Annotated in this window: 52 protein-coding genes and 1 tRNA gene (1 of these 53 only partly in view); 17 read left to right on the forward strand and 36 right to left on the reverse strand. The window is 67.6% G+C overall.

Annotation, left to right across the window (positions count from 1 at the left end; all coding sequences use genetic code 11):
- Nucleotides 1–124: 124 nt before the first annotated feature.
- The 5 genes from ACE3Q6_RS06155 to ACE3Q6_RS06175 all read left to right on the forward strand — a co-directional run bounded on the left by ACE3Q6_RS06155 (nt 125) and on the right by ACE3Q6_RS06175 (nt 5319).
- Nucleotides 125–1327: a Na+/H+ antiporter NhaA gene (locus tag ACE3Q6_RS06155; protein ID WP_374429765.1), complete on the forward strand. Its 1203-nt coding sequence runs from the start codon at nt 125–127 to the stop codon at nt 1325–1327.
- A gap of 115 nt (nt 1328–1442) precedes the next feature.
- Entirely contained in the window at nt 1443–2096 is a 654-nt protein-coding gene (locus ACE3Q6_RS06160; protein WP_374429767.1) for an ABC transporter ATP-binding protein, read from the forward strand.
- Nucleotides 2080–3798 (forward strand): capsule biosynthesis protein, encoded by a 1719-nt coding sequence (locus ACE3Q6_RS06165; protein WP_374429768.1) that lies wholly within the window; start codon nt 2080–2082, stop codon nt 3796–3798. The genes ACE3Q6_RS06160 and ACE3Q6_RS06165 overlap by 17 nt, the downstream gene beginning before the upstream one ends.
- 10 nt (nt 3799–3808) lie before the next feature.
- Nucleotides 3809–4639 carry a 3-deoxy-8-phosphooctulonate synthase gene (kdsA, locus tag ACE3Q6_RS06170; RefSeq protein ID WP_374429770.1) on the forward strand — a complete coding sequence of 277 codons (831 nt, stop codon included), beginning with the start codon at nt 3809–3811 and terminating at the stop codon, nt 4637–4639.
- A gap of 2 nt (nt 4640–4641) precedes the next feature.
- Nucleotides 4642–5319, forward strand: coding sequence for a hypothetical protein (locus ACE3Q6_RS06175; protein WP_374429772.1), 678 nt, complete (start codon nt 4642–4644; stop codon nt 5317–5319).
- Nucleotides 5320–5410: 91 nt separating this feature from the next.
- On the opposite strand, the gene ACE3Q6_RS06180 is transcribed toward ACE3Q6_RS06175, so the two are convergent.
- Nucleotides 5411–6577 carry an NAD(P)/FAD-dependent oxidoreductase gene (locus tag ACE3Q6_RS06180; protein ID WP_374429775.1) on the reverse strand — a complete coding sequence of 389 codons (1167 nt, stop codon included), beginning with the start codon at nt 6575–6577 and terminating at the stop codon, nt 5411–5413.
- 113 nt (nt 6578–6690) lie between these two features.
- Between ACE3Q6_RS06180 and ACE3Q6_RS06185 the strand changes: the two genes are divergently transcribed.
- A tRNA-Gln gene (locus ACE3Q6_RS06185) sits at nt 6691–6765 on the forward strand.
- 273 nt (nt 6766–7038) lie between these two features.
- Here ACE3Q6_RS06185 and ACE3Q6_RS06190 read toward each other — a convergent pair.
- The 7 genes from ACE3Q6_RS06190 to ACE3Q6_RS06220 all read right to left on the reverse strand — a co-directional run bounded on the left by ACE3Q6_RS06190 (nt 7039) and on the right by ACE3Q6_RS06220 (nt 12243).
- Nucleotides 7039–7416 (reverse strand): nuclear transport factor 2 family protein, encoded by a 378-nt coding sequence (locus ACE3Q6_RS06190; protein ID WP_374429777.1) that lies wholly within the window; start codon nt 7414–7416, stop codon nt 7039–7041.
- Nucleotides 7417–7653: 237 nt separating this feature from the next.
- A complete protein-coding gene (locus tag ACE3Q6_RS06195) occupies nt 7654–8073 on the reverse strand; it encodes a hypothetical protein (protein ID WP_374429779.1) in 420 nt (139 codons plus the stop codon).
- A gap of 81 nt (nt 8074–8154) precedes the next feature.
- Entirely contained in the window at nt 8155–9333 is a 1179-nt protein-coding gene (locus ACE3Q6_RS06200; protein WP_374429781.1) for a glycosyltransferase family 87 protein, read from the reverse strand.
- Between the two features lie 11 nt (nt 9334–9344).
- Nucleotides 9345–10055 (reverse strand): class I SAM-dependent methyltransferase, encoded by a 711-nt coding sequence (locus tag ACE3Q6_RS06205; RefSeq protein ID WP_374429783.1) that lies wholly within the window; start codon nt 10053–10055, stop codon nt 9345–9347.
- Complete coding sequence (locus ACE3Q6_RS06210) at nt 10045–10188, reverse strand: hypothetical protein (RefSeq protein WP_374429785.1); 144 nt, start codon at nt 10186–10188, stop codon at nt 10045–10047. The genes ACE3Q6_RS06205 and ACE3Q6_RS06210 overlap by 11 nt, the downstream gene beginning before the upstream one ends.
- Nucleotides 10189–10217: 29 nt before the next feature.
- A complete protein-coding gene (locus ACE3Q6_RS06215; RefSeq protein ID WP_374429787.1) occupies nt 10218–11579 on the reverse strand; it encodes a sensor histidine kinase in 1362 nt (453 codons plus the stop codon).
- Complete coding sequence (locus ACE3Q6_RS06220) at nt 11572–12243, reverse strand: response regulator (protein ID WP_374429789.1); 672 nt, start codon at nt 12241–12243, stop codon at nt 11572–11574. Before ACE3Q6_RS06220 ends, ACE3Q6_RS06215 begins: the two co-directional genes overlap by 8 nt.
- A 193-nt stretch (nt 12244–12436) precedes the next feature.
- Between ACE3Q6_RS06220 and ACE3Q6_RS06225 the strand changes: the two genes are divergently transcribed.
- The 4 genes from ACE3Q6_RS06225 (at nt 12437) to ACE3Q6_RS06240 (ending at nt 16545) form a co-directional block, all read left to right on the forward strand.
- Entirely contained in the window at nt 12437–13474 is a 1038-nt protein-coding gene (locus ACE3Q6_RS06225) for an ABC transporter substrate-binding protein (RefSeq protein ID WP_374429790.1), read from the forward strand.
- A gap of 111 nt (nt 13475–13585) precedes the next feature.
- Nucleotides 13586–14530, forward strand: a complete 945-nt coding sequence (locus ACE3Q6_RS06230) for a Bug family tripartite tricarboxylate transporter substrate binding protein (protein ID WP_374429792.1) — start codon at nt 13586–13588, stop codon at nt 14528–14530.
- Entirely contained in the window at nt 14527–15027 is a 501-nt protein-coding gene (locus ACE3Q6_RS06235; RefSeq protein ID WP_374429794.1) for a tripartite tricarboxylate transporter TctB family protein, read from the forward strand. The genes ACE3Q6_RS06230 and ACE3Q6_RS06235 overlap by 4 nt, the downstream gene beginning before the upstream one ends.
- A gap of 3 nt (nt 15028–15030) precedes the next feature.
- The gene (locus ACE3Q6_RS06240) at nt 15031–16545 is read left to right on the forward strand and encodes a tripartite tricarboxylate transporter permease (protein WP_374429796.1); all 1515 of its coding nucleotides are present in this window, start codon (nt 15031–15033) and stop codon (nt 16543–16545) included.
- 13 nt (nt 16546–16558) lie between these two features.
- On the opposite strand, the gene ACE3Q6_RS06245 is transcribed toward ACE3Q6_RS06240, so the two are convergent.
- The 6 genes from ACE3Q6_RS06245 to ACE3Q6_RS06270 all read right to left on the reverse strand — a co-directional run bounded on the left by ACE3Q6_RS06245 (nt 16559) and on the right by ACE3Q6_RS06270 (nt 23178).
- Nucleotides 16559–17281: a peptidase gene (locus ACE3Q6_RS06245; protein ID WP_374429798.1), complete on the reverse strand. Its 723-nt coding sequence runs from the start codon at nt 17279–17281 to the stop codon at nt 16559–16561.
- 30 nt (nt 17282–17311) lie between these two features.
- Nucleotides 17312–18118 carry a transglutaminase domain-containing protein gene (locus ACE3Q6_RS06250; RefSeq protein WP_374429800.1) on the reverse strand — a complete coding sequence of 269 codons (807 nt, stop codon included), beginning with the start codon at nt 18116–18118 and terminating at the stop codon, nt 17312–17314.
- On the reverse strand, nt 18118–19068 hold the full coding sequence (locus tag ACE3Q6_RS06255) for an alpha-E domain-containing protein (RefSeq protein WP_374429802.1): 951 nt from the start codon (nt 19066–19068) through the stop codon (nt 18118–18120). The genes ACE3Q6_RS06250 and ACE3Q6_RS06255 overlap by 1 nt, the downstream gene beginning before the upstream one ends.
- A gap of 190 nt (nt 19069–19258) precedes the next feature.
- Complete coding sequence (locus ACE3Q6_RS06260; protein ID WP_374430411.1) at nt 19259–20650, reverse strand: circularly permuted type 2 ATP-grasp protein; 1392 nt, start codon at nt 20648–20650, stop codon at nt 19259–19261.
- A gap of 144 nt (nt 20651–20794) precedes the next feature.
- Nucleotides 20795–21529 carry an SDR family oxidoreductase gene (locus tag ACE3Q6_RS06265; protein ID WP_374429804.1) on the reverse strand — a complete coding sequence of 245 codons (735 nt, stop codon included), beginning with the start codon at nt 21527–21529 and terminating at the stop codon, nt 20795–20797.
- A gap of 17 nt (nt 21530–21546) precedes the next feature.
- A complete protein-coding gene (locus ACE3Q6_RS06270) occupies nt 21547–23178 on the reverse strand; it encodes a GMC oxidoreductase (protein ID WP_374429807.1) in 1632 nt (543 codons plus the stop codon).
- 334 nt (nt 23179–23512) lie between these two features.
- Between ACE3Q6_RS06270 and chrA the strand changes: the two genes are divergently transcribed.
- Nucleotides 23513–24892, forward strand: coding sequence for a chromate efflux transporter (gene chrA, locus ACE3Q6_RS06275; protein WP_374429810.1), 1380 nt, complete (start codon nt 23513–23515; stop codon nt 24890–24892).
- A 6-nt stretch (nt 24893–24898) separates the two neighbouring features.
- Here the strand turns inward: chrA and ACE3Q6_RS06280 are convergent, their stop codons facing one another.
- From ACE3Q6_RS06280 to ACE3Q6_RS06305, 6 genes are all read right to left on the reverse strand, one after another.
- Nucleotides 24899–27289, reverse strand: coding sequence for a Hint domain-containing protein (locus ACE3Q6_RS06280; RefSeq protein ID WP_374429813.1), 2391 nt, complete (start codon nt 27287–27289; stop codon nt 24899–24901).
- Between the two features lie 222 nt (nt 27290–27511).
- The gene (locus tag ACE3Q6_RS06285; protein WP_374429816.1) at nt 27512–29017 is read right to left on the reverse strand and encodes a tripartite tricarboxylate transporter permease; all 1506 of its coding nucleotides are present in this window, start codon (nt 29015–29017) and stop codon (nt 27512–27514) included.
- Nucleotides 29018–29026: 9 nt separating this feature from the next.
- Nucleotides 29027–29488: a tripartite tricarboxylate transporter TctB family protein gene (locus tag ACE3Q6_RS06290; protein ID WP_374429818.1), complete on the reverse strand. Its 462-nt coding sequence runs from the start codon at nt 29486–29488 to the stop codon at nt 29027–29029.
- A gap of 64 nt (nt 29489–29552) precedes the next feature.
- Nucleotides 29553–30530: a tripartite tricarboxylate transporter substrate-binding protein gene (locus tag ACE3Q6_RS06295; RefSeq protein ID WP_374429820.1), complete on the reverse strand. Its 978-nt coding sequence runs from the start codon at nt 30528–30530 to the stop codon at nt 29553–29555.
- Between the two features lie 214 nt (nt 30531–30744).
- Nucleotides 30745–32088, reverse strand: coding sequence for a sigma-54-dependent transcriptional regulator (locus ACE3Q6_RS06300; protein ID WP_374429822.1), 1344 nt, complete (start codon nt 32086–32088; stop codon nt 30745–30747).
- Nucleotides 32085–33860 carry an ATP-binding protein gene (locus tag ACE3Q6_RS06305; protein ID WP_374429827.1) on the reverse strand — a complete coding sequence of 592 codons (1776 nt, stop codon included), beginning with the start codon at nt 33858–33860 and terminating at the stop codon, nt 32085–32087. Before ACE3Q6_RS06305 ends, ACE3Q6_RS06300 begins: the two co-directional genes overlap by 4 nt.
- Nucleotides 33861–34055: 195 nt before the next feature.
- Here ACE3Q6_RS06305 and ACE3Q6_RS06310 point away from each other — a divergent pair, with 195 nt between their 5' ends.
- Nucleotides 34056–35054: a LacI family DNA-binding transcriptional regulator gene (locus ACE3Q6_RS06310; RefSeq protein WP_374429832.1), complete on the forward strand. Its 999-nt coding sequence runs from the start codon at nt 34056–34058 to the stop codon at nt 35052–35054.
- On the opposite strand, the gene ACE3Q6_RS06315 is transcribed toward ACE3Q6_RS06310, so the two are convergent.
- Genes ACE3Q6_RS06315 through ACE3Q6_RS06325 form a run of 3 tightly spaced genes read right to left on the reverse strand, consistent with a single transcriptional unit; the run spans nt 35051 to nt 38220 of the window.
- On the reverse strand, nt 35051–36184 hold the full coding sequence (locus ACE3Q6_RS06315) for a Gfo/Idh/MocA family protein (RefSeq protein ID WP_374429837.1): 1134 nt from the start codon (nt 36182–36184) through the stop codon (nt 35051–35053). The two genes, ACE3Q6_RS06310 and ACE3Q6_RS06315, sit on opposite strands and share 4 nt — an antisense overlap.
- A gap of 10 nt (nt 36185–36194) precedes the next feature.
- Nucleotides 36195–37085, reverse strand: coding sequence for a TIM barrel protein (locus tag ACE3Q6_RS06320; protein WP_374429842.1), 891 nt, complete (start codon nt 37083–37085; stop codon nt 36195–36197).
- A gap of 22 nt (nt 37086–37107) precedes the next feature.
- Nucleotides 37108–38220 (reverse strand): Gfo/Idh/MocA family protein, encoded by a 1113-nt coding sequence (locus ACE3Q6_RS06325; protein ID WP_374429846.1) that lies wholly within the window; start codon nt 38218–38220, stop codon nt 37108–37110.
- Between the two features lie 109 nt (nt 38221–38329).
- On the opposite strand from ACE3Q6_RS06325, the gene iolD reads away from it, so the two are divergent.
- Genes iolD through ACE3Q6_RS06345 form a run of 4 tightly spaced genes read left to right on the forward strand, consistent with a single transcriptional unit; the run spans nt 38330 to nt 42875 of the window.
- Nucleotides 38330–40213 carry a 3D-(3,5/4)-trihydroxycyclohexane-1,2-dione acylhydrolase (decyclizing) gene (gene iolD / locus ACE3Q6_RS06330; protein ID WP_374429849.1) on the forward strand — a complete coding sequence of 628 codons (1884 nt, stop codon included), beginning with the start codon at nt 38330–38332 and terminating at the stop codon, nt 40211–40213.
- A complete protein-coding gene (gene iolC / locus ACE3Q6_RS06335; RefSeq protein ID WP_374429851.1) occupies nt 40213–41190 on the forward strand; it encodes a 5-dehydro-2-deoxygluconokinase in 978 nt (325 codons plus the stop codon). Before iolD ends, iolC begins: the two co-directional genes overlap by 1 nt.
- A 9-nt stretch (nt 41191–41199) precedes the next feature.
- The gene (locus ACE3Q6_RS06340; RefSeq protein WP_374429855.1) at nt 41200–42039 is read left to right on the forward strand and encodes a 5-deoxy-glucuronate isomerase; all 840 of its coding nucleotides are present in this window, start codon (nt 41200–41202) and stop codon (nt 42037–42039) included.
- Entirely contained in the window at nt 42036–42875 is an 840-nt protein-coding gene (locus ACE3Q6_RS06345) for a class II fructose-bisphosphate aldolase (RefSeq protein WP_374429859.1), read from the forward strand. The genes ACE3Q6_RS06340 and ACE3Q6_RS06345 overlap by 4 nt, the downstream gene beginning before the upstream one ends.
- Here ACE3Q6_RS06345 and ACE3Q6_RS06350 read toward each other — a convergent pair.
- The 13 genes from ACE3Q6_RS06350 to ACE3Q6_RS06410 form a co-directional block, all read right to left on the reverse strand.
- A complete protein-coding gene (locus ACE3Q6_RS06350) occupies nt 42872–43708 on the reverse strand; it encodes a 3-keto-5-aminohexanoate cleavage protein (RefSeq protein ID WP_374429863.1) in 837 nt (278 codons plus the stop codon). The genes ACE3Q6_RS06345 and ACE3Q6_RS06350 overlap by 4 nt on opposite strands.
- A complete protein-coding gene (locus ACE3Q6_RS06355; protein WP_374429867.1) occupies nt 43705–44577 on the reverse strand; it encodes an intradiol ring-cleavage dioxygenase in 873 nt (290 codons plus the stop codon). The genes ACE3Q6_RS06350 and ACE3Q6_RS06355 overlap by 4 nt, the downstream gene beginning before the upstream one ends.
- Nucleotide 44578: 1 nt before the next feature.
- The gene (locus tag ACE3Q6_RS06360; RefSeq protein ID WP_374429871.1) at nt 44579–46333 is read right to left on the reverse strand and encodes an FAD-dependent oxidoreductase; all 1755 of its coding nucleotides are present in this window, start codon (nt 46331–46333) and stop codon (nt 44579–44581) included.
- Between the two features lie 53 nt (nt 46334–46386).
- Entirely contained in the window at nt 46387–46917 is a 531-nt protein-coding gene (locus tag ACE3Q6_RS06365) for a nuclear transport factor 2 family protein (protein ID WP_374429873.1), read from the reverse strand.
- 12 nt (nt 46918–46929) lie between these two features.
- The gene (locus ACE3Q6_RS06370; RefSeq protein ID WP_374429875.1) at nt 46930–47967 is read right to left on the reverse strand and encodes a branched-chain amino acid ABC transporter permease; all 1038 of its coding nucleotides are present in this window, start codon (nt 47965–47967) and stop codon (nt 46930–46932) included.
- A 1-nt stretch (nt 47968) separates the two neighbouring features.
- Nucleotides 47969–48832 carry a branched-chain amino acid ABC transporter permease gene (locus ACE3Q6_RS06375; protein ID WP_374429877.1) on the reverse strand — a complete coding sequence of 288 codons (864 nt, stop codon included), beginning with the start codon at nt 48830–48832 and terminating at the stop codon, nt 47969–47971.
- 183 nt (nt 48833–49015) lie between these two features.
- Complete coding sequence (locus ACE3Q6_RS06380) at nt 49016–49723, reverse strand: ABC transporter ATP-binding protein (RefSeq protein WP_374429881.1); 708 nt, start codon at nt 49721–49723, stop codon at nt 49016–49018.
- Nucleotides 49724–50446 (reverse strand): ABC transporter ATP-binding protein, encoded by a 723-nt coding sequence (locus ACE3Q6_RS06385; RefSeq protein WP_374429882.1) that lies wholly within the window; start codon nt 50444–50446, stop codon nt 49724–49726.
- 52 nt (nt 50447–50498) lie between these two features.
- Nucleotides 50499–51773: an ABC transporter substrate-binding protein gene (locus ACE3Q6_RS06390; protein ID WP_374429885.1), complete on the reverse strand. Its 1275-nt coding sequence runs from the start codon at nt 51771–51773 to the stop codon at nt 50499–50501.
- 22 nt (nt 51774–51795) lie between these two features.
- Nucleotides 51796–52854 (reverse strand): maleylacetate reductase, encoded by a 1059-nt coding sequence (locus ACE3Q6_RS06395; protein WP_374429887.1) that lies wholly within the window; start codon nt 52852–52854, stop codon nt 51796–51798.
- On the reverse strand, nt 52851–53510 hold the full coding sequence (locus tag ACE3Q6_RS06400; RefSeq protein WP_374429890.1) for an alpha/beta hydrolase: 660 nt from the start codon (nt 53508–53510) through the stop codon (nt 52851–52853). Before ACE3Q6_RS06400 ends, ACE3Q6_RS06395 begins: the two co-directional genes overlap by 4 nt.
- Nucleotides 53510–54466 carry a glyoxalase gene (locus ACE3Q6_RS06405; RefSeq protein WP_374429892.1) on the reverse strand — a complete coding sequence of 319 codons (957 nt, stop codon included), beginning with the start codon at nt 54464–54466 and terminating at the stop codon, nt 53510–53512. The genes ACE3Q6_RS06400 and ACE3Q6_RS06405 overlap by 1 nt, the downstream gene beginning before the upstream one ends.
- 5 nt (nt 54467–54471) lie before the next feature.
- A complete protein-coding gene (locus ACE3Q6_RS06410; RefSeq protein WP_374429894.1) occupies nt 54472–55341 on the reverse strand; it encodes a dioxygenase in 870 nt (289 codons plus the stop codon).
- Nucleotides 55342–55428: 87 nt separating this feature from the next.
- Here ACE3Q6_RS06410 and ACE3Q6_RS06415 point away from each other — a divergent pair, with 87 nt between their 5' ends.
- On the forward strand, nt 55429–55589 hold the 5' portion of the coding sequence (locus ACE3Q6_RS06415; RefSeq protein WP_374429898.1) for a LysR family transcriptional regulator. It continues 790 nt past the right edge of the window; the window shows 161 of its 951 coding nt (coding positions 1–161); it begins with the start codon at nt 55429–55431; its stop codon lies beyond the right edge, outside the window.

Genomic DNA, 55589 nt, shown 5'->3' on the forward strand with positions numbered 1-55589 from the left:
GCCGGCGGGGGGTGAACGCCCCCCCCCCCCACGGCTCCCCCTTTCCGGATTGCGGCCCGCCGCGTTTCGGGATCAGATGCCGCAAAACCTGCCGAGTGCGTCGATGTATCGTGTCTCTGCCTTCATGCCCCGCTTCGGTACAGCGCTTCTGGGCGGCGCGGTGCTGGCGACGGTCTGGGTCAATCTTGCCCCGGCAAGCTACTACGACGCGATCGAATGGCGGCTCCTGGACCTGGCCCCGCCCGGCTGGCTGGCCCCCCTGCCCTTCAGCGTGACGCCGCTGAACCTGGTCGCGGACGGGCTGATGGCGCTCTTCCTCTTCTTCATCGGCAAGGAGCTCTGGGAGGCGCTGACGCTCGAGCATGGGGCGCTGAAGGGGCGGCAGGCGCTCTTGCCGGCGGGACTGACCCTGGGCGGGCTGGTCGGGGCCGCGCTGATGTGGATCCTGGTCGGCAGCCTGATCGAGACGGCCGAGGAGGCAGGCTTTGCCACGGGCTGGCAGGTCCCGCTCGGGACGGACGTGGTGCTGTGCTTCCTGGTCGGGCGGGCGGTCTTCGGGCCGGGCCATCCGGCCTTGCACCTGCTTCTCCTGCTGGCCATCGCCACCGACATCCTGGCGCTGGTCGTCGCAGGGCTGAGCCACCCGACCTTCTCGCTGCGCCTTGCCTGGCTTCTCTTGCCGCTGGCCGCCGCGCTGGGGACCTGGGCGCTTTTCGGGCGCACCCCCGACGCCGGCGTGCCCGAGACGCGACGAAGGGCGAGCCAGCGCCTTCTGCCCTACATCGTGGCGGGCCTTCTGTCCTGGCTCGGCGTCGCGGCCTCGGGCCTGCCGCCCGTCCTGGGGCTGCTGCCGGTGATCCCCGCCATCGCCCATGCCGACCGCAGCTTCGGCCTTTTCGCCGAGGCAGAAGAGCTGCTGCATGACCCCCTCAACCGGCTGACCCACGCGCTGGCCTGGCCGCTGACCGCAATCCTGTTCCTCTTCGGGCTGACCCGGGGCGGCGTGGACCTGTCGGCCTTCGCGCCGACCACCCTGACCACGCTGGCCGCCCTCTGGCTTGGTCGGCCGCTTGGCATGATCCTCTTCGGCCTTGGCCTGGCCGCATCGCTTGGCCTGCGGTTGCCTGCCGGCGTGACGCTCCGCGATGTGCTGCGGATCACGCTGATCCTGGCCATGGGCTTCACTGTCCCGGTCCTCAGCCTTGCAACCGCCCTTCCCGGCGGCGCGATGCAGGAGGCGGCGCGTCTGGGTCTGGCGACAAGCCTCCTGGCCGGGGCGCTTGCCCTGATGCTGGCGCGCGCCCGACCGGTGCAGCAAAGCGCCTGACCGCCCGGGAAACAACGCCCGACCGGAGTAGGCCCTTTTAAGGCCACAAACCGAATGTTAACGATATCGGCGTAGCAGGTGAAAAGACGTCCGACCCACGGACGCCGAGGCCACGATGATCGAGTTCCGGGATGTTTCGAAATCCTACTGGACCGGGGTGCAGCGCAAGGTGATCCTTGACCGCGCCTCGTTCCGCGTCGAACTGGGCAACTCGCTCGGGATCCTGGCCGGGAACGGTGCCGGAAAGACCACGCTGATCAACATGATGGCGGGCCTTGAAAAGCCGGACGAGGGCACGATCCGCAAAACCTCGCGCGTGTCCTTTCCGCTGGGTTTCATGGGCGGCGTCAACAACAAGCACTCCGCCAAGGAAAACTGCCGCTACATCGCGCGCCTCTATGGTCTTGACCCCGACTATGTCGAAAGTTTCTGCCGCTGGGTCTGTGGCTTGGGCGAATATTTCGAGATGCCGCTGGCAACCTATTCCTCGGGAATGCGCAGCCGGTTCTCCTTCTCGCTTCTGCTGTCGATCGAGTTCGACATCTACCTGATCGACGAGGGGATGCCCGGCACCGGCGATGTCGAGTTCAACCGCAAGGCCGGCAACATCCTGAAGGAACGCCTGAAGAATTCCACCGTCGTGATCGTCTCGCATTCGCCGAAGACGCTGGAAAGGTTCTGCCGGTCGGCGGCGGTCCTGCGCAACGGCAAGCTTTACCACTTCGAGACCCTGGAAGAAGCGAAACGCCTCTATGACTACAACGCCTAAGGTCCCGCGCTACAACACCCGGCCGGTCGACCGCTCGGCCCTTCCGCCCGAGAGCGAGGATGGCGGTCTGCCCTTCGACACGCAGGACGACGGCTTCGGCAACCTCGACTTCCGGCCCCCGGAACCGCCACCCGCCCCGCAGGAGACCGCCCCTGCCTCGCCGCAGGCCGATGCTCCGCCCGAGCCCGCCAAGGTCCGCCGCGCCGTGACGCCCGAGGAGATCGAGGCGGTCAACGCCGCCATCCTGACCGAAGGCCTGACCGAGCGTCAGTTGCGCCGGGCGATGCTGATCGCGCAGCGCAGCCGCCTGACGCCCACGTCGGAAGCGGACGCCGTCCGCCTGCTGCGCGAAGCGGGCGTCGACCCCTTCTCGCGCGCCTCGATCGTGCGGCTCGTCACCGCCTCGGCCGAGGCGAAGGCCCAGCCCGAAGCCGAACCGGCTCCGCCCGCCACGGGACGCGAGATCGCGCGCCTGCCGGGCGACGTGGTGCAGCTGCCGAAGAAGGCCAAGCCGATCGCCGTCCCTTCGATCGAGCAGCGGGCCGAGGTGAACCAGGCGGCCGAGATCCTGCGGATGCAGCAGGACATCGCCCGTCGCCGGCGAAAGCGTCTTGCCCTGCTTGGCGCGCGGCTTTTCGCCTTCGTCCTGCTGCCGACGATCCTGGCGGGCTTCTATTTCTATCTGATGGCGACGCCGATGTATTCGGTCCGCTCGGAATTCGTGATCCAGCAGGCCGGCCCCAGCGGCGGCGGCGGGACGTTGGGCGGGCTCTTCTCGGGCACGGCCTTCGCGACCTCGCAGGATTCCATCGCCGTGCAGGGCTACCTGCAATCGCGCGAGGCGATGTCGCGGCTGGACGAGGATGTGGGCTTCCGCTCGCATTTCCAAAGCGAAGAGATCGACGAGCTGCAGCGGCTCGCGCCAGACGCGGGGCTGGAAGCTGCCTACAAGGTCTACAAGAAGTTCCTGAAGATCTCGTTCGACACGACCGAGGGCGTGATCCGGATGGATGTGATCGCCGCCGATCCCCAGGTCGCGGCGGCCTGGTCGAAACAGCTGATCAGCTATGCCGAGGAACAGGTCGACCACCTGACGCAACGGCTGCGGGCCGACCAGATGCGCGACGCCCAGGCCGGCTACGAGGCCGCGCAAGAGGCGCTGACCGCCTCGCAGAAGCACCTGATCGAGCTGCAGGAGAAGTACAAGATCCTGTCCTCCGAGACCGAGGTCGGGCTTGTCGTCGCGCAGATCTCGGGCCTCGAAAACCAGTTGACGCAAGAGCGGCTGGCGCTGGCGCAGATGGAAGCCAATGCCGAGCCGAACCAGGCGCGGATGGAGCCGATCAAGCGCCGGATCGAAACGCTGGAAAGCCAGGTGCTGGAGCTGCGCGCGCGGATGACCGAGACGACGGCGGGTTCGACCAGCCTGGCCGAGATCCAGGGCCAACTCTTGGTTGCCCAGGCCGATCTGCAGACGCGCCAGATGCTTCTCGCCCAGGCGCTTCAGTCGATGGAGACCGCCAGGGTCGAGGCCAACCGGCAGGTGCGCTACCTGTCGCTGTCGGTCAGCCCGATCCCGCCCGACGAGCCGGCCTTCCCCCGCGCCTTCGAGAACACGCTGGTGACGCTGTTGATCATGCTGGGAATTTACCTCATGGTCTCGATGACCGCCGCGATCCTGCGGGAACAGGTTTCGTCGTAAGGACCCAAGGATGACGGATGTGAAGATCGGCGGGCTGACCGTCGGCAATGACCGGCCGCTTCTGGTCATCGCGGGCCCCTGCCAGCTGGAAAGCCTGGACCACGCCCAGATGATCGCGGGCGAGATGGCGCAGGCCTGCGCGGCGGCGGGGGCGCAGTATGTGTTCAAGGCCAGCTACGACAAGGCCAACCGCACCTCGCTGTCGGGCAAGCGCGGGATGGGGATGGAAGCCGGGCTCAAGGTGCTTGAGGCCGTCCGCGCCATGGGGATGCCGGTCCTGACCGATGTCCACGACGCAGGCCAGGCGCGCGAGGCGGCGACGGTGGTGGACGTGATCCAGATCCCGGCCTTCCTTTGCCGCCAGACCGACCTTCTTCTGGCTGCGGGCGAGACGGGCGCGGTGGTGAATGTGAAGAAGGGCCAGTTCCTCGCCCCCTGGGACATGGCCAACGTGGCGGCGAAGGTCGCCTCGACCGGGAACAGCCGCATCCTTCTGACGGAACGCGGGGTCAGTTTCGGCTACAACACGCTGGTGGCCGACATGCGCAGCCTGCCAATCATGGCGCGGACCGGCTATCCGGTGATCATGGACGCGACCCATTCGGTGCAGCAGCCGGGCGGCCAGGGCAATTCCTCGGGTGGCCAGCGCGAATTCGCCCCGGTCATGGCCCGCGCCGCAGTGTCGCTGGGCATTGCCGGCGTCTTCATCGAGACGCATGAGAACCCCGATAGCGCCCCGTCGGACGGGCCGAACATGATCCCGCTGGCGCAGATGCCTAAGCTGGTGGAAAGCCTCATGGCCTTCGACCGGCTGGCCAAGGCCGATCCGCTGCGGGTCTGAAGATGCGCTTCGCGCTGGCGTTCGCAGCGGCACTGCCGCTTGTCGAACCAGCCCTGGCCGAGACCGATCTGACGTCGCTCGTGGTGCCGCCGGACGGGATCGTCGATGGCCAGCCGCTGACCTCCTATGCCGGCCGCTGGTGGCAATGGGCCTATGCCATGCCGCAGTCCGAAAGCCCGATCGTGGACGAGGTCGGCACCTTCTGCCACGTGGGCCAGTCCGGGCCGGTGTGGTTCCTGGCAGGCGGCTACGGGTCGTCCAAGGTCCACCGCAGCTGCACGATTCCGGCGGGGCGGCACCTCTTCTTTCCCGTCATCAACTTCGTGCAGATGCTTTATCCTGCGACGCAGGACGACTGTCCCTGGATGCAGGCCGAAGCCGCGCGGAACAACGACGCCTACGTCTATCTCAAGGTCTTCCTCGACGGTGAGGCGGTGGAAGAGCCCGAGCGTTTCCGCCTCGCCTCGACCGCCTGCTTCGACCCTTTCGCCCGCACTCCGCCCAAGGCCGGCGCCCCACCGGACGCGCTTGCCGCGACGGACGGCTACTGGATCATGCTCCGCCCGCTGCCGCCCGGCCCGCACCATCTGGAATTCCGCGCGTTCTACACGAACCCCGACGAGGCCTACGGAGACATGGTGCAGAACATCGCCTATGATCTGGTGGTGCAGCCGGACTGACGGCTCATCAGGCTTAACCACAGGTTAATGTCCACGGACAAACCCTTGATATTCCTGCGCCCCACCCAACTGCCCAGCGTGGACGCGGGTGTCAGACCGCCTGCCCCGCCGCCCAGCCCGAGGACCAGGCCCACTGGAAGTTGTAGCCCCCAAGCCAGCCGGTGACATCCACCACCTCGCCCACGAAGTAGAGCCCCGGCACCCCCTTCGCCGCCATCGTCCGCCCGTCGAGCGCCGCCGTGTCGACGCCCCCCAGCGTGACCTCGGCCGTGCGGTAGCCCTCGGACCCGACCGGCACCAGCCGCCAGTCCCGGATCCCCGCCGCCACCTTGTCCAGCGTGATCCCGGAAAGCTCGGCCATCGTCCCCGTCACACCCGCCGCCTCTTCCAGATGCCGCGCCAGCCGTTCCGGCAGCCAGCGCGCAAGGACCGTCCGCAGTGCCACCTTTCCCCGCGCCGCCCGCAGATCCGCCGCGACATCCTTGCCCGGCAAAAGGTCGACCGAGATCGCCTCCCCCTCGCGCCAGTAGGACGAGATCTGCAGCACCGCCGGGCCAGACAGCCCGCGATGGGTAAACAGCACCGCCTCGTCAAAGCCCGTGCGGCCGCAGGCCACGCGGCCGGGAAGCGAGACGCCGGCAAGCGGCCGCATCCAGGCCAGCTCCTGCTCGGCGAAAGTCAGCGGCACCAGCGCTGGCCGCGTCTCGACGATCGGGAGCCCGAACTGCTCGGCCACCCGGTAGCCATAGCCCGTCGCCCCCATCTTCGGAATCGACTTGCCCCCCGTCGCCACCACGACCGCCCGCGCCCTTTGCGGTCCACGCGCCGTCTCGACCTCGAAGCCCTCAGCCACCTGCCGGACGTCGCCCAGGCTGCAGCCAAGCCAGAGCGTCACCCCTGCCCGCTCCATGTCCCGAACCAGCATCTCGACGACCTGCGTCGCAGGGCCGTCGCAGAAAAGCTGCCCGAGCGTCTTTTCGTGCCAGGCGATCCCCGCTGCGTCGATCCGGGCGATGAAGTCCCACTGGGTGAAGCGCTTGAGGGCCGAGAGCGCAAAGCGCGGGTTCTGCGAGAGAAACCGCTCGGGTGCGATGCCGAGGTTGGTGAAGTTGCACCGCCCGCCGCCCGAGATGCGGATCTTCTCGCCCGGGGCTTTCCCATGGTCGATGACCAACACGCGGCGGCCGCGACGACCGGCTTCGATGGCCGCCATCATGCCGGCAGCCCCGGCCCCAAGGATCACTGCGTCCCAGATCATGCCCCCGTCCTAGCGGTCGGATCCACGCCCCGCAAGCCGCGCCGGGAATGCGAAATTTTCGGCGTAGGCCCCTTGCACGCCCCCGGACCCTTCGCTAAACACCCCGGCACGGTTGGGGCGTCGCCAAGTGGTAAGGCAGCGGTTTTTGGTACCGCCATACCTAGGTTCGAATCCTAGCGCCCCAGCCAACCTCTCCCTTCGCTTCGCCAACTCCGCCACGCTCAGCCTGCGTAGGATCTTTACCCGAGCGAACGCCGGAGCAACGATCTTCATGGGTTGCGGCTTCTCTACCACCTGCCCCGACTTGGCCTTGGTCCGAAAGACCCCCGTGCAGCAATGTAAAAGACCCCCCGGCTGAGCCGAGGGCCAAGATCGTCTTCATGGTGTAAAGTCCTGTATCTAATACCTCTTTAGATACGGAGGATCGCCGGATCTTGCCTGCCACTTCAGGCCCAAAGCGGTCAGTTCACGTGCACTTTTCCTGCGACCGGCGGATTTGCAGCGTCAAGGACCGAAAAGGTCGCTGTCATGACCCTCCAGCCCTGGCTGACGTTGAGCATGGTCAGCACGATTGTTTTGATTGAGTCTGGTATCTCCTGGACGAGACACGCAGTTGCAAGTGTTCCGTGGACATCACACCAATCGACCCGGGAAGGGGAGCCCGAAGACAGGTTCGAGCGCCGAGCCCAAGACAGGAACATCGGGGCATCAGCACGAACGAAGAGTCCCTCTTCGCGGCCAAAGGCCACGAAATCCCGGTGCAGGGTCACTGCAAGCCTCTCGACATTTGGTGCCAGCCAATTGGAAAGAAGGACCTCCAACTCGTCAGTCTTGCCCATATCCCCATCTGAAGCCTCCAAGGTTCAGATCTGCACCATGCCGCGGTGCCGACCATTGTCATCGGTTGCACGCATGGTGGTGGAAAGTCCTGACGGATGACCGAAATTTCGCCGAAGATCTGCCGATGCTTCACGGGGCGGACGAGCGCCCTGAGCAATGACGCCTGCTATCGGCCATGAGCCGTTCGTGAGGCGCAATCCGTCAGAGTATGACCGGCTCTAATCCAGGACTTCAAGCTATGCCAATCCAATCCGGGGCGCCACGCTGCGCGCCACGGATGCGAAATCCTCCGACACCTGCATGAAGGCGCCTCTGAACCGGGCCAGATCGTAATTGCCGTCCAGCCTGCGAATGCGTGCAATCTGGTCTCGTGCCTCCTCCTCGCGACCGGCCGCGGCGAGCGCGATGGCGGTGATCCCCAGGATATGCTTGTGAACATTATGCTGGCGGGAGGCCAGAAGCCCCATCTTCGCCGCCTCCTCCATTCGTCCGAGGCGGAGAAGGGCCATGGCGTACGAGCCCTGAATCGCGCAAAGAAAGGGGTCGTGCGGGCTTAGGGCCATCGCTTGCAGTTCCCCGTCGCCTCGCATGGACGCCGATCCTATCTGCGGGCTATCCACCACATCCCAGCGTAGCACCTCGTGCTTGGCCAGCAAGAAATTTCCCCGGCGCGCGTACATATGGAGGCAAAGTCGCGGTGTACGGTGTGGGTCGATTTGGGAAAGCTTGCGTGGGTTTCAGGGCACTGCGGTGGCGTGGCGGCGGGTGTTGCGCATGAAGACCCACAGCGCGCCAGCGAGCACGAGGGGGGCCACCGGCGCCCCGGCCAGGCTTGTGGGCAACACGAATGCCGGAAGTATGGCCACCAGGGCCAGAGCCGCCGAGGCTGCCTGGCCGGCATTCACGCCTTGCGCAGAAAGCAGAAGCACGGCCACGATTGCCAGCGCCCCCATGTCGTAGTCGAAGCCGTAGGGGCTCAGAAGGAAGGTTGTGCAAAGAAGCGCGAAGGCGCGTCCGGGACGGGACCGCTCGCGTCGGAAAAGCCAAAGGGCGGCAACGAGCGCGGCGATGGAGACCGGTCCCTGCAAAAGGGCCGCCTCTGAGGGATGAAACCCCAGCGTGCGGGCGGCTGCGAAGACGGTCGGCATCATGTGGAGAAACACGCCCGTCCATTCCGTAAGGACGCGGCTCTGTTCGTCGATCGTCACGGTCAGGTAGAGCTTCCACGGCTCGGAGCCGAAGCAGAGGACGGAGAGCGCCACGAGGGCCACCGTCACGATCCCGGACCACAGGATCGTCCGCCAGTCCCGCTCGAACAGCAGAAGCAGGGGGATGAGAAGGCCAAGCTGGGGCTTGACGGTCAGAAGCCCGAAGGCGATCCCGGCCAGCACGGGATGCCGGCCGCGCCAGGCGAGCCCGAAGAGGAGAAGTGCGCCGGTCAGAAAGCCATTCTGGCCGGCGCCGAGGTTGACGGTCGCATAGGTCAGAAGCACGGCCAGCATCGCAAGACGATCGGCATGGGCAAGTTCCGTCCGCCGGAAATGCTCGGCTGCCGCCGTAAAGAGCGCCAGCGTCAGGAGGAGGAACAGGGCGAAGGCTGCTTCGTAGGGCAGGAAGCCCAGCGGGAACAGCGGCAACAGGAGGTGCGGCGGATAGGACCAGGCCCGGATCTGCCTTTGCGGGCCGAATTCCTCTTCAAGGCGGTCGAAGTAGACTTCCTGGGTGAAGAGGTCGACCTGAGCACCCGTCTGCGCGAGATGGGCGCCCATCCAATAGTTCACGAAGTCGCTGTCTACCAACGAAGGCGTGAGCCCTTCGTCAAAGAGCGCGCCCAGGAAGGTCATGGCAGGGCGCAGATCGGACAAGAGCAGCAGCGCTGCAAGACCGAGCAGGATCAAGCGGACCCGGTCGCTCACCGTCTGGTCCTTCAGGTCGGCCCGGCGGCGGGGCGGGTCTCTTCGTAGTAGAAGTCGCGACCGATCCGGAAACAGCGGAACTCGGGCGGCACAGGGATCATGATCCGGAGAAGCGAGCCGCGGTAGGGGAAAAAGTTGAAATGCGGGTTGAAGGTGTAGCGGTACTCACGCTCGCAGGGGACGACGATGATGAGCCTGCGACGCGTGATCCGGCGCAGTTCCGCCACGGCCTTGCGTGGCTCGAGCAGGTGTTCGAGCAGGTGGGTACAGACGACCGTATCGAATTCGCCGTCGGCGAAGGGCAGCTCCTCGACCATGGCGGCATGGAACTCGGTCCCGGGCATGGGGGTGATCCCGTCGACGATGAAATCCGATCCGGCCACGCGGCGCAGATCGGGGCGGGCGGCGCGAATGTTGCGGACGAGATAGCCGGTGCCGCAGCCGATGTCGCAGACGCTGTCCCCGACGATGGACTTCAGGATTTCGTCGACGCAGCCCTGCGAGAGATCGGTGCCCTCGTGGACGCGGGGATGATCGCGGTAGAGCGAGGCATATTCCTCGGGCGTGAGGAAGGCCGAGCGTTCGCGGAAGTCGGCCAGGCGGGTGACATGCGGCCCCCAGGCCAGACGCGCCACGCCGTGAAAGAGCTGCGAGTCACGGATCACCGGGGGCAGCAGATCTTCGAGGATGAAGCGCAGCCAGTTGGTCGTTTCACGTTTCAAGCGCGGCTCCTTGCAAGTCCAAACCAGGCCACCCCGGACCATAATCGACGACCGAGAATACGGTATCCACCGCGCATCTCGCACGAAAAGGATAGCCGGTGATGGAGTTATCCCATTGCAGTGCGATCTTCATGTCACGCCCTGGGAGGGGGCCGGGCTTCCCTACATGGAGCGCAAGGTGACGCGGACGGCAAGCCCCCTGCCCCCCGGTCCGCGCTGCATCTCGAGCCCCGCGCCCAGGGCATGGGCGATTTCGGCCACGATGTGGAGACCCAGGCCGCGGGTGCCCGAGCGCATTTCCCGGCCGGGCTGCAGGCGGGTCTGGAGGTCGGCGAAGCTGCTTTCCGCCAGCGCGGGCCCGGTGTCGGTCACCGACAGTTCCAGGCCCTCCGGCCCCTGCGCAAGGTGGAGGGTGACGACGGTGTCGGCCGGGCAGTGATGAAGCGCGTTGCCGACGAGGTTGCGCAGAAGCTCACCCAGCAGGACCTCTTCGGTCAGGGCAAAGGCGCTTTCGGGCCCCTCGTAGCCAAGGTCCTGGCCCAGACGCACGGCCTGGGGCATGAGGTCGGCAGTGACGCTGCGGGCCAGGGCCGCGACGTCGGCTTCGCGCAAGGCGGGCCGGGTGCCGGACGCCTCGACCCGCGCCAGAAGGAGTAGCTGTTCCAGAACCCTCTCGATCCGGACGAGCGCGGCATCCGCCTTGTGAAGCGCCGCCGCTCCGTTCGCCTTTCCGGACACGGCAATCTGGGTGCGGGCCACGGTCAGGGGCGTGCGGATCTGGTGGTTGGCGTTGCTGGCGAAGTTCTGCAGCGCCGCCATCGCGCGCGAAAGGCGCAGAAGGAACGCGTTCAGCGCATCGACGACAGGACGAAGCTCGGCGGGCGCGTCCGTCCGGATCGGAGTCAGGTCATGCGGCTCGCGCGTGGCGATGGCGCGGGAGAGGCGGTCAAGGGGGCGGAGCGCGTAGGTCGCGACGGTCCAGGCCACCAGCGCGGCCCCGGCGATGAGGCCCGCGATCCGCAAGGCCGAGCGGGTCAGGATGGAACGGGCCAACGCCTCGCGCGCGCGGGTGGTCTCGGCCACGGTGACCGTGAAGGGCAGCGTGCCCTCGCCGGTGGTCAGTTCGCGCGACAGGGTCGCCGTCCGGATCGAAAGGCCATTGTAGCTGGCGTCGCCCACCGCAGTTTCAGCTTCGGCACTTACGGAAAGCGGCGCAAGGTCTTGGTATCCCGTGAGGATTCCCTCTGGCCCGTCCACGCGGTAGAAGACCTGATCCTGCGCGGTGGAGGAGAGCATGTCGAGCGCCGAGAAGGGGATGGTGATGGCCAGCCCGCCTTCGGCATCCACGCTGACCCCTTCCGCGATGGCCATCGCGGAGCCGACGAGGACGCGGTCCGACACCTCGCGGGCGGTCCGCAGGGCCTCGACCCGGGTGTCCAGAAGCGCAAGGACGCCGATGGCGGCGGTGGCGAGGACCAGCCAGACAAGGATCGTGCGGCGAAGCGAGGCGGGGCGGTCAGCCAAGGGGGCGTTCCAGCATGTAGCCGAGGCCGCGCGCGGTGCGGAGGGTCAGGCCGTGCGGCTGGAGGCGGCGGCGGAGGCGGCTGACGTATTGTTCGATGGCATTGTCCGAGAGGGAGTCGTCCAGCGAGGTAAGGGATTGAACGATCGCCTCTTTTCCGACAACCCTGCCCGCCCGCAGGAAGAAGAGTTCCAGAAGCGCGAGCTCCCTTGGCGGCAGGTCGAGGTGTTCGTCGCCGGCGGTGAAGCGGCGCGCGGTCATGTCGAAACGGACCGGGCCAATCTGGAGTTCGGAGGCGTGGTGGCCGGCCTGACGGCGGAGGATGGAGCGGACGCGGGCCTCGAATTCGCCGACGTCAAAGGGTTTGACCATGTAGTCGTCCGCGCCGAGGTCGAGGCCCTGGATCCGCTCGGCAGGTTCACCTCGTGCCGTAAGTATCAGGATTGGAACGGGATTCTTCCGGGCGCGGAGGGAGCGGAGGACGGAGAGGCCGTCCTTCTCAGGCAGGTTGAGGTCGAGGATGACGAGGTCGAAGCGCTCGGCACCGATCAGGGTCTCGGCGGAAAGGCCGTCGTGGGTCACGTCCAGCGCATAGCCCGCGCCGAGGAGGAGCGTGGTCAGCGCCTCGGCCAGGGGGAGGTCGTCTTCGACGAGGAGGATTCTCATGGGGCAAAGGTAGGACAGGTGGCCGCGGTTTAGGAAGCGTGAACGGGTTCGAAGGCATTACTGCGGGGTCGGCCGGCAAGTGACTGGCAACGCAGCGTTAGTCGCAAGACGCGCCGCGGCCGCGTTCACCACTAAGCGCGAATCGCGGTTGTTGCCCGGGCGCGGGCACTGCGGCTAGGTTTGCGGGATGTGGATGCGCGCCCTGCTGCTTTGCCTTGCCCTGCCCGCCGAGGCGGAGATCACGATCTTCCCGGCTCCGGAGGGCGGCGAGCGGGAGTTGGTGCTGTATTCCTCGCTCGACTCCCCGCTGGCGCGGCCGCTGGTCGAGGCATTCCAGGCCAGCCGACCCGATGTGGCCGTGCGCTACGAGGACCTGCTTGCCGGTGAGATCGCGGCACGGGTGATGGAGGAGACGGACAAGGGCGCGCCGACGGCGGACCTGGTGTTTTCCTCGGCGATGGACGTTACCGTGAAACTGGCCAATGACGGTTATGCACGCGAGGCGGATGTTCCGGGGGCGGCGGCCTGGCCGGACTGGGCGGCCTGGCGGAACATGGTCTTTGCGCTGACCTTCGAGCCGGGGGTGATCGTCTATCACCGGCCGTCCTTCCCGGATGGACCTCCGGATACCCGGGCGGCGCTGATCGACTGGCTGGCCACGGCGCCGAAGGGGCAGGTCGGCACCTATGACATCGCGCGGTCGGCGGTGGGTTACCTGTACCTGATGCGGGACCTTGAGCATTTCGCCGACCTCTGGCCGCTGGTTCGGGCGATGGGCAGGGCGGGGGTGCAAACCTTCCCCACGTCGCAGGCGGTGATCGACGGGGTGAACTCGGGCGAGCTGAAGCTCGGCTACAACGTGCTGGGGTCCTACGCGGCAGACCAGGCGGCGCGACTGCCAGATGTCGGGCTGGTGCTGCCGCGCGACTATGTCGTGGTGATCAGCCGGGTCGCGCTGGTGCCGCGGGCGGCGGCGAGCCCGGACCTGGGCGAGGCCTTCCTGGAGTTCCTGATGTCGCGCGATGGGCAGACGGTGCTGGCCGAGCGGCTGCGTCTGCCGGCGGTCAGCCTGGAGGTGCGGGGCAAGGATTCGGCCGCCGCCATGCAGGAGGCCCTGGGGGCGAAGCTGCGCCCCGTGGCGGTGTCGCCGGGCCTGCTGGCCTATCTGGACGGGGCCAGCCGGGCACGGGTGCTGGCCCAGTGGAACGCGGCTCTGGAGGGCGGCGAGTAGCCTTGGGGAACATGTCAGGTTGCTGACAGGTTGCCATGCTTTGCTGGACCTGTTCCGGGGAGGGAGCCCCGGCGGATTCGGCAACCTTGTTGCCCAATGGGAGGAAACCAGATGAAACACGCATTCCTTGGCGTGGCCCTTTCGGCCGCGCTGGCAGTTCCGGCCTTCGCGCAGGACTACACGATCATGGCCCCCGCCAACCCGGGCGGCGGCTGGGATGGCACGGCGCGGGCCATGCAGGAGGTCATGCAGGCCGAAGGCATCGCGCCGTCGGTCGAGGTGATCAACGTCCCGGGCGCGGGCGGCACGGTTGGCCTGGCTCAGTTCGTGGCCGACAGCGCGGGCGATCCGACGAAACTGATCGTCGGCGGCTATGTGATGGTGGGCGCGATCCTGACCAACGCCTCACCCGTCACCCTGAAGGACGTGACGCCCATCGCGCGGCTGACGGGCGACACGCAGGCCATCGTCGTTCCGGCGGCCTCGGACATCCAGACGCTGGGCGACCTGGTCGAGAAGCTGAAGGCGGACCCGGGTTCGGTCAGCTGGGCTGGCGGCTCGGCAGGTGGCACGGACCACATCACCGTGGGGCTTCTCGCCAAGGCCGCGGGCGTGGACCCGACCAAGATCAACTATGTCGCCTTCTCGGGCGGTGGCGAGGCGATGGCAGCGATCCTGGGCAACCAGGTGACGGCCGGGGTCTCTTCGGTGGGCGAGTTCGCCGAGCAGGTGAAGGCCGGCACCATGCGGCTGCTGGCCGTCTCCTCGGCCGAGCGGCTGGAGGGGATCGATGCGCCGACCATCAAGGAAGCGGGCTTCGACGTGGTGGTCGAGAACTGGCGGATGGTCGCAGCGGCCCCGGGGCTGACGCTGGAGCAGGTGGCGAAGATCTCGGGCGATATCGAGAAGCTGAACGCCAGCGCCGGGTGGACCAAGATGCTGGCCGACAAGGGCTGGACCAATACCTACCTTGCAGGCGACGCCTTCGCGACGCAGCTGGACGCGGACATCGCCGCGACCGAAAGCGTGCTGCGCGACATCGGCCTGGTGAAATGAGCCAGGGGATCTCCCCGGAACGCCGCCCCCCCAATAACCCGCGGGGGGCGGCGTTCGTCATTGCAGCGGGGCTGGCAGGGCTTGCCGCGCTGCTTCTGGTCGATGCGGCGGGGCTGAAGCAGGACGGCGGCTATGCCGGCGTCGGCCCCGGCGACGTGCCGAGGATCATCGCCTATGGGCTTCTGGTGCTGGCGGTGCTGACGGTGGTGTCCGGGCTGAAGGGCGACCTGCCGAAGCCGCCGCGTCAGGCCCCTGCCCCGGTCCTGTGGATCCTGGGCGGGCTGGGGTTGCAGCTGGCGCTGCTGCACGTGGTTGGCTTCGTCATCTCGGGTGCGCTTCTGTTCGGCATGACCGCGCGTGGCTTCGGGCAGAAGCCGCTGTGGATGGCCGTGGCGGTGGGCCTGGGGCTGGCGCTGGTGATCTACGGGGTCTTCGACCAGCTGCTGCAGCTGAACCTGCCAGCCGGGCCGCTTGAGCGGCTGATCTTCGGGGGCTGAGGGATGGAAAGCTTTTCGCTGCTGCTGCAGGGCCTTGGCTCGGCGATGGACCCGATGATCCTGCTTTACGCGCTGATCGGGGTGACCTTGGGCACCGCCGTGGGTGTCTTGCCGGGGATCGGCCCGGCGCTGACGGTGGCGCTCTTGTTGCCGGTGACCTATGGCCTCGACCCGGCGGGGTCGCTGATCATGTTCGCGGGCATCTATTACGGGGGCATGTATGGGGGGTCGACGACCTCGATCCTGCTGAACACGCCGGGGGAAAGCGCGTCGATCGTCACGGCGATCGAGGGGAACCAGATGGCCCGGCAGGGGCGCGGTGGCCCGGCGCTGGCAACGGCGGCAATCGGAAGTTTCGTGGCGGGTCTGATCGCGACGCTGCTTCTGGCCTTCCTCGCGCCGCAGGTGGTGAAGCTGGCGCTGACGCTGGGACCGCGGGAGTATTTCGCGCTGATGGTGCTGGCCTTCGTCACCGTGTCGGCCACGTTTGGGGATTCGTCGCTGCGGGGGCTGACCTCGCTGTTCATCGGGCTGGCGCTGGCCTGCGTGGGGATCGACGGGCTGACCGGCGCGGCGCGGCTGACCTATGGCGTGCCGCAGCTGATGGACGGGATCGAGACGACGACGCTGGCGGTGGCCCTGTTTGCCATCGGCGAGGCGCTGGCGGTGGCCGCGATGCGCGAGCCGCCGGACGGGATGCACAAGGTGAAGGGGTCGGTCCGGATGACGGCGACCGACTGGGCACGGTCCTGGAAAGCCTGGCTGCGCGGGACCTTCATCGGCTTTCCCATCGGCTCCATGCCCGCCGGGGGCGCGGATGTGGCGTCGTTCCTGTCCTATGCGACGGAGAGGAAGCTGACGAAGCATCCCGAGGAGTTCGGCAAGGGCGCCATCGAGGGCGTGGCGGGGCCGGAGGCCGCGAACAACGCGGCGGCGGCGGGGACGCTGGTGCCGCTGCTGACGCTGGGCCTGCCGACGACGGCGACGGCGGCGATCATGCTGGCGGGGTTCCAGCAGTTTGGGTTGCAGCCGGGGCCGCTACTCTTCGTGATGAACGCGGAACTTGTCTGGACGCTGATCGCGTCGCTTCTGATAGCGAACCTGATGCTGGTCGTGCTGAACCTGCCGCTCATCGGGCTGTGGATCAAGCTTCTGTCGATCCCGAGGCCATGGCTTTACGGCGGTATCCTTCTGTTCGCCACCCTGGGGACCATCGGCGTCAACCCCTCGCCGGTGGAGCTGGGCATGCTGATCCTGTTCGGGCTGATGGGCTACGGGATGCGCCTTTACGGCTATCCCATCGCGCCGGTCGTGGTGGGGCTGATCCTGGGACCGATGGCCGAGCAGCAGCTGCGCCGGGCGCTGTCCATCGCGCAGGGCGACTGGACGACGCTGGTGTCCACCCCCGTCTCGGCCACGCTTCTGGGCATCTCGGCGGTCTTCCTGATCGTACCGATGCTGATGCGGCTGCGCGGGCGCGGGCAGGTTCTGAGCCAGGTGGCGGGGGACGCGGACTGATCCGCCCCCCGGGCTAGATCGTGATCTTGGCGAAACCTTCGCGCAGCGCGGTGGACCAGGCCTCGGACATGGCACGGAACTGGGGGTCGCCGTTCTCGATCCGGCGGCGAAGGGTGACCTTGCAGGCGTCGCGTTCGATCACCGCGAGGTCGAGGGGCATGCCGACCGAGAGGTTCGACCGCAGCGTCGAATCCATCGACAGGAGCACGGCCTTGGTCGCGTCGGAGAGGCTGGTCGTCGGCTTCACCACGCGGTCGAGAATCGGCTTGCCGTACTTGTGCTCGCCGATCTGAAGGAAGGGCGTGTCTTCGGTCGCTTCGATGAAGTTGCCTTCTGGGTAGATGAGGAATAGCCGCATCGCCCCACCCCTGCGCTGTCCGGCGACGATCATCGAGGCGGAGGCGCCCTGCGAGGCGGCAAGCTTGTGGTCGACCTCGGCCCGGACGACGGCAAGGCGATTGCCGACGATCTCGGCCACTTTCAGCATTGTGGGGGCCAGCATGATCGAGGTTTCGGGCGTCGCCTCGCGGTCGGCGATGTCCTCGCGCAGCTGGGCGATGGTGGTCTGGGTGACCGACAGGCTGCCGGCGGTCAGGATGGTGATGACGCGTTCACCCGGCTCTTCGAAGGTGAACATCTTGCGGTAGGTTGAGATGTTGTCGAGGCCCGCATTGGTGCGCGTGTCCGAGAGCAGCACCATGCCTTCGTTCAGCAAGAGCCCCACGCAGTAAGTCATCGTCGTCCGTTCCTTCTTCCGGCTCGGACCCTATTGAACCGCCTGCTGAACCGCAACCGTCACATCCATGTCCTCGCCGGTTCCGCCGCGCGAAATTCCGCGGATCGGGGCGGCGTCCTGGGCGTCGAAACCCGAGCCGAGTCGGATGTAGCGTTGGTCGGGGCAGCAGCGGTTGGCCGGGTCGAAACCCACCCAGCCGAGGCCGGGAATGTGAAGCTCGGCCCAGGCATGGGCGGCTTCGTGCGGGGTGCCGTCCTGCGCGGCGAAGAGGTAGCCCGAGACATAGCGCGCCGGGATGCCCCGGTGGCGCGCGCAGGCGATGAGAGCGTGGGCATGGTCCTGGCAGACGCCTTCGCCCAGGGCCAGAGCCTCGGACGCCGTGGTGTGGGCATGGGTCACGCCGGGGCGGTAGGCGATGGCGTCCGAGACGGCGGCCGAAAGCGCATGGGCGAGGCTGAGCGTGTCGGGGCCGGTGGCCGACTGGGCAAGCTCTGCCAATGCCACGTCGATCCGGGTGGGCAGCGTTTCGCGCAGATAGCAGTCGGGGGCGACGGACTCGCGATGGCCGCGGAGGACGCCGGCGAGGTCCTCGGTTTCCACGGTGCCGCGGACATGGACGGTGACTTCGGTCACCGGGCCGGCGATGGTCCAGCCCTGGACCTGGTCCCCTGCCCCGTCGCGGTGCCGGGCACCCTTCAGCCCGCCCTCGACCGTCACCTCCCAGTCGATAACCTTCTGGCCCGCGAAGGTCGAGGGCATCAGACGGTGGCTTTGCACGACCGACCGGGCGGGCGCGTCGTAGCGGTAGCGGGTCACGTGATCGACGGTCAGGCGCATCAGCGCATCTCTCCGCTGAGGTAGGAGGCGTGGATCGCATTGGCGAGCTGGGCCGCATCGGCGATGTAGCGGGTCAGGAATTCGTGCAGCCCCTCGTCGAAGATCGCCTCGACGGTGGCGCTTTCAATCCCGGCGTGCAGGCGCTGCGCCGTGGCCTGGGCCTCGGTCTCGCGCCCGTAGGCCTTGGCGAGGCGGCCGAGGTGGTTCATCAGCCCGGCGGTGCAGGTGGCAAGCGAACGCGGGGATTGCGGGTTGCGGATCAGGAAGTCGGCAATCTTCATCGCGGTGACGTCGCCGCCATAGGCCCAGTGGAAGGCCCGCTGCGCCCCCATCGCGCGCAGAAGGGTGGTCCACTGGTAGTTGTCGAGGCCCGAGCCCACGAAATCGACGCGGGGAAGAAGGACGTAGTATTTCACGTCCATCAGGCGGGCGGTGTTGTCGCCGCGTTCCAGGTAGTAGCCGATGTTCAGGAAGTTGAACCCGTCGTCGCGCAGGAGCGTGGCGTCGATGGCGCCCCGCAGCATGGCGGCGTGGCGCATGGTCCAGTCGGTGAGGCGCGAGAGTTCCAGCGTGGAGCGTTCGGCGCGTTCGAGCTGCTTCAGCTCCTGAAACGCGGTGTTGAGCGCGTCCCAGACCTGGGAGGTCAGCGCGGTGCGGACGATGCGGCCGTTTTCCCGCGCAGCGGTGATGCAGGAGGCGATGGAGGACGGGTTGTCGCGGTCGAAGAATAGGAAGCTTTCGATGTTGCGCTGGACGGTCTGCCCGTATTTCTGCGCGAAGGCATGGGCCATGCCGGTGGCTTGCAGCAGGCTGTCCCATTCGCTGCGGTAGCCCTGGGCCGATGGCAGCAGGCTGATGCGGGATCCGACTTCCAGAAGGCGCGCGACGGTATCGGCGCGCTCCATGTAGCGGGCGATCCAGTAGAGGTTGTCGGCGGTGCGGCTTAGCATGTGCGCTCTCCCCTCACCCCGGCCCTCTCCCCCGGGGGGAGAGGGTGACCCTGGCGCGACCGTTCCGCCCAACGACCGCCGGCCTGCCTGGCACGACGGTTCGATCCGCGCTTCCCTCTCCCCCCGGGGGAGAGGGTCAGGGTGAGGGGGAGGCCAGTCCCGGGTCCGACGTCTGTCATGCGCGCGCCCCTCATTCCGCCAGAACCCAGGTGTCCTTGACCCCGCCGCCCTGGCTAGAGTTCACGACGAGCGAGCCCTCCTTCAGTGCGACGCGGGTGAGGCCGCCGGGGACAAGCTCGATGCGTTCCCCAACAAGGCAGTAGGGCCTTAGGTCCACATGGCGGGGGGCGACGCCCTCCTCGACGAAGGTCGGGACGGTGGAGAGGGCGAGCGTGGGCTGGGCGATGTAGTTGCCGGGATCCTCGGTGAGCTTCAGGCGGAAGCGTTCGATCTCGTCTTTTGTGGATTTGGGGCCGACGAGCATCCCGTAGCCGCCCGAGCCGTGGACTTCCTTGACCACGAGGTCGGGAAGGTTGGCGAGGACGTGTTTCAGGTCCTCGTCGCGGCCGCATTGCCAGGTGGGGACGTTCTGCAGGATGGGTTCTTCGCCAAGGTAGAAGCGGACCATGTCGGGAACGTAGGTGTAAACAGCCTTATCGTCGGCCACCCCTGCCCCGGGGGCGGAGCAGATCGACACGCCGCCGGAGCGGTAGACGTCCATCAACCCGGGGATGCCGAGCATGGAGTCGGGGCGGAAGCACAGGGGATCGAGGTAGGCGTCGTCGATGCGGCGGTAGATCACGTCGACGCGCTGCGGGCCTTCGGTCGTGCGCATGTAGACGTATTCGCCGTCGACGAAGAGGTCCTGCCCTTCCACCAGTTCCACACCCATCAGGTCGGCGAGAAGCGAATGCTCATAGTAGGCGCTGTTGAAATGGCCGGGGGTAAGGATCACGACCGTCGGCTCGCCCTTGCACTTGGCGGGCGCGACGCTGGACAGGGTGCGGCGGAGTTTCTCGGAATAGGTGTCGACGGGTTCGATCCGGTTTTCCCGGAAGAGGTCGGGGAACATCCGCATCATGATCTCGCGGCTTTCCAGCATGTAGCTGACGCCCGAGGGGGTGCGGCAGTTGTCTTCCAACACGTAGAACTGGTCGGGGCCGGTGCGGACGATGTCGACGCCGACGATGTGGGAATAGACGCCCTTGGGCGGGACGAAGCCTGCGACGGCCTTCTCGTAGGCCTCGTTCTGGTAGACGAGGCGGGCGGGGATGCGGCCGGCGCGGATGATCTCTCCCCGGCCATAGACGTCGACGAGGAAGGCGTTCAAGGCGCGGGCGCGCTGCTTGATTCCGCGTTCGAGCTTGGCCCATTCCGAGCCGGAGAAGACGCGGGGAAACATGTCGAAGGGGATCAGACGATCGGGGTCGCCGCCCTCGCCGTAGACCGCGAAGGTGATGCCGATGCGTCGGAACAGCGCCTCTGCCTCGGCCTGTTTCAGGCTGCGCAACTCCACGGGCATCTGTGCGACCCAGTCTTTCAGCCGCGCATAGGGCGGGCGGACCTCCACCCCCTGATACATCTCGTTGAACTGCGTCACACCCGTCCCCCGGCACCAACCTAGAGGGAACTAGAGCAGAGCGCCCGGGCGTCGGGAAGCCCCGAGATGTCGAATCCGCCCGGGCGGTGACCACATGCCCAAGAATTGGGCAGTCGCAGGCATGGATCAGAGGCGGATGCGCTGGGGACGGCGCCCCAGCACCCGGTCGCGGACCCTACCCTTGAGCGAGACCGGGGGCAGATGCTCGCGGTCGCGCAGGAAGACGCGGCCCGTAAGATCCGGTCGCCGCAAGAGGGCAAGCGTCGCGCCCCATTCGGCCGCCTCTGCCGGATCGACCCCATCCGGGATCCCCTTGCGCGGCTGATGCGTGCCGGGAATCCAGTCGTTGATGACGATCCCCGGAAAACGGTCCCCGAGGTCGGCGACAAGCGCCCGCGTCAGGATGCGCAGTGCGCCTTTCGAGACGGCGTAGCCGGCGGCAAGTGGAGCAGGACTGACATCGGCGAAGGTGACGACGTTGATGATCCGCCCGGACCCGCTTTCGACCATGGCGGGCAGGACCTCGTGGCAGCAGTTGAAGGCGCCACCGAGGTTGAGCTGGACGGTATCCATGAACGAGGCCGGGGTCTCGTCCAGGATGTCGCGGTCAGGATAGGTCTCGGCATTGTTGATCAGGATCGTGGGCGTGCCCAGCTGCGCGCGGATCTCGCTGAAGGCTCGGGCGACTTCGGCCGGTTCACGGACATCGGCGGTGATGGCGTGGATGCCCTCGGCCTGGAAAGGCTCACGCCCGATCCCGGCCACGGCGATGCCGCGCCGGACCAGCGCCAGGGCCAGCGCCTTGCCGATCCCCCACCCCGCCTCGGTGATTACGGCGATCTCTGCAAGCGCTTCCTGCATGGGTCTTCCGTCCTGCATCAGCCAGCCTTGCGCCGGACCGCGGAAAGGCGGGCAGCAAGGATGTCGCCCACCCGCAACGCATTGGCGGCTATGGTCATGCTTGGGTTCACCCCCATGGATGTCGGCATGAACGAGGCATCGGCAACGTAGAGATTGTCGAGATCATGCGCTTTGCAATCCGCGTCAAGCACCGAGGTCGAAGGGTCTGTGCCAAAGCGCAAAGTCCCGCTGGGATGGCCGAAATTGAGGTTCAAGCCGAAGTTCAGGAACATCATCCGATGCTGGCCAAGCCTTTGTCGCATCAGCTGGCGCAGAAGCGCCCGCCGGGCTTTAAGTTCGTCAGATATCGTATAATGGATCAAGGGAATTTCCGGATCGTCCGGGTGCGGCTGGACGCGGTTACCCTGGTAGGGCAGATCTTCGACCAGTCCGACGAGGACCGTGGCCGAACCGAAGACATCGGCGCCGATCTTGGCCGCGACGGTCGCCATCCGCGACGCGCCTGGCACCCGACGAAGGCGGCTGCGGGACAAGAGGCCCTTCAGATGGCCCGCGATCTGTCCGTAATCGGCGGCGACCCCCATGGACTGCACAAGGCCCAGCCGCTGGCCCTCGTGGGTGTAGAAGTCCCGGAAGGACAGCGCCCGGGTCGCCCCCACCACCGGGCTGCCGCGCCGGGGCCAGAGCGCCACCATTTCGGACAGGTGGAACATCAGGCCCCGGCCCACCCAGCCGCTGGAATTCGCACAGCCCGCCGTGTGACGACCGGTCGAGCGCAGAAGGAGATTGGGCGAGTTGAGCGCGCCGGCGGCCAGGACGAAGGCATCGGCCTCCAGAAGGTAGTCCCTGCCATCGGTCCGGACGCGGACGGCGGTGATGCGGCCCTGCCCCTCGATCAGTTCCTCGACCGTGGTGTTCGGCAAAAGCGTCGCGCGGCCGGTTTCCAGCGCCGGTTCCACCCCGGCAGAGCGTCCGTCCATCTTGCAGGGCCGCGGGCACTTGCGCCCCAGGCAGTCATCGCACCCCGGCAGGCGGCGCAAGGCTTCATGCGCACGGTAGGGGTTCAGGCCCGCCGACCGGAGGTCGCGGAACATCTGCTCCTCGGCCTTGGTCAGGGGCGCGGCCGGAAGCTTCGGACCCGGCAGATCGGACAGCGGGTCCTTCTCGCCGCGGATCGACAGGACGTCCTCGACCTGGGTGAAGTAGGGGCGAAAACTGTCAAAGCCAACCGGCCAGCCGCCGGTCGGATGCACCATCGCGTTCGTCGTTTCGAGGTCGTGGCGTTCCGGCTTTTCCGCGGCCGCCGCGTAAAAGACCGACGACCCCCCGACCCCGCTGCCCAAAGGCGCGAAGAAACGGTGCGGTTGTCCCCCGTCGATGCGGGTCTCGATCGGGGTCGGCCAGAAGCCGCGGGCCTGGCGCGCGGTGTAATCGGCAAGATCGGTGCTGAGATACTGCCCCTCGGTCCGATAGCCGGCCGGGCCCTTCTCGAGGAAAAGCACGGAAAGGCCCCGCTCGGCCAGGCGGCGACCGACAAGGCCACCCCCGACACCCGTTCCGATGACGATGACGTCCCAGTGCCGAGCCGCGGCCCGTGCGGCCAGGCCCTGCCCGACCGAGGAAGGCGTGGATGCAGAAGCGGAGGTCATCGCAATACGTTCCATACTATTCAAAACCCAAAGGTCTTCAGGCGAGGCCGAACGACCAACGGTATGCGGACCCCGATCCGCGTCTCGTCGGTTTGTCCAGATTGTTCCCCACGTTCTGCGTCGCCGGCGGAAGGTTGCTCGTTTTGCAAAGTCCGGCAAGTCTTTTGTCGGGAAGAGTCGCGTTCCGGCAAGGATCCGCAGCGACAGGGCACCGAAATGGCGCTGCGACGGCCGGCCGCCCAAGGATTGACAATCCGGGTCGGCGACCCATCCTGAACGACCGGTAATCGCGCGCTTTCGCAATGTTGATACACTCTTGGACTAAGGACCGCGCATGACAGCGCCCGTCGCCAACGACCGACCCGAGCTGCCGACCCTTGGCCAGGCCACCCGCGTCTGGGCGCGGATCGCAGCCCTGTCCTTCGGCGGCCCGGCTGGCCAGATCGCGGTGATGCATCGCGTGCTGGTGGAGGAGAAGCGCTGGCTGGGCGACGGCCGCTTCCTGCATGCGCTGAACTTCTGCATGTTGCTTCCAGGCCCCGAAGCGCAGCAACTGGCGACCTATATCGGCTGGCTCATGCATGGGGTGCGGGGCGCGCTGGTGGCGGGGGGCCTCTTCATCCTGCCTGGCGTCGTCGCGATCATGGGGCTGTCCTGGATCTACGCTGCCTATGGCGAGATCGCCTTCGTTTCGGCCCTGTTCCTGGGGCTGAAGGCCGCGGTCCTGGCGATCGTGCTGCAGGCGGTGGTCCGCGTCGGACGGCGGGCCTTGCGCAACGGCGCGATGCGGGTGATCGCGGCGGCCTCGTTCCTGGCGATCTTCGCGTTGCAGGTGCCGTTTCCGCTGATCATCGCGATGGCTGCGCTGATCGGCTGGACGGGGGCGCAAGCCGGGCTGGCCGCGTTCCGGGCGGGGGGTGGCCATGCGGCCGTGGGCGGGACGCATGTCGCCGATGCCGAGACGCTTCTGGGCGAAGAGGCGGCGCTGCCGCCCGAAGCGCGGCGCAATGCCCTGCGGGCGGGCGTCGCGGCGATCGGGCTCTGGCTTCTGCCGGTCGCAGTGATCCTGCTCATCGCCCCCGGCAGCGTCTTTGCCGACATCGCCACCTATTTCTCGAAGCTGGCGGTCCTGACCTTCGGCGGGGCCTATGCGGTCCTGGCCTGGGTCGCGCAAGAGGCGGTGGGCACCTACGGCTGGCTGAAACCGGGCGAGATGCTGGACGGACTTGGCATGGCCGAGACGACGCCCGGGCCCTTGATCATGGTTCTGCAGTTCGTGGGCTTCATGGGGGCGCTTCGCGAAGCAGGCTGGGCCCAACCCTATCTCGCAGGCACGCTGGGGGGTCTGCTCACGACCTGGGTGACCTTTGCACCCTGCTTTGCCTGGATCTTCCTCGGCGCGCCCTACATGGAGGGCCTGCGGCGCAACGCGGCCCTGTCGGCGGCCCTGTCGGCCGTCACGGCGGCGGTGGTGGGCGTGATCCTGAACCTGGCGCTGTGGTTCGCGATCCATGTCGTGTGGAGCGAGGTCGCGGTGGTGGACCTCGGCCCGCTGGCGATGGAGTTGCCGGTGCTTCCGTCCATCAACTGGATCGCCGCGGCACTTTCGGCGCTTGCCATCCTTGCGGTGTTCCGCTGGCGGCTCGGGATGGCGACCGTCCTTGCGGGTGCGGCGGGTCTGGGCCTGATCCTGCACCTGGCGGGCCTTGCCTGAGGCCGGTCAGCCGGCCACCAGCACCCGGGCTTCATGCGCCCGCAGCGAAAGCCGGGCACTGGGAAAGGCCGGGGCGGTTGCGGCCAGGTCCGGGAAAAGCTCCAGCACTTCGGCCCGCGTGGCCGCATCCAGCGCGCTGACGGTCTTCTCGGCGGGCTGGAAACTCTCCGTCCAGGCCCCGTTCGACACCACCAGCTCATGCCGGTCAAAGAGCAGGTGGACATAGGTCACGCCGGCCTCGGGACAGTCGCGGCTGACACCCGGCAGGCCCAGAAGGTGCTTGGCCGGAACCAGTACCTCGTCTTCGCCGAAGTAGAGCTCGGCCCTGACACCGGACACCAGCACCCGGTGCTGGGGCGAGACGGTCAGCGGCCGGTCAGGTCCGCTGCCGAACAGCGCCCCGGCTGCAATGCGGATCGGCTGCAGGGCGGGACGGGCGCGCAACTCGCGCGGGGTCAGGTGACGCTTGCCGATCCAGCGCAGGGGCTGGAACCCATGGTCGCGCGTCTGCACAAGATCGCCCGGCTGCAGTGTCTCGACCGCGACCTCGCCGCGGTCGGTCAGGATGCGGGTCCCGGGCGTGAAGCAGACGATCACGAGGGTCTCGATGTCCGCGAAGGCCAGCGTGCCGACGACGGTGACGCCATCCGGGCCGAAGAACGTGATGGTGCCGTTCTCGTCATTCAGAGGGTCGTAGGCCAGATCGATGCGACCCCAGCCGAACCCGGTGATGTCAAGCCGGAGCGTGTCGTTGTCGGTGCCGCCAACACCGCCGTCCACGGTTTCGGCGCCGAGGACATCGTTCGCCGACGGCGTGAAGCTGACAGCAAGCAGGTCCTCGTCGTCGCCGCCGAAGAGCCCATCGCGCCCTGCCCCGCCGTAAAGCGTGTCGCGCCCCGTGCCGCCCGTAACGGTGTCATTACCGTCCCCGCCGAGAAGTCTGTCATCCCCGGTGCCGCCTTCGACAAGGTCGTCGCCGGTGTCGCCCGAGACGGTGTCATTGTCGGCCCCACCCCGCAGGATGTCGTTGCCGCCGAGGCCCGAGATGCTGTCGTTGCCGAGCCCGCCGTCGATGATGTTCGTGTAGCGGTCTGCCGGATCGGCGCTGAACCCGTCGAAGCCGACCAGCGTATCGTTGAAGTTCGAGCCGATGAGTCCGTCGACGCCCGTCCCGCTGTCCCCGGTCGCAAAACCGCCCGAAAAGCTGCTGGCGGCCAGGTTGACCGAGATGGCCGCGTTGGAATCGCTGTAGTCCAGCACGTCAAGACCGGTCCCGCCGACAAAGGTGTCAGCACCGTCGCCACCGCGCAGGGTGTCGTCGCCGTTCCCCCCGAGAAGGCTGTCGCCACCCTCGTCTCCCAGAAGGAAGTCATCGCCGTCGCCGCCGTCCAGGGTATCCGTGCCCGCACCGCCGTAAAGCGTGTCGCGGCCGGCCTCGCCGAAGATGTTGTCGTTCTCGCTGCCACCATAGACGAGATCGTCGTTGTCGCCGCCGCGCAGGACGTCGACGCCTGCGCCGCCGTAGAGCGTGTCAAAGCCGGTGCCGCCGAAAAGCGAGTCCGCCTCGGTGCCGCCGTCCAGACGGTCGTCACCCGCATCGCCGTAAAGCGTGTCGGTCCCGGCATCGCCAAAGAGCGCGTCGACCCCGTCGTTGCCGTAGATCAGGTCGCCGTCGTTGCCGCCATACAGCGTGTCGGCGTCATTGCCGCCGTAAAGCGTGTCGATCCCCACATCGCCGTAAAGCGTGTCGGCGCCCGTATCGCCGAACAGGGCGTCCCCATCGCCGCCGCCGAACAGCTGGTCGGCGTCGTTGCCGCCGTACAGCCGATCGATGCCCGCGTCCCCGTAGAGGGTGTCGAGACCGTCGTTGCCCGCCAGCACGTCAGCCTCGATCCCGCCGAAGGCCAGGTCCGCATCCGCCCCGCCGTAAAGGGTATCGAGACCTGTCCCGCCATAAAGGCTGTCCAACCCGGCCGCGCCCGAGATCAGGTCGGCCCCGACCTCGCCCTGCAGCCAGTTGCCAAGCGAGTCGCCGGTGATCGTGTCCGCGGCCGAGCTGCCGATGACCCCCTCGATCCCGGAGATGACATCGGTGCCGTCGCCCGAAGCGATGCTGGTGCCAAGATTGACGGTGACCGACGAGGTGAAGCCGGTGTAGCTTAAGAAGTCGAATCCGTCGCCGCCGATCAGCGTGTCGTTCGCGGACCCGCCGTAGAGCGTGTCGTTACCCGTTCCCCCGTCAAGGAGGTCCGTACCTGCCCCGCCGTAGAGGATGTCGTTGGCCGTCAACCCGCGCAGCGTGTCGTTGCCGCCGGCGCCGGAGATCACGTCGTTGAAGTTGCCGTCGATGTCACCGACCAGGCTGTCGTTGCCACTCGTGCCGGGAATCGTCGCCATGAACTCTCCGCATCCACGCCAGATCGTGTTTCCGTGAGGCTTGGAACGCAGGAATCAGTCGATTTCCGGGTCAAACCAAGAAACATGAACACAAAGTTAACAGCTTTGCGGCAGGACGTCACTTCCTGTGCCACTCGCATGGCGAGATGCTACTATATCTATGCAAAGACGCAATGGATGCCGAAGAGTGGCCCGAAGCGCCTTTGCGGGCGTGGCAACGGCTTAGTCCGCTTCGACGAAGACCTCTTCCCGCTTCTTGCGGATCGCCGGCAGAAGCATGACGACCAGCACCGCCACGGTCAGGAGGAGTAGCGTCAGGCTGATCGGGCGGGTCACGAAGATCGAGGGGTCGCCCCGGCCGAGGATCATCGCGCGGCGCAGGTTTTCCTCCAGCATCGGTCCCAGGACGAAGCCGAGGAGAAGCGGCGCGGGCTCACACCGCAGCTTCAGAAGCGCGTAACCCATGAGACCGAAGAAGGCGACGGCATAGAGGTCGTAGACGTTCGAGTTCACCGAATAGACCCCGATCGAACAGAAGGCCATGATGATCGGGAACAGGACGTGGTAGGGCACTTTCAGAAGCTTCACCCATAGCCCGATCAGCGGCAGGTTCAGCACGACGAGCATCAGGTTGCCGATCCACATGCTGGCGATGATGCCCCAGAAAAGCTCGGGCTGTTCGGTGGCGACGTTGGGGCCCGGGACGATGCCCTGGATGATCATGGCGCCGACCATCAGGGCCATAACGGGGTTGGCGGGGATACCAAGCGTGAGGAGCGGGATGAAGCTCGTTTGCGCCCCGGCGTTGTTGGCCGATTCCGGCCCAGCGACCCCGGCGATCGCGCCCTGGCCGAACTCTTGCGGGGTGTCGGAGAGGCGCTTTTCGACGGTGTAGGAGGCGAAGGAGGCCAGCACCGCCCCGCCCCCCGGCAGGATGCCGAGGACAGAGCCGATGGCCGTTCCGCGGAACATGGGCGCGACCATGCGGCGAAGGTCCTCGCGCGAGGGGAAAAGGCCGCCAAGCTTGGTGCCAAGGACGGAACGGTCCTGCTCGCCTTCCAGGTTGCGCAGGATCTCGGCGATGCCGAAGACGCCGACGGCGAGGGCCACGAAGGAGAGGCCGTCGGCGTATTCGGTGATCCCGAAGGTGAAGCGCGGGGTGCCGGTGTAGATGTCGGTCCCGACGAGGCCGAGGATCAGGCCCAGGACGACCATCGCCAATGCCTTCAGGATCGACCCGTGCGCAAGGGCGATGGCCGAGACGAGGCCGAGGACCATCAGGCTGAAATACTCGGCCGCCCCGAACTTCAGCGCGATGGTGGTCAGCGGCGGCGCGAAGAGCGCGACGAGGAGCGTGGCGACGGTGCCCGCGAAGAAGGATCCCAGCGCCGCCACGGCCAGCGCTGTCCCGGCCTTGCCGCGCCGCGCCATCTGGTAGCCGTCGATGGCGGTCACGGCCGAAGAGCTTTCGCCCGGCATGTTGATCAGGATCGCCGTGGTCGACCCGCCATACTGCGCGCCGTAGTAGATGCCGGCCAGCATGATGAGCGAGGAGACGGGCTCGAGCTGGAAGGTGATCGGCAGAAGCATCGCGATGGTCGCCGTCGCACCGATGCCCGGCAGGACGCCGATCAGGGTGCCGAGGATCACGCCGATCAGGCAGAAGAACAGGTTCTCGGGCGAGGCTGCAGTGGCGAAGCCGAGCGAGAGGTTGGAGAGCAGGTCCATGCGCGTGCCTCAGAACGGAAGCCAGGGGCCGAAGCGGCGGAAGGGAAGGCCAAGGCCGTAGGAGAAGACCAGGGTGGCGAAGAGCGTGACGCCGGCGGCAAGGAGGAGCGCCCAGTGCAGGCGCATCTTCAGAGAAGCCAGCGCGGCGATGAGGGTCGTCAGGAAGATCGCGGGCACGAAGCCCAGGCCGCGGACGGTGAGGCCGAAGAAGATCGGCGCGGGCAGGATGAAGAGGACGCCGCGCCAGGCGAGCGTTCCGATCCCCTCGCCGCCCCGGTCGTGGATGGCGCTTGCGACGATGAGGATGCCGAGAAGGATCAGGATCCCCGACAGGACCAGCGGGAAATAGCCCGGCCCCATGCGGAAGGCGGTGCCGATCTCCAGCCCCAGGGATTGCACCCCGAAGAGCAGTCCGAAGGCGATGAACAGAAGACCCGCCAGAGCGTCGGTCCAGTCGATGCTGAGTTTCATGGAATGGCGCCTCCCCTCGCCAAAAGATCGGGGGGCGCCTGCGCAGCGCCCCCCGTGGTCCTGATCAGTCCGCGTAGACGCCGGCGGTTTCGATGATCGGCTTCCAGCGGGCAATCTCAGCTTCCAGCTTGGCCTTCAGGGCAGCCGGGGTCGCATCGGCGGCAGGCGACGGCGCGGTGCCAAGCTCGGCCAGTTTCGCCGCGATGTCCGGATCGGCCAGGGCCTTCTGCAGCGAGGCCGACAGGCGGTCGACCACCTCGGCCGGCGTGCCCTTCGGCGCATAAAGCCCGTGCCAGACCGAGACCTCCATCCCGGGGAAACCGCCTTCGCCCACGGTCGGCAGGTCCGGGAAGATGTCCAGCCGCGCGGGCGTCGTCACCGCATAGGCCTTGATCGTGCCGCCCTTGATCTGTTCGGCGGTGTTGGTGGTCTGGTCGCACATGATGTCGATCTGGCCGCCCAGAAGCTCGGTCATCGCGGGGCCGGTGCCCTTGTAGGGAACCGTCACGATGGGGGCCTCGACCGCCTGCATGAACAGCATCCCGCACAGGTGCGAGGCCGCGCCGATCCCGGCGTTCGCCATCGTGATCGTGTCGGCGTTTTCCTTCACGTAGGTGACGAGCGAGGCGAAGTCGGCCGGTTCCAGGTCCTTGCGGGCGACGATGGTCATCGGGACTTCGGTGACGAGGCCCACGTATTCGAAGGCCTCAAGCGGGTTGTAGGCGAGGTTGCGGTAAAGCGTGGCGCTGGTCGCCATGCCGATGTGATGGAGCAGGATGGTGTAGCCATCCGCTTCCGCCTCGGCGACGTTGCCAGCGCCAAGGGTGCCGCCCGCGCCGCCGACGTTTTCCACGATGATCTGCTGGCCAAGGTCGGCTGACATCTTCTCGGCGATCAGGCGCCCCACGGTGTCGGTGGGTCCGCCGGCCGCGAAGGGCACGACCATCGTGATCTGGCGTTCGGGATAGGTCTGCGCAAAGGCGGCAGACGCGGCGAGCGTCGCGCCGGCGGCGAGGCCGGCGAGTTTCGATGTAAGGGCCATGATGTCCTCCCAGACGTGGCTTGCTGTCCGTAGCGTTGTCCCGGGGCGGCTTCCTCCTCCGTCCCGGCTGCGGACAGGGGGGCGCGAAACCGGGACCACGGCAAAGGAAACCGTCGGCGCGCGGGAAGGTTTCCGGGGCCTGGGGCCTGAGAATGGGTGGAAATGGCCCCATCACGCCGGTCGGCATGGGTGGATTTCCACCCATCCGCGGGCGTCAGCCTTCGCCCTCGTCCCCCTCGACGATCAGGCGGCGGTCAAGGCCGTGCTTCTGCATCTTCTCGTACAGCGTCTTGCGGCTGATCCCGAGCGATTCGTAGACCTTGCGCAGATGTCCCCGATGCGCAGCGATGGCCCCTGCGATCACGCTGCGCTCGAACCCCGCGACGCGGTCGGCGAGCCGTGGCGCCTCGGGTCCCTGCCCCTCCATCCAGTCGAGGCCAAGGACGAAGCGGTCGGCGGCATTGCGCAACTCGCGCACGTTGCCGGGCCAGTCGCGGGCGGACAGTTCGGCCAGAAGTTCCGGGTCGGGGGTGCGGTCTTCGGTGCCGTGGCGCGCGGCGGCCTCGCGGACGAGTTGAAGGAACAGGAGGGGTATGTCCTCACGCCGGTCGGCCAGCGGGGCGACGCGGATGGTGGCGACGGCGAGGCGGTAGAGGAGGTCCTGGCGGAAGGTGCCAGCGGCGGCGGCCTGGGCGAGGTCGGCCTTGGACGTGGCCAGGAAGCGGACGTCCAGTGCGATCGGGTCGTTCGAGCCGAGGCGGGTGATGACCCGGTCCTGCAGCACGCGGAGGAGGCGCGCCTGGAGGTCCAGGGGCATCGAGCCGATCTCGTCCAGAAGGATCGTGCCGCCGCGCGCATGTTCAAACCGGCCGTAGCGGGCGCGGAGGGCGCCGGGGAAGGCGCCGGCCTCGTGTCCGAAAAGTTCGGACTCGATCAGCTGGGCCGGAAGCGCTGCGCAGTTGATCGCGATGAGGGGCTTGCCCGCGCGGCTGGAGAGGTCGTGCATGGCCTGCGCCACCACCTCTTTCCCCGCCCCGGTCGGTCCGGTGATCAGCGCATCGGCCTCGGACGGTCCAAGCGTGCGGACCAGCCGGCGGAGGTCGATCACGGCAGGGCTGCGACCGGGAAGCCGTGCCTCGAGATCATCGCGCTGGCCCGCGACGGCGCGGAGGCGGCGGTTCTCGATCACCAGTGCGCGGCGGTCGAGCGCCCGGCGCAGGGTGGCAGCAAGGCGTTGCGTGGTGAAGGGCTTTTCGATGAAGTCGTAGGCCCCGCGCCGCATCGCCTCGACAGCCAGCGACACCTCGGCATGGCCGGTGATCAGGATGACGGGCAGGTCGCGGTCCGCAAGCGTGAGGCGTTCCAGCAGGCTCATGCCGTCCATCCCGGGCATCCGGATGTCCGAGATCACCGCGCCGGTGAAGCCGGGGCCGATCAGGGGAAGCGCGGCCTCGGCGCTGGGGAAGGACTGGACGGAGAAGCCCGCCAGTTCCAGCGCCTGTTCGGTCGACCGGCGCATCGCCTCGTCGTCGTCGATCAGAAGGACGGTCTGCGTCATTCGGCGGCCAGGGCGCGCGCGGTGGCGCGACGCAGGACCAGGGTGAAGACCGCGCCGCCGTCGGGGTGGTTCGCGACGCGCAGGTCGCCTTCGAAGTCCTTCATGATGTTGTAGCTGATCGACAGGCCCAGCCCCAGGCCGGAGCCTACCTGCTTGGTGGTGAAGAACGGGTCGAAGATGCGGTCGGCGATGGCGGGGGCGACGCCGGGCCCGTGGTCGCGGATCGCCAGCGTGACCTCCTGACCCTCGCTTCGCGCCGTCACCTCGATCCGGCGGTCGACCAGGCCCTCGACGGCATCGGCGGCGTTCGACAGGACGTTGACGATCACCTGCTGCAGCCGCACCGGCCCGCCCTGCACGGTCGGCAGGTCGGCGGGCAGGTCCAGCGCGACCGTGGCCCCGGCAGCGTTGAGGCGGGTTTGTGCGATGGTCAGCGCGTCCTGCACCACGGCGGCAAGGTCCACGACCTTCAAGGGTTCGTTGGGCTTCCGGGCCACGTTGCGAAGATGGCGGGCGATGGCGGCCATGCGGTCGATCAGGCCCAGGATCAACCCGATGTTCTCTCGCGCGCGCGGCAGGTCGCCCCGGTCGATCAGAAGGCCCGCGCTGTCGGCATAGTTGCGCGCGGCGGCGAGCGGTTGGTTGATCTCGTGGCTGAGCGCCGCCGACATTCGCCCGAGAGCGGCGAGTTTTCCCGCCTGCACCAGGTCGGCCTGCATCCGGTGCAGATCCTCGTTGGCGCGGGTCAGATCGGCGGTTCGTTCGGCAACCTGGCGTTCAAGGTCCGCCTGGGCCGCGGCCTGGATCGCCAGGCGTTCGGCCAGCCGGGCGCGGCGCTGGACCAGGGTCCAGGCTAGAAGGAGACCGACGAGCAGCAAAAGACCGAAGGCCGCGACCGCCAGCCGCGCCTGCGCCCGGATCGGCGCGGTGTCGAGGAGAACACGTACGGTCCAGCCTGCCCGGGGCATCGGCGTCTGGGTGGCGATTAATTCGCGCGAGGTCCCGGCCCCGTCGGCCAGCCGCATCAGCGCCACGCCACCGGATTGCGTCTCGCTGGGCTGCAGTTCCTCGAGCCGTGCGTCGGAATAGCGGCGCGTGGCGGCAAGACGCTCCAGCCGGTCGGACGTCAGCGGCAGCAAGGCGCGATACAGCCATCCCGGGTCGGTCGACATGAAGACGACGCCCTCGGGGTCGGTGACGAGGATGCTGTAGTCGCGGGCGCGCCAGCCGGCCTCGATGGCATCGACGCCGATCTTCAGCGCGACGACCCCCAGGACCTGTCCGGCATCGCCCCGCACGGGTGAGGCGAAGTAGTAGCCGCGGACCCCGGACGTGGTGCCCAGAGCAAAGTAGCGGCCCAGACCGCCATCGCGGGCGGCGGTGAAATAGGGGCGGTACGAGAAGTTCTGGCCGATGAAACTGTCGGGCCGCGCGTGGTTCGAGGCGGCGATCGTGTCGCCTGCAAGGTCGATGAGATAGAGGTCGGAGGATTCGACCAGCGCATTGGTCTCGGCCAGCCAGCGGTTCATGGCGGCGATCCGCGCTTCATCCCGCGGGGCGAGAAGCAGCGCACGGACGGCGTCGTCCTGGGCCAGGAGCGCGGGCAGCGCCTCGAACCGGCTGAGGTGGCTTTCCAGAGCGTTCACGGTCTGGCGCAGCGTGGTCTCGGCCCGGACCTGCCCCTCTTCAAGCGCGTTGCGGCTGGCGATCCGCTCGACTCCGAAGATCAGGGCCACGGCCCCCGCGACGAGGAGGAAGAACCAGGATTTCACGTGTCCCCCTCCCGTCGCTGCCGCCGCCCCGGACCGTTCCTGCCGTCACCATGCCACGCCCGCCGCCGGGGTGGGAGACCAAAATCGTCGCCGCCATTCAGGGTGCCCGGTCTGAAACCCCTTGCAAAGCCCGGCGAGGCGGTCTTGGTTTTCCATGGGCACCGGGTGCGCCCGGCAGGGTAGACAGGCAGACGGATGGGCGTAACGCTGAAGGACGTGGCAGAGCGGGCGGGGGTTTCGCGCTCGGCGGTCTCGCGCACGTTCACCGATGGCGCCTCGGTCTCGGCCAAGACGCGGGCCAAGGTGGAGAAGGCGGCGGCGGACCTCGGCTATGCGCCGAATGCGCTGGCGTCCAGCCTGACGACGGGGCGGACCAAGCTGATCGGGCTCATCGCGAACAACTTCCACAACCCGCTGATCCTGGAGGTCTTCGACCTGTTCACCCGCGGCCTGCAGGACCGCGGGCTGCGCCCGTTGCTGGTCAACCTCAGCGATGCGACCGACCCGGCGGCCTCGGTGCGCATGTTGCGGCAGTATTCGGTCGATGGGGTGATCGTGGCGTCCTCTACCCTGCCGCCCAGCTTTTCCGAAGCCTTCAAGGCTGCCGGCCTGCCGGTGGTTCACGCCTTCGGCCGCTATGCGACGGCGCCGGATGTGCATGTGGTGGGGATAGACAACGTGGCCTGCGGACGGATGGCGGCAAGGACGCTGGTCGACCGGGGCTATCAGCGGGTCGCGTTCCTTGGGGGGCCAAGGACCGCCACGTCGACCCAGGACCGGATGGCGGGGTTCCTGGCGGAACTGGCGGCGCACCCGCAGGTCGGCGCAAGCACCAGCTTCGCGGCCGAATACACGTTCGACGCGGGCCGGGCCGAGATGCAGCGGCTTCTGCAGGACCGCCCGGCCGAGGCCTATTTCTGCGGCGACGATCTTCTGGCTGTGGGCGCTTTGAGTGCCCTGCAGGAAGCCGGCCTGTCGGTGCCGGGAGATGTCGGTCTGATCGGGCTGAACGACATGGAGATGGCGCGCTGGCAGATGATCGGGCTGACGACCATCCGCCAGCCCGTGGCCCAGATCATCGACGCGGCCATCGAGCTGGTGGTGGACGCCAGCGAGACGCCTGACCGCCGACCGGAGACCCGGCTCTTCCCCTGCAGCATCGTCGAGCGCGAGAGCCTACGCCCCCTGCCCTAGCGGAACATCGGCGGGCGGGCGTCCATCCAGGCGCCACCGGCCTTGGCCGAAGCGACCGCCGTGTGCACCGCCGCCATCGACCGCAACCCGCTGGGAGCGGTCGGCAAGCCGTCGCGCTTCTCGCCCCGGATCGCGTCGGCGAGATCGCAGTAGATGTTGGCCACGGCGAGCGGGAAGCCTTCCGGGTGCGCGATGGCCACGCGGCTCAGCCGCTTGGCGTCTTCGTAAAGCCCGCCCTCTCCCTTCTCCATGATCTGCGTCCGGCCGCCCACGGGCGTGTAGATCAGCTGGTTCGGCTGTTCGGAGGCCCAGCGAAGCCCGCCCGTTTCGCCGAAGACCTGGATGTCGAAGCCGTGCTGCCGCCCGATGGCGACGGAGGACGTCCAGAGCCGGCCCACGGTGCCCTTCGTCATGCGGAAGTTGACCATCGCGTCGTCCTCCAGCTCGCGGCTGGGGATGGTCGAGGCGAAGTCGGCGGAAAGCTTTTCCACCTCGTCGTCGCAGATGAAGCTGGCCATGTGCAGCGCATGGATGCCGCAGTCGGCGAACTGGCCCGAGACGCCGGCCATCTTCGGGTCATAGCGCCAGCGGACGCGGGGGTTGTCGGCGTCGGTCGCGTCGCCGTGGTGGCCGTGGCTGAAGTTGGTCACGACCAGCCGCACCTTGCCGATGTCGCCATTGCGCACCATGGCGCGGGCCTGCCGGACCATCGGATAGGCCGAGTAGCAGTAGTTCACCGCGCAGATCCGGCCCGTCTTCTGGGCGATCTTCACGATCTCCTCGCCCTCCTCGACCGTCACCGTCATGGGCTTTTCGCACAGCACATGGAAGCCCGCCTCGAGGAAGGCCTTGGTGATCTGGAAATGGGTGGAGTTCGGGGTGGCCACGGTCACCAGATCACAGCGGTCGGGGCGGTTCCGCTCGCCCGCCAGCATCTCCGTCCAGTCGCCATAGGCGCGGTCGGCGGCGACGCCCAGGCGCTGCGCATAGTCGCGCCCCGCCTCGGGCCGGTGGTCGAGCGCTCCGGCCACCAGGTTGAAATGCCCGTCGGCCAAGGCGCCCAGGCGGTGGGCCGGGCCGATCTGGCTGCCTTCGCCGCCGCCGATCATGCCCCAGTTCAGTCGTGCCATTATGCGTCCCTCAGAAGCCGATGGATTTCAGGTAGGCGCGGTTCTTCCGCGCGTCGTCGATGGGGCTGACGTCCAGGGTTGGATCGCAGTCCTGCTCCACCGTGCACCAGCCTTCGAAACCGGCGTCAAGGAGGATCTGGCGGACGGCCGGGAAATCGACGTCGCCGGTGCCGAGGTTGCAGAAGATGCCCTGGCCGCAGGCGTCGTAGAAGCCGGTGGATTTGGCGATGACATCCGCCTTGACCTTGGGGTCGATGTCCTTGAAGTGCATGTATGAAATGCGTTCGATGTGCCGGCGCATGAAGGCCACCGGATCGAAGCCCGCGTAGGAATGGTGGCCGGTGTCGAAGCAGATCTTCAGGATCTTTTCGTCCACCTCGTCCAGCAGGCGTTCCAGTTCCGGCTCGAAGTCGATGAAGCCCGCAGCATGGGCGTGGATGCCGACGGTCAGGCCATATTCCTCGGCCCCCATCTTCGCCACGGTCGCGATCCGGTCGCGGAAGGCGGTCCATTCGGCCGGGTCCATCTGCTCGGCCGCGTCGGCCCGGCCAGCGGTCGGGGCGCGGCGGGGGGAGATCGAGTCGATCAGCACCAGATGCTTCGCCCCGTGTGCCGTCAGCGCCTTGCAGGTCCGGACCGAGGCGTCCCAGACCTCATCCCATTTCGCCGGGTCGTGGAAGGGCCGGAAGACCACGCCGCCGATCAGTTCCAGCCCATTCTGGGCCAGCGCCTCGCCCAGGATCGCCGGGTCCTCGGGCATGAAGCCGATGGGGCCAAGCTCGATCCCGGTATAGCCGGCAGCGGCGCAGTCGGACAGGACCTGACGCCAGGGCGGGTTGCGGGGGTCGTCTGCAAACTCGACACCCCAGGAACAGGGCGCGTTGCCGATACGGATGGTCATGGGGTCCTCATGCCGTGAAGGGTCAGTGGGGGACGGCGTGCCAGCGGCCGTCGTCGGAGGCCTTGAAGGCGGTGTCGATGATCCGGCTGACGGCCAGGCCGTCGCGGAAGGTGGGCCAGACCGGCCGGCCGGTGGCGATGGCCGTCAGGAAGTCCTTCGCCTCGATGATGATCTGGTCCTGGTAGCCGGTGCCATGGCCCGGCCCCTGGCAGAAGGCGAGGTAGTCTGGATGCTGCGGCCCGGTCAGGATCCTGGTGAAGCCGCGTGTCGCCTCCGGCCCCTCGGCGCGGTAGAGGTGGACCGCGTTCTGGTCCTCCTGGTCGAAGCGGATCGCGCCCTTCGTGCCGTGGATCTCATAGGCGTAGCCCATCTTCCGCCCCGTCGCGATGCGGCTGATGAAGAGGTGCCCCATGACCCCGCTGGCAAAGCGCAGCATCAGTTGCGCCTGGTCGTCATTGTCCACCGCGACGGGCCCGTCCGGGCCGGGGCGGATGGCGTGGACCGTCTCGATCCGGGCTGAAAGCTCGGCCACCGGCCCCATCAGCGCCAGCATGCAGTTGACCGGATGCGGCGCGAGATCGCCCATGCAGCCATTGGCCCGACCCGTGGTGCGCCAGGTCGCGGGAAGCGCCGGGTCGGCCAGGAAATCCTCGGTATGCTCGCCGCGGAAGAAGGTGACCTGCCCGATCGCGCCTTGGGCCAGAAGCTGCCGGACGAATTGCGTCGCGGGGGTCCGCACGTAATTGAAGCCGATCATGTTCGGCAGGCCCGACGCCTCGGCTGCTGCAACCATCGCCAGCGCGTCGTCCAGTGAAGCGCCCAGCGGCTTTTCGCAAAAGACCGGCTTGCCGGCCGCGAAGGCCGCCTCGGCTATCGCGCGGTGGGTGGACTGGGGCGAGGCAATCACCACCGCCTCGACCAGCGGATCGGCGACCAGATCGCGCCAGTCGCCCGTCGCGCGAGCAAAACCATAGGCCTTGCGGTAGCGCTCGGCGCTGGCTTCGCTGGTGGCCGCTATCACTTCAAGCCGGGGCCGCAAGGGCGTGTCGAAAACCGCGCCCACCGCCGAATAGGCCACCGCATGGGCCTTGCCCATGTAGCCACCACCGACCAGCCCGATCCCGATTTCCGCCACCGAAGCCTCCCTGCGCCAACCAGTATTGCAACCGGTTGCAAAAGCTGTATCCTCACTCGGCAGGCCGCGCAAGTCCTCCTTTGGATAGCCGCAGCAGAGGGAGTTTGCGATGTCGATCACACGGATGAAACTGGGGGGGACGATCCGGCTGACCGTCGCGCAGGCCATCGTGCGCTGGCTGATGAACCAGTACATCCTGATCGACGGGGTCGAGACCCGCATCTGCGGCGGGGGCTTCGGCATCTTTGGCCACGGCAACGTCCCCTGCCTGGGCGAGGCGCTTTACCCGGTGCACGAGGACCTGCCGCTTTACCGCGGTCAGAACGAGCAGAGCATGGGCTTCGCCGCCGCGGCCTATGCCAAGTACCACCTGCGCCGCCGCTTCATGTTCTGCACGGCGAGCGCGGGACCGGGGACGGCGAACCTTCTGACCGCCGCCGCGCTGGCCCATGCCAACCGGCTGCCGATGCTGATGCTGTGCGGCGACACCTTCCTGACCCGCCTGCCCGACCCGGTGCTGCAGCAGCTTGAGCATTTCGGCAATCCGACACTGGGCGTGAACGATGCCTTCAAGGCGGTCAGCCGCTATTGGGACCGGATCACCCATCCGGCGCAGATCCTGCAGTCGCTGCCTGCGGCGCTGGCGACAATGCTGGACCCGGCCGATTGCGGACCAGCTTTCCTGGGCCTGCCCCAGGACCTGCAGGGCTGGGCCTACGACTATCCCGAGGCCTTCTTCGCCCGCCGCCTGCACCGCATCCGCCGCCAGTCTCCGGACAGCGCAGAGATCGCCGAGGCGGCCGCCCTGCTTCGCACCGCCGCGCGCCCCGTCATCATTGCGGGCGGTGGCGTCCAGTATTCCGGCGCCGTGGACGAGCTGACCCAGTTTGCCGAGCGGCACGGGATTCCGGTCGTGGAAACCATCGCCGGGCGCGCGAACCTGCGGGCCGACCATCCGCTGAACATCGGTCCCTTGGGGGTCACAGGGTCGGACAGCGCCAACACCATCGCGGGTGCGGCCGACGTGGTGCTGGCGGTGGGGACTCGGCTGCAGGACTTCACCACCGGGTCCTGGACCGTTTTCGCGCCCGATGCCCGGCTGATCGGGCTGAACGCCGCGCGGCATGATGCGGCAAAGCACCTGTCGCTGCCCGTGGTTGGCGATGCGCAGCTGGGACTGAAGGCACTTGGAGACGCGCTGAAGGGCTACCGGGCGCCCGGGGTCTGGCTGGACCGCGCACAAGCGGAGTGGAAAAGCTGGGACGCCTATGTCTCGGCCAACGTGGCCCCGGGGAACCGCCCGAATTCCTATGCCCAGGCCATCGGCGTGGTGAATGCGCATTGCCATCCGCGCGACCGCGTGGTCACGGCGGCGGGCGGCCTTCCGGCCGAGGTGACGGCCAACTGGCGCACGCTGGACATTGGCACGGTGGACGTGGAGTTCGGGTTTTCCTGCATGGGTTACGAGATCGCGGGTGGCTGGGGGGCCCGGATCGCACAGGCCGAGGTGGAACCCGAGCGCGACACCATCGTCTTCGTGGGCGACGGCAGCTACCTGTTGATGAACTCGGACATCTATTCCTCGGTCCTGACGGGGAAGAAGCTGATCGTGCTGGTGCTGGACAACGGCGGTTTCGCGGTCATCAACAAGCTGCAGAACAACACCGGGCAGGCCAGTTTCAACAACCTGATCGCCGACTGCCCGACCGTCGCCGCGCCCTTCGCGGTGGACTTCGAGGCCCATGCGCGCGCGATGGGCGCCAATGCCGAGACGGTGGCAAATCCGGCCGAACTGGCCGCGGCCTTCCAGCGCGCGAAGGCTGCGGACAAGACCAGCGTCATCGTCATGCAGGTCGATCCCTACGAGGGCTGGACGACCCAGGGCCATGCCTGGTGGGAAATCGGCACGGCAGAGATTTCAGACAGCGACGGGGTGCGCGCTAAGCATCTCGAGGTGGAAGCCGGGCGCGCGGGCCAGAGGCGGGGCGTCTGATGGCGGACCTCGCGCGGCTTGCAGGGCGGAACTTCCTGGTCATCGGACGCGCGGGCATGGACCTGTACGCCGACCCGCCGGGAACGCGGATCGAAGAGGCCACCCGATTCACCACGGCGCTTGGCGGGTCCTCGGCCAACATTGCGGCAGCACTGGTGCGGCAAGGCTGCAAGGCGGCGCTTCTGACGCGGGTCTCGGACGATGCCGTGGGGCGTTTCTGCCTAGCACAGCTTTACGCCTATGGCATCGACCGGGCCCATGTGCGCGCCGTCGCGGGTGAGCCGCGCAATTCGCTGGCCGTGGTTGAAACGCGGATCGAGGACTGCCAGTCGGTCATCTACCGCAACAATGCCGCCGACTTCGCGATGACCATCGAGGACGTGGAACGGGTGGACTATTCCGCCTACTCCGCGCTGATCACCACCGGCACGGTCCTTGCGGCCGAGCCGTCCCGCAGCGCGGCCTTCCGCGCCTTCGAACTGGCCCGCGCCGCCGGCCTGCCGCTGATCTTCGATGTGGACTACCGGCCCTATTCCTGGCCCTCCGCCGCCGTCGCCGCCGAGGTCTACTCCCGCGCGGGTGAGATGGGCGACGTGATCGTGGGCAATGATGTCGAGTTCGGGTTCATGGCCGGGCACCCCGACCTGGGCCTGGACAAGGCACGCGCGCTGATCGCGGACGGGGCGCAGATCGTCGTCTACAAGCGGGGGGAAAAGGGGGCCGTCACGCTGTCGCCCTGGGGCGAATTCGCCACGGGCATCTACCGGACCCAGGCGCTGAAGCCGACCGGGGCCGGCGACAGCTTCCTTGGCGCCTTCATCGCAGGCCTCGCCAGCGGCCTGCCCCTGCGGGAGGCTGTTCTCAGGGGCTCGGCGGCGGCGGCGATGGTCGTGGCCCGCGTCGGCTGCGCCCCGGCCATGCCGACCGTGCCCGAGCTTGACACCTTCCTGGCCAGCCACCCTGGCCCGTCCGAATAGAGAGCCCCCATGCATATCGCGCCCCATGACAACCGGAACCAGCCCATCGTGGACAGGGACCATCCCCTGGTCCCTTACGTCTATTTCAACATCGTGAGGCTTCGGGCCGGCGAGGCGTTCGACTACCGGACGCCGGGCTACGAGACCTGCGTCGTCCCCGCCACCGGCACGGTGACCGTGGAAACCGCGGGCGAGACCTTTGCCCGGATCGGCAACCGCGGCGTCGATGTCTGGGATGGCGAACCCGAGGGCGTCTATGTCCCCGCCGACACCGGCGCGCGGATCACGGCGCTGACCGAGACCGAGGTCTTCATCGCCGGCGCGAAGTTCTCCGAGACGCTGAAGCCCTTCGCCGTGCGCCAGGCCGAGATCGACCTGGTGCAATACGGGTCGGACGACACCAAGACCCACCGCAAGATCAAGCATATCCTTGGCGCGGCCTACCATGACCGCGTGGGCCGCCTTCTGGTCAGTGAGCTTTACACCGTCGGCGCGGGCGGGTGGTCGGGCTTTCCCAGCCACAAGCACGACACCGACCGCCTGCCGGACGAGACGCGGCATGACGAATGCTACAACTTCCGCTTCCGGCCCGATCATGGCTCGGGCCTGCAGATGCTGCAGCGGGTGGATAACGAACCGGGCGACGCCTATCACATCATGAACCGCTCGACGGTGCTGATCGACAAGGGCTATCACCCCTGCTGCGTCCTGCCGGGCTACGAGATGTACTACTTCACCATCCTTGGTGGCCAAAGCCAGCGCAGTCTGAAGCAGTATTTCCAACCGACCCACGCGGCGCAGCTTCAAACCATCCCCGGCATCATGGACATGGTGGCCAAGTTCAAATGACGCTTGCGACCCTGACCGAGGTGCTGGGTCCCGCTCTGCGGGAGGGCTACGCGGTCCCCGGCCTCGTCTGCCTGGGGTGGGAGGACATGCGGGCCTATGTCGCCGCCGCCGAGGCGGAACGCGCGCCGATCATCCTGCAGGCGGGGCCCGGCTGCCGCGCGCATACCCCCCTGCCCGTCCTTGGCGCGATGTTCCGCCACCTTGCGGAAGCGGCCAGCGTGCCGGTGGTGGCGCATCTTGACCACGGCACCTCGCGGGAGGACTGCCGCGCGGCGCTGGATGCGGGGTTCACGTCGGTGATGTTCGACGGCTCGCGCCTGCCGCTACAGCAGAACATCGACCTGACCGCCGCCGTCGCAGAGCTGGCCCATTCGGCGGGGGCAGGCTGCGAAGGCGAGATCGGCTTCGTAGGCTACGCCGGCGGGGCCACATCGGCCGGAACCGATCCGGAAGAGGCCGCGCGGTTTGCCCGCGAGACGGGCGTCGATGCGATGGCGATCTCCATCGGCAACCTCCATTTGCAGGAAACGCCGGGCGGCGGTCTGGACCTGCCCCGTCTGCGCGCCATCGAGGCACTGACCGATGTGCCACTCGTCATCCACGGCGGGTCGGGCGTGCCGGCGGACCAGCGGGCCAGTCTGGCCGCGACCAGCCGCATCGCGAAGTTCAACATCGGCACCGAACTGCGCATGGCCTTCGGCGCGGCCCTGCGCGAGGCGGTGAACCGTGACCCGGCCCGCTTTGACCGGATCGAGATCCTGCGGGAAACCGAGACCCCGGTGGCCCTGGCCTGTCGCGCGATCCTGCGCAACCTCGGCGCGTCGGGGCGGGTTTAGTCAGGCACCGACCGCGACAGATTCAGCATCGCACGCGCCTCGGCCACCGTGGCGACGGGGCGCTGGTGGCGGTCGCAGATCTCGACCACCCGGCGCACCAGGGCTGCGTTCGACGGGGCGAGTGTCGTGCGGTCGAGGCGGACGTTGTCCTCCAGCCCCGTTCGGGCATGGCCGCCGGACGCCACGGACCATTCGTTCAGCGTCAGCTGCGCAGGCCCGATCCCAGCGGCGCACCATTCCGACCCGGGAAGCAGGCGTTCCACTGTGCGGATGTAGTAGTCGAAGACGTCCCGGTCGGCGGGCATCGCGTTCTTCACGCCCATGACGAACTGGACATAGGCCGGGGCCTTCAGCCTCCCGTCCCGCTGCATCGCCGCCGCCTGGTGGATGTGGGAGAGGTCGAAGCACTCGATTTCCGGCTTGATGTCATAGGCCAGCATTTCCGAGGCCAGCCAGTCGACGAGATCCGGCGGGTTCTCGTAGACGCGGGTGGGGAAATTGTCCGAGCCCACCGAGAGGCTGGCCATGTCAGGCCGCAGCGGCAGCATCCCGCCGCGCGCCTGACCCGCCCCGGACCGCCCCCCGGTCGAGAACTGGATGATCATGCCGGGGCAGTGCTTCTCGACCCCCTCCTTCAGCCGTGCGAACTTCTCGGGGTCCGAGGACGGGGTTTCGTCGTCGTTGCGGACATGCGCATGGACGATCGTCGCCCCGGCCTCGAACGCCTCGTGGGTGGACTCCACCTGTTCCGTGACGGTGATCGGCACCGCGGGGTTGTCGGCTTTCCGGGGCAGCGATCCGGTGATGGCGACGCAGATGATGCAGGGTTTCATTGCGGGGCGAGGATGAAATCGTGTTCCACCAGGAAGAAGGGCTTGTCGAAGCCCGCCTTCTTGATTTCGGCGGGATCGGTGATGGTCTGGAACTTGGCCAGCAGGCTTTCCTTCACACCGAAGACCGCATCCGAGCCGATGTAGGGATCGTCCGGGTCGAAGATGTGGGTGACCAGCCGCGCATGGGCCGGGGCCTCGATGATGTAGTGCAGGTGCGCCGGGCGGTAGGGATGGCGGCCAAGCGCGGCCAGCAGCTTGCCCACGGGACCGTCATCGGGGATCGGGTAGAACCTGGGCTTCACGCCCTTGAACCAATAGCTCCCGTCGGCCCCGGTGCGGAACACCCCACGCAGGTTGAAGTCGGGCTGAATGCCCTTTTGCTGCACGTCGTAGAAGCCTTCGTCGTTGGCCTGCCAGACGTCGATCTTGGCGTTGGCGAGGGGCGTCCCGTCCGTCGACCGGATCGTGCCACGCACCAGCATCGGCTCGCCCTTCTGGTCCAGGCAGATGTCGCTGCCCATCGGCAGTTCCGGCGCGTCGGCGACGTGGAAGGGGCCGAGGACCGTGCTTTCCGACGCTCCCGAAGGCTTCCGGTTGTTGATCGCATCGACCAGCATCGACACGCCCAACACGTCCGACAGCAGGATGAACTCCTGCCGCCAGTCGGTGCACATGTGGCCCGTCGCGGTCAGGAACTTGATCGCCTCGAACCATTCGGCTTCGGTCGGCTCGATCTCCTTCACGGCGGCGTGGAGGTGTTTCGTCAGGATCGCCATCACCTCGGCCAGGCGCGCGTCCTTGGCCTTGGCGTTGCGGGAGATGACGACCTCGGCCGAGGTGGCTTCGGTGAAGAACCCTTGTTCGGTCATGTCAGTGCCCCAGGATCTGGCGGAGGGCGCGGGTGAGATCGCCCTCTGGGTCGGAGGATGCCGTCTGGCTGCGCCAGGCGACGTGCTGGTCGGGGCGGACGAGGATGCAGCCCGAATCGCGGATCTCGCGGACCTTGTGCCAGTCGCCGACATGGTCCTCGTAGTCGGCGCGCGGGCCGATGGTGACGGCGCGGATCGGAAGGCCGAGCGACTTGCCCACGCTTTCGGCCGCCTTGACCCAGCCCTCGCCGCCGATGCCGGTCAGGATGGTGAACTGGCCCTTCCCGCAGAGGTCCAAAGTGGAGTGCTTGCCCCCTGCCCGGTCGTAGACCCAGGCATGCGGCAGCCGCGCGCCGGGGGTGGTGGTGGGGTGGTAGTAGAGCTCCATGTTCTCGCCCACCGGCGCGGTGGTGCCGTCGCTGACCACGGCCGAGGAGGCGTAGCGCTGGTTCATCTCGACCCCGTGGCAGTCGAATTCGTAGACCTTGAAGTCGATGGCCTTCCGCAGCGCCTCGCGCTGTTTCTCGCCAGCCTCGGTCGCGTCGCAGCGCGCGGCCATGCTGCGCTCGATCCGGTCGTGGTCGACGCCGCCGTCCATCCCGAGGGACTCGAAGATCGGGCCGAACTCGGCGATGGACTGGTTGGCGCGAGTCACAATCTGCCGTGCGACGGGCGCGCGTTCGGTCGAATAGCTGTCGAGAAGCTTCGGAGTCGCCTGGCCCTTGACCACGGCGGCAAGCTTCCAGGCGAGGTTGAACCCGTCCTGGATAGACGTGTTCGAGCCGAGCCCGTTCGAGGGCGGATGCCGGTGGGCGGCGTCGCCCATGATGAAGACGCGGCCCGATTGCATGTGGGTGGCAAAGCAGTTGTTCACCGTCCAGGTGTTGGCCGAGATGAGGTCGATCTCCAGGTCCGGGACGCCCACCAGCTGGCGGGCCACCTGGGTCGCCATCGCCTCGTCCACCACGGGGGCCGGCTGGTTGATGTCGTAGCCCCAGACGATCAGCCATTCGTTCCAGGGCCGGACCATCCGCACCAGCCCCATCCCGATCCCGCCCACATCCGCGCCGGGCTGCATGACCCAGTAGAGGACCGAGGGCCGGTGGGCGACATAGCGCGACAGGTCGGCGCGGAAGAGGATGTTCATCGATCCGCCGACGCCCATCTTGCCCTCGAACGGGAGGCCCGCATGTTCGGCCACCAGGCTGTTCCCGCCATCCGCCCCCACCAGGTACTTCGACCGCACGGTGAAGTCCTTGCCCGTCAGCCGGTCGCGGCAGGTGGTGGTTACCCCGTCGGCATCCTGGACGTGGTTCAGGTATTCCGTGGACATCCGGCTCTGCGCCCCGCGCGCGCAGGCGGTCTTGAAGAGGATCGGCTCCATGAAGGTCTGCGGCAGGTCGTTCATCTCGCAGGGGCTGGCGCGGAGGTGGCGGGCCTTGCTTTCGGGCGAGGTGCCCCAGGACTGCATGCGGCCCAGTTCTTCGCCGGCAAGACTGACGCAGAAGACGTTGTTCCCCATCAGGTGCTGGGGGGCGGCGTGCAGCATCGCCTCGGCCTCGACCTCGCGGCCAAGATCGCGCAGGACCTCCATCGTGCGCTGGTTGGTGATGTGGGCGCGTGGGGTGTTGGCCAGCCAGCGGTAGCGGTTCACTACCAGCGTCTCGACGCCGTAGGAGGCAAGCAGTGCGGCCGTCGCGGACCCGGCAGGCCCGGTGCCGATGATGAGCACGTCGGTGGTGATGTCGGCAGTCATGTCAGTCCTCCCTGGGGGTCGGGCCGGAGGTCATTGCCCCCGGCCTTTTGTCGTCAGGCCGTGATCCAGCCGTAGCGGGCCGTATCCTTTCCGGCATAGTCCGGGTCGAGGTAGATGAAGAGCCGGGTGATCTTGCCCTCCTTCACCGTGAAGCAGTCGCACCAGCGCCCCGCGCCCCACTTGGGCTGGTCCGCCATCCAGGGGCCGTCGCGGTGTTCGCCCTCGCTGGTGCCTTCGACGGCAAAGCTGTCGGTCCCGTTCATGTACCAGGTGAAGCCCTCGTAATGGTGCTTGATCGACTTCAGCGTGCCGCCGACGTCGGAGAACATCTTGATGACCTCCTCCTTCCCCCTCGCCACGCCCCATTTCGGGAAGAAGACCTCGGCATCGTCCGAGAAATGGTCGAAGAGGCCAAGGCCGGTGGTGGGCGAGACGCCGCCCGCGTCCAGCGACTTCAGGTAGCTTTCCGCGACGGCCTTGCGCTCGTCGTCGGTCATGCCTTGCGCGGCGGCGGGGGTGGAGAGGCTGGCGGTGGCGAGGGCGGCAGTGGCGACGATCGCGTCGCGGCGGGTCAGGTCGGTCATGGGCTCCTCCGGTTACGATGAGTGGATCACGAGACGGCGTTGCACTGGGAACAGGGACAGGCCCGTGCGGTCGTGGATGAGGCCCCAGAGACCGCGAGGGGCGAAAAGCATGGTGGCGATGGCCAGAAGGCCGAGGGCCAGGAGATACCAGCTGCCATAATCGGCGAAGGCGGTCTGCAGCCCCCAGAAGACGAGGACGCCCAGGATGGGTCCCTCCAGCCGCCCGATCCCGCCGATGACGGCGATGAAGATGACATAGGCCGTCCAGTTGGTGACGGAGAAGGCCGCGTCCGGGGAGATGCGGGCGGTCTGCATGTAGATCAGCGCACCGACGAGGCCGGTCATCGTGGCGGCGGCGAGAAAGACGATCCATTTGACGCGGCGGGCGTCCACGCCGACCGACTGCGCCGCATTGTCATTGTCGCGCACGGCGGCCAGCGCAAGGCCGGTGCGGGAGCGGAGGAGCGCGTAGATTGCGGCCATCGTGGCGATGGCAAGCGCGAGGGCGAGCCAGTAAGCCAGCACGTCGCGGGCGGCGGCGTCGCGGAGGCCGAACAGGGTGGCGATGGCCTCCACGCCGATGATGTCGGAGGTGGCCTCGCGGGGAAGCGAGGTGCCGGTGCCGCCGCCAAGCGTCTTCCACTGCGCGATGAGCAGCCGCGTCACCTCGGCGATGACCCAGGTGCCGATGGCGAAATAGGCCCCGGCCAGGCGGAAGGCGAAGAAGGCCATCGGGATGGCCAGGAGAAAGGCCGCAAGGCCTCCGAGGAGGATGGCGGGGACCGGGTCCCAGCCCCAGAGAATGACGCCTGCGAACATCGCATAGGCGCCGATGCCGACGAAGGCCTGCTGGCCGACGCTGACCATGCCGCCGAACCCTGCGATCAGGTTCCAGAGCTGGGCGAGGGTCAGCATGGTCAGGATGAAGAACAGGTCCTGGATCAGGCTGCGCGGGGCGAAGGCGGGCAGTATGAGGCCGACAGCGATCAGCGCCAGGGCGGCGATGCCGGCGATGGTCGAGGCGCGGGTGCGGGTTGTGACCGTGTGCATCTCAGTCCACCGCCCTGGGGAAAAGGCCGCGCGGCCTGATCAGGAGGACGACCAGGAAGGCGATGTGGCCTGCCAGGATCTGCCACTCTGGATTGATCTGCGCGCCGAAGGTTTGGGCGACACCGATGATCGCTCCTCCCGCCAGCGTGCCCCAGAGGGAGCCAAGGCCGCCGATGATCACCGCCTGGAAGGCGTAGAGGAGGCGCGCGGGGCCGATGGAGGGATCGAAGTTCGCTCGCATGCCGAGGTAAAGCGCGGCGAGGGTCACGATGACCATCGCAAGGCCGGTGGCGATGGCGAAGACGGATTTGGGATTGAGGCCCATGAGGCTTGCCGTGGTGGGGTCGTCGGAGACGGCGCGGAAGGCGCGGCCCAGGGCGGTGGTGTAGAAGATCCGGTTCAGGACGAAGATCGCGACGACGGCGCTGGCGAAGGTCAGAAGCGGCAGGGTGCCGACGGTGACCACCCCGAGGTTGATCGAGGCGCTTTCGAGGGGGCCGACGGAAAGGCGCTGGCTGTCGGCGCTGAATACCTCCAGCATTCCGTTCTGAAGTGCCACGGAGAGGCCGAAGGTGACGAGGAGAGGCGGCAGGATGTCCTTTCCGAGGACCCGGTTCAGGATGAACCGCTGCAGCGCCCAGCCCGCGGCGAACATGATCGGCGCGGCGATCAGCGCGGCGAGGAAGGGGTTGAGGCCGAGGGTGGCGGTGATGAGGAGGATCGCGAAGGCCGCGAAGACGATCAGGTCGCCGTGCGCGAGGTTCACGAGGCGCATGATTCCGAAAACGAGGCTGAGCCCCGCGGCGAAAAGCGCGTAGAGCCCGCCGAGGAGGATGCCCTGGACGAGGACGTCAAGCCAGATCATCGGGCGCCTCGCGGGTGGGGAGGGTTTTCAATTTGAGCGCCTTGCGGCGCGAGCCTTTTGTCTCGCCTTTTGCGCGTGAAGGACGCGCAACGGCTCGGCCGCGACATGGTTGCTCGAACCAGTGGCGCAAACCATGTCGCACCTCCGGCGGGGATATTTGGGCAAATGTGAAAGGCATGGGGGTCATGCGGCGGCCCCGAAATAGGCGGCGTGGATCGCCTCGCGGGTGACATCCTTGGCCGGGGCGGTCAGGGTCACGCGGCCCTCCATCATGCAGTAGACGCGGTCGGCGACGGAGAGCGCGCGGGAGATGTCTTGTTCCACGACGATGACGGCGGCCCCGGTGGCGCGGATCGCGGGGAGGGCGGCGTAGATGTCGCGGATCACCACGGGGGCGAGGCCGAGGCTGATTTCGTCGCAGAGAAGGAGTTCGGGGTTGGACATCAGCGCCCGACCGATGGCGACCATCTGCTGCTGCCCGCCGGAAAGGGCGGTGCCGGGGGAGTGGCGGCGGTCCTTCAGGATGGGGAAGAGCGTGTAGATTTCATCGAGCGACCAGCGGCCGGAGCCCTTGCGGACCTGGCCGCCGATCAGGAGGTTCTCCTCGACGGAGAGCGAGGGGAAAAGCTTGCGGCCTTCGGGGACCATCGCGATGCCGCGTTGCAGGATCTGGTCGGCGGGGAGTGCTCCGATGGGGGTGCCGTCGTGCAGGATCATCTCGGGCGCGTTCTTCAGGACCCCGGTGATCGACCGCATCAGGGTGGTCTTGCCAGCGCCATTGGCCCCGATGATCGCCACGCATTCACCGGGGTCGACATGCAGGTCGACGCCGAAGAGGGCCTTGAACTGGCCGTACTGCGCGGTGAGGCCGTGGGTGGAGAGGAGCGGCATTCAGACCTCCATCCCCAGGTAGATTTCGCGCACCTCCTTGGAGGCCATGATCTGGTCGGGCTCGCCGATCCCGATGACGCGGCCAAAGTCGAGGACCAGAAGGCGTTCCACGACCGAGGTCAGGGCGTGCAGGACGTGTTCGATCCAGATGATCGTCACCCCTTGCGCGTGGAGGCCCTTGATCGTGGCGACGAGCGCCTGGCATTCGCCCTCGGTCAGGCCGCCGGCGATTTCGTCGAGGAGGAGGAGTTCCGGACCTGTCGCCATCGCGCGGGCGAGTTCCAGACGCTTTCGGTCAAGGAGCGAGAGGCTTCCGGCCAGCTGGTTGGCTTTCGCGAGAAGCTCGGTATCGCGCAGGATGGCGACGCATGCCTCCTGTACCTCCGCCTCGCGCTTGCCCTGGCCATAGGCGGCGGCGGTGAGGAGGTTTTCGAAGACCGTCAGCCCCTCGAACGGCTGGGGGATCTGGAAGCTGCGGCCGACGCCCATCCGGACCCGCTCCATCGCCGCGGTGCGGGTCACGTCGCGGCCGAGGAGGGTTATGGTCCCGGCGTCGGGCAGGAAGTTGCCGGTGATCAGGTTGAAGAGCGTCGATTTCCCCGCCCCGTTCGGGCCGATGATGCCAAGCGCCTGACCCTTCGGCACCGAAAAGGACACGTCGTCGGTCACCTTGAGGGCGCCGAAACTTTTCGAGACATGGGAAAGGGTGAGGACGTCGGTCATGGATCAACGGGCCTAGGGTGCGGCCCCCGCTGGGGACGGGGGCCGCGAAGGATCAGGCCAACGCCTCCATCTTGCCGCCGGTCGGAATCGCCGGGGCGGTCTGGTTGTCGACGATGACAAGGTCGAAGGTCCCGTCCTCTTTCCGCCGCCACTGGCCGCCGACGAGAGGCGTCTTGGTGACGTTGGTCTTGGCGAAGTCCGGCACGCCCTCGCCCGTCCACGCGACCTTGCCGACCATCGTGTCGAGGTCGGTGGCAGCGATGGCCGCGGCCACGGCATCGGCATCGGTCACATCCGAAACGCGGCCCATGACGTTCGAGGCCACTTCGAAGAGCGAATGGACGAAGCCGATAGGCTGGGTCCAGGGGCGGCCCGACTTCGCCGTGTAGTCCGCCGCGAGGTCCGCTGCCGACTGGCCGGTGAGCGAGGACTTGAACGGGTGCGTCGCGCTCCACCACACCTCGGACGACAGGTTGTGTCCGGCCTCACCCAGGGCTTCGACGGATTGCGGGAAGAGGATGGCCTTGGCCACAGTGATGATCTTCGGATTGTAGCCCTGCTGCAGCGCCTGGTTGCGGAAGGTGGTGAAGTCGGGCGGGATGACGACGCCGGTGACGATGTTGCAGTTCGCGGCCTTGAAGGCGTTGATCTGGGCCGAGAAATCGTCGTTCAGGTTCTGGTAGCGACCGGGATCGGTCAGCGCATAGCCCTGCGCGGCAAAGCCTGGACCGACGCCCACGTTCGGGTCACCCCAGGCGTTGCCGTCGCCGTCGTTGGGGAAGAGGCCCCCGACCTGCTTGTTGGTCTCGATCTGGTTCCACATGTTCAGGAAGACGGCGATGACGTCCTCGAGCCCCCAGAAGTAGTGGAAGGCGTAGTTGAAGGGCTTCCAGCTGGCCGGGTCGCCAGGGTTGCCCTGCTGGCCGATGAACCAGGGCTGCCAGGGCGCCTTGGTCGAGATGACGGGCATCCCTTCCGCCTCGCAGGTGGTGGCGACGGGGTTCGTGGTTTCCGGCGTGGAGGCGACGACCATCAGGTTGATCTCGTCGTCGACGATCAGCTCCTTGGCCACGGCGGCGGCGCGGTTCGGGTCGGACTGGCTGTCCTTGACGATGACCTCGAAGTTCTGGCCGACTTCGGTCGCAAGGAACGCCTCGATGTTGTAGGCGTCGCTTTCCGCGAACCCGGCCAGGGGCCCCGACTGCGGGCTGACATAGCCGATGCGGATCTTGGCGCCCTGCGCGATGGCGGGCGCGAAGAGGCCGGGGGTGGCGAGCGCGAGGCCGGTGGCGGCGCCGGATTTGAGCAGTTTGCGTCTGGTAAGCATGGTGGTTCCTCCCTTTGTTGGTTCAGGCGGGGCAGTGCCCGTCGTAGGCCTGTTGCAAGAGCTGCCGGATGCCGTCCCGGCTGACGGGGCGCGGATTTGCGTAGGGGTTCTTCACCGCGATCTCGGCGGCGCGGTCGAGGTCGGGTTCGGTGAGGCCGAGGTCCGCCAGTCGCAGCGGCGCGCCAACGGACTTGGCGAAGTGCCAGAGGCCCGCGCCCGCCGTGCTGCCGAAGGTGTCGGCGATGGGTTTGAGCAGGTCCCCGACGGCGGGTTCGTTGTAGGCGGTGGTGTGGGGCAACAGGACGGCGTGCGTCTCGGCGTGCGGAAGGCCGAAGCTGCCGCCGAGGACATGCGCGAGCTTGTGGTGCAGCGCCATCGAGACGTAGCCAAGCGCGGTGGAGCAGCACCAGGCGGCGTAAAGCGCGCCGGACCGTGCCTCGCGGTCCTGCGGGTCCTTCGCCAAGGCTGGAAGCGCGTCGCGGAAGGCGGGCAGCGCGTCGCGGACCATCGCCTCGACCACCGGGTTGCGGTCGGGGGCGTAAAGCGCCTCCATCGCATGGGCGATCGCGTTCAGCGCCGAGGTGACGGTCAGGCCCACGAGCAGTGTGAGGGTCAGGTCCACGTCATAGACCACGACCTCGGGCCGGATCGCGGGGTCGCGGCGGGTGGTCTTTTCGCCGCCTGCCGTCTCGCCCAGGATGTCGGTCATCTCGGACCCGGCATAGGTCGTCGGGATCACCACCTGATCGGCCCCGGTGCGGACGGCGATGGCCTTACCGAGGCCGGTGGTCGAGCCACCACCCAGCGAGACCACGCAATCGGCCTGTGCCGCGCGGAAGGCCGCAACGGCCTCCTCCGTCACTTCGACCGGCGTGTGCATCGCGGCCCCGGCAAAGACGCCTGCGGCCTTGTCCCCAAGCGTTGCGGCCAGCGCCTCCGCCTCGGCCTTCTGGTGCGGGGTGGACAGGACCAGCGCGCGGGAATGGCCCAGACGCGCGACCTCGTCGGGGACCTGGGCCAATGTTCCGTGGCCGAAGACGACGCGGGTCGTGAGGCCTGGGAAGACGAAGGGGCGGGTCATCGGGGGGCCTCCATCAGGGGGACAAGGCCAGAGGCAAGGTCGGAAAGGACGCTGTCCAGCATGGCAATCTCGGCATCCGAGACTTCGTGCGGGCGACCGGGAAAGACATCGCAGCGCAGGCGAGCCTCGGCCTGGCCCAGCGAGGTGGCGGCCTCGGCGAAGGCCGCAACAGGGATCCACGGATCGGCGCTTCCGGCGCTGAGATAAACCGGCAAACCCGAGGGCAGCGCGTGGGGGCGGTCATCGGAGGCGATCCCCACCCGGCATCCGGTGAAGGCCACCACGGCATCGGGGGCGGCCTTTCCCGAGAACGCGTGCTCCAGCGACAGGCAGGCGCCCTGGCTGAAGCCACCCAGCACCAACGGCAGGTCGGGTGCCTTGCCGCGTAGGTCCAAGACTGTCGCTGCCAGCCCTTCCAGAGAAGCCGCCAGCTCAGCCCGCGTCGTTTCGGTCAAGGAATCGACGGCGCGGGCGTTGTACCACGTCTTGTCCCCGGCCCTGGGCAGCGCGAAGGCCACATCGCGGGCGGACAGGCGACGGATGACCGCCGCCTCCATCTCCTCGGGCGACTGGTTCCGGCCGTGGACAAAGATGCACAGCACCTTCGCCCGGCCAGGGTCCGCGCCCCGGAACAGGATGTCCGCCACGCCCGGCATCAGAAGTTGGCCGGTTCCAGGCCCGCTTCCATCTCGGCGCGGCGATCCTCGAACCACGGCGGGAAGACGAGGCTCTTGCCGATGGCATCCGCCGGTTCGTCCTTGGCCCAGCCCTCGGGCACCGTCCAGGCCAGCTCGAACAGCGCCCCGCCGGGGGACCGCATGTACATCGACTTGAAGTAGTTGCGGTCCTTCTGTTCCGAGACGTCGGTATAGCCCATCCCCTCCAGCCGGGCCTTGAGCGCGATCTGGTTCTCTTCCGTCTCGGTGTTGAAGGCGAGGTGATGGACCGTCCCCCCCGCCAGCGTCCAGGTCCCCTGCGGGCTGTCGCGGTCGGTGATGATCTCGATGACGGAGCGCAGGCCATCGTTCTGCGGCACCACCCACAGGCTGCCCTTGTCGTCGGTGCCTTCCCGACGGAACTGCATCCCGATGTCCAGGAACTCTTCCATCGCGGTCGCATCCATCACCGCCACGGCCCCGCCGTAGATGCCCTTGATCCCATGCGCCTCGGACACGCCTTGCGCGGGGTTGGCGATGGATTTGCGCATGTCGCCGGGGTTCTCCACCAGCTCATGCGGGATGCCGCAGGGATGGGCGAACATCACCCGGGTCAGGCCGAAACGGTCGCCCTTGGTGGCCGGGATGCCCTGCTTGTTCAGCCGGTCCACCCAGTAATCCGCCGACCCCACCGGGATCGCCTGCATGATCGTGCGGGTCTGGTTCGTCCCCCGGCGGCCATAGACGCCCGGCTTCTTGAACGGGAAGGTGGTGATGATCGTCGATGCATCGCCGTTCTTCGACCCGTAGTACAGGTGATAGACCGGCAGCACGCCATCGAACAGCACCGTGCGCTTGACCGAGTAAAGCCCCAGCGCCTTGGTGTAGAAGTCATAGTCTTCTTGCACGCCATGCGTGCTCATCGTCAGGTGGTGATAGCCGGAGACCAGGGCCATGGACGTCATCCTTCCTCTGAACTGCGTTGCGAAGCGTCGTCCCGGTCCAGGACCAGGGCGACGGAAAGCGAGACCCCGGACTTCTCGGCACGGAAATCGCCGATCAGGCCGGGCTTGACAGCAAAGAGCGCATCGCGGCCGATGGCCGGATCGCTGCCGTCGAAGATCGAGGTCACCAGCCGCGCATAACCCGGGGCGGTGACGGCAAAGTGGATATGGGCGGGACGGTCGAGCGAGAGGCCGATGCGGCGGGCAAGCTGGCCCACCGGGCCGTCGTCGGGCAGCGAATAGCTAGCGGGCCGGATGCTGCGGAAATGGAAGCAGCCCTGCGTGTCGGTCACGAACCGGCCCCGCAGGTTGTGCTCGGGCTGGTTGTCGGGGTCCTGGTTTTCGTAGCGGCCCTCGGCATTGGCGTGCCAGACCTCCACCTGGGCCCCGGCAAGCGGCTCGCCGTCGCAGCCGGTCACCGAGCCGGTGACGACCAGCGGCACGCCTTCGCCGGCCCGGCACAGGTTCGCCCCAAGCGGCAGGGCGGGCGCATCGGGCCGGTAGAAGGGACCCGGCAGGGTCGACGGGGTCGCGCGCGCGGTCCCTGCGGCCGAGCGGGACAGGACCGCGTCGGTCAGACCGAAGACATCGGCCAGCAGGACCCACTCCTGTCGGCGGGCGTCCGTGGCATAGCCCACGTCGGTGAGGAACTGCACCAGCGCATCCAGTTCTTCGGCCGAGGGCTGCAGCTGCGCAACCACATCATAGGCGTGGCCCAGGATCATCCGGACCGCATCGCCCAGGCGACCCGGGGCGGCGGCGGCCAGACGCAGGCGCTGTTCGGCGCTGCCCCCCTGCCCGTTCGACCCGTTCCCCTGCCCGTCCATGCCGGTCCTCCCCCCTGCAGGTCCCAAACTATGGAGGGCAGAGCACGCGGCTAATGACTTCTTCGAAGATCAATATACCATTCTGTTATGAAGCTTTCCGAGTCTCACCTGATCCAGCTTTCCGCCGTGGTCGACGCCGGCAGCGTCAGCAAGGGGGCCGCCGCCCTGGGCCTGTCGCAGCCTGCGCTCTCCCGCTCTCTCGCCCAACTCGAGGCGCGGGTGGGCAAGCCCCTTTTCATCCGCGACCG

Source organism: Tabrizicola sp. (assembly GCF_041913445.1).
Classification (GTDB): Bacteria; Pseudomonadota; Alphaproteobacteria; order Rhodobacterales; family Rhodobacteraceae; genus Tabrizicola.

Bases quoted from the DNA above. Each gene is read 5' to 3' on its own strand.
- ACE3Q6_RS06155 (WP_374429765.1), top strand. From the start codon at position 125: ATGCCCCGCTTCGGTACAGCGCTTCTGGGCGGCGCGGTGCTGGCGACG.
- ACE3Q6_RS06160 (WP_374429767.1), top strand. From the start codon at position 1,443: ATGATCGAGTTCCGGGATGTTTCGAAATCCTACTGGACCGGGGTGCAG.
- ACE3Q6_RS06165 (WP_374429768.1), top strand. From the start codon at position 2,080: ATGACTACAACGCCTAAGGTCCCGCGCTACAACACCCGGCCGGTCGAC.
- kdsA (WP_374429770.1), top strand. From the start codon at position 3,809: ATGACGGATGTGAAGATCGGCGGGCTGACCGTCGGCAATGACCGGCCG.
- ACE3Q6_RS06175 (WP_374429772.1), top strand. From the start codon at position 4,642: ATGCGCTTCGCGCTGGCGTTCGCAGCGGCACTGCCGCTTGTCGAACCA.
- ACE3Q6_RS06180 (WP_374429775.1), bottom strand. From the start codon at position 6,577: ATGATCTGGGACGCAGTGATCCTTGGGGCCGGGGCTGCCGGCATGATG.
- ACE3Q6_RS06190 (WP_374429777.1), bottom strand. From the start codon at position 7,416: ATGGGCAAGACTGACGAGTTGGAGGTCCTTCTTTCCAATTGGCTGGCA.
- ACE3Q6_RS06210 (WP_374429785.1), bottom strand. From the start codon at position 10,188: ATGAAGATCGCACTGCAATGGGATAACTCCATCACCGGCTATCCTTTT.
- ACE3Q6_RS06220 (WP_374429789.1), bottom strand. From the start codon at position 12,243: ATGAGAATCCTCCTCGTCGAAGACGACCTCCCCCTGGCCGAGGCGCTG.
- ACE3Q6_RS06225 (WP_374429790.1), top strand. From the start codon at position 12,437: ATGCGCGCCCTGCTGCTTTGCCTTGCCCTGCCCGCCGAGGCGGAGATC.
- ACE3Q6_RS06230 (WP_374429792.1), top strand. From the start codon at position 13,586: ATGAAACACGCATTCCTTGGCGTGGCCCTTTCGGCCGCGCTGGCAGTT.
- ACE3Q6_RS06235 (WP_374429794.1), top strand. From the start codon at position 14,527: ATGAGCCAGGGGATCTCCCCGGAACGCCGCCCCCCCAATAACCCGCGG.
- ACE3Q6_RS06240 (WP_374429796.1), top strand. From the start codon at position 15,031: ATGGAAAGCTTTTCGCTGCTGCTGCAGGGCCTTGGCTCGGCGATGGAC.
- ACE3Q6_RS06245 (WP_374429798.1), bottom strand. From the start codon at position 17,281: ATGACTTACTGCGTGGGGCTCTTGCTGAACGAAGGCATGGTGCTGCTC.
- ACE3Q6_RS06250 (WP_374429800.1), bottom strand. From the start codon at position 18,118: ATGCGCCTGACCGTCGATCACGTGACCCGCTACCGCTACGACGCGCCC.
- ACE3Q6_RS06255 (WP_374429802.1), bottom strand. From the start codon at position 19,068: ATGCTAAGCCGCACCGCCGACAACCTCTACTGGATCGCCCGCTACATG.
- ACE3Q6_RS06260 (WP_374430411.1), bottom strand. From the start codon at position 20,650: ATGTATCAGGGGGTGGAGGTCCGCCCGCCCTATGCGCGGCTGAAAGAC.
- ACE3Q6_RS06265 (WP_374429804.1), bottom strand. From the start codon at position 21,529: ATGCAGGAAGCGCTTGCAGAGATCGCCGTAATCACCGAGGCGGGGTGG.
- ACE3Q6_RS06270 (WP_374429807.1), bottom strand. From the start codon at position 23,178: ATGACCTCCGCTTCTGCATCCACGCCTTCCTCGGTCGGGCAGGGCCTG.
- chrA (WP_374429810.1), top strand. From the start codon at position 23,513: ATGACAGCGCCCGTCGCCAACGACCGACCCGAGCTGCCGACCCTTGGC.
- ACE3Q6_RS06280 (WP_374429813.1), bottom strand. From the start codon at position 27,289: ATGGCGACGATTCCCGGCACGAGTGGCAACGACAGCCTGGTCGGTGAC.
- ACE3Q6_RS06285 (WP_374429816.1), bottom strand. From the start codon at position 29,017: ATGGACCTGCTCTCCAACCTCTCGCTCGGCTTCGCCACTGCAGCCTCG.
- ACE3Q6_RS06290 (WP_374429818.1), bottom strand. From the start codon at position 29,488: ATGAAACTCAGCATCGACTGGACCGACGCTCTGGCGGGTCTTCTGTTC.
- ACE3Q6_RS06295 (WP_374429820.1), bottom strand. From the start codon at position 30,530: ATGGCCCTTACATCGAAACTCGCCGGCCTCGCCGCCGGCGCGACGCTC.
- ACE3Q6_RS06300 (WP_374429822.1), bottom strand. From the start codon at position 32,088: ATGACGCAGACCGTCCTTCTGATCGACGACGACGAGGCGATGCGCCGG.
- ACE3Q6_RS06310 (WP_374429832.1), top strand. From the start codon at position 34,056: ATGGGCGTAACGCTGAAGGACGTGGCAGAGCGGGCGGGGGTTTCGCGC.
- ACE3Q6_RS06315 (WP_374429837.1), bottom strand. From the start codon at position 36,184: ATGGCACGACTGAACTGGGGCATGATCGGCGGCGGCGAAGGCAGCCAG.
- ACE3Q6_RS06320 (WP_374429842.1), bottom strand. From the start codon at position 37,085: ATGACCATCCGTATCGGCAACGCGCCCTGTTCCTGGGGTGTCGAGTTT.
- iolD (WP_374429849.1), top strand. From the start codon at position 38,330: ATGTCGATCACACGGATGAAACTGGGGGGGACGATCCGGCTGACCGTC.
- iolC (WP_374429851.1), top strand. From the start codon at position 40,213: ATGGCGGACCTCGCGCGGCTTGCAGGGCGGAACTTCCTGGTCATCGGA.
- ACE3Q6_RS06340 (WP_374429855.1), top strand. From the start codon at position 41,200: ATGCATATCGCGCCCCATGACAACCGGAACCAGCCCATCGTGGACAGG.
- ACE3Q6_RS06345 (WP_374429859.1), top strand. From the start codon at position 42,036: ATGACGCTTGCGACCCTGACCGAGGTGCTGGGTCCCGCTCTGCGGGAG.
- ACE3Q6_RS06350 (WP_374429863.1), bottom strand. From the start codon at position 43,708: ATGAAACCCTGCATCATCTGCGTCGCCATCACCGGATCGCTGCCCCGG.
- ACE3Q6_RS06355 (WP_374429867.1), bottom strand. From the start codon at position 44,577: ATGACCGAACAAGGGTTCTTCACCGAAGCCACCTCGGCCGAGGTCGTC.
- ACE3Q6_RS06360 (WP_374429871.1), bottom strand. From the start codon at position 46,333: ATGACTGCCGACATCACCACCGACGTGCTCATCATCGGCACCGGGCCT.
- ACE3Q6_RS06365 (WP_374429873.1), bottom strand. From the start codon at position 46,917: ATGACCGACCTGACCCGCCGCGACGCGATCGTCGCCACTGCCGCCCTC.
- ACE3Q6_RS06370 (WP_374429875.1), bottom strand. From the start codon at position 47,967: ATGCACACGGTCACAACCCGCACCCGCGCCTCGACCATCGCCGGCATC.
- ACE3Q6_RS06375 (WP_374429877.1), bottom strand. From the start codon at position 48,832: ATGATCTGGCTTGACGTCCTCGTCCAGGGCATCCTCCTCGGCGGGCTC.
- ACE3Q6_RS06380 (WP_374429881.1), bottom strand. From the start codon at position 49,723: ATGCCGCTCCTCTCCACCCACGGCCTCACCGCGCAGTACGGCCAGTTC.
- ACE3Q6_RS06385 (WP_374429882.1), bottom strand. From the start codon at position 50,446: ATGACCGACGTCCTCACCCTTTCCCATGTCTCGAAAAGTTTCGGCGCC.
- ACE3Q6_RS06390 (WP_374429885.1), bottom strand. From the start codon at position 51,773: ATGCTTACCAGACGCAAACTGCTCAAATCCGGCGCCGCCACCGGCCTC.
- ACE3Q6_RS06395 (WP_374429887.1), bottom strand. From the start codon at position 52,854: ATGACCCGCCCCTTCGTCTTCCCAGGCCTCACGACCCGCGTCGTCTTC.
- ACE3Q6_RS06400 (WP_374429890.1), bottom strand. From the start codon at position 53,510: ATGCCGGGCGTGGCGGACATCCTGTTCCGGGGCGCGGACCCTGGCCGG.
- ACE3Q6_RS06405 (WP_374429892.1), bottom strand. From the start codon at position 54,466: ATGGCCCTGGTCTCCGGCTATCACCACCTGACGATGAGCACGCATGGC.
- ACE3Q6_RS06410 (WP_374429894.1), bottom strand. From the start codon at position 55,341: ATGGACGGGCAGGGGAACGGGTCGAACGGGCAGGGGGGCAGCGCCGAA.